The following is a 57671-nucleotide window of genomic DNA, read 5'->3' on the forward strand; positions in this document are numbered from 1 at the left end:
GTCTCGTGGGCTCGGAGATGTGTATAAGAGACAGCTCCCGTTGTTCCTGTTGCTCCTGTTAAACCCGTCGGACCTGTTGTTCCTGTTGTTCCTGTTGCTCCTGTTAAACCCGTCGGACCTGTTGCTCCCTTTGCTCCTGTTGTTCCTGTTACTCCTGTTGCTCCTGTTACTCCTGTTGCTCCTGTTAGTCCTGTTGCTCCTGTTGCTCCTGTTGCTCCTGTTAAACCCGTCGGACCTGTTGCTCCCGTTGTTCCTGTTATTCCTGTTAAACCCGTCGGACCTGTTGCTCCCGTTGTTCCTGGTAAACCAGTTGGACCTGTTACTCCCGGTGATCCTGGTAAACCGGTCGGGCCTGTTACTCCCGGTGATCCTGGTAAACCAGTTGGACCTGTTACTCCCGGTGATCCTGGTAAACCAGTTGGACCCGTCGCACCGGTCATTCCCGTTAAACCCGTTGGGCCCGTTGGAATATAAATTGGGGGAAGAACTGGAAACGTAGGTCCAATGTTTTCAGGTTCTATCATAGCTTTATTTATTGATAGTTTATTATCTCGCTTCACTTTAATACCTCGTTCCACATTTTTGTTTACTACTTAACAAAATAATACATCTATCATTTTAGAAGAATTCCATAACTACTTTTTTCATTCTCAAATGATTTTTACATATAGTAAACTTTTTACCGTTGCTATAACTAGTAGTAATAATATAATAAAATGATAGTTCCATTTCAAAATACTAAATCGGTTACGTTCTAATTTAAAAATGAGGTGATTTATATTCAAAATAGGAATAAAAAAATGAAAAAAGAACTATTATCACTGGCTCTTGAAATTATTCTTCCATACAGACTTACATGTCCTACTGGGCCCACAGGTATTACCGGTCCTACTGGCATTACTGGACCCATTATTACAACAAACTCTATGTTCGCTAATAATACATTAGGTGGTCCCATCTCAGTCATATTAGGTGGAACTAATATTCCACTTTCTAATAACCAAAGTCTCGGTAATTTTACAGTGAACGCTACAAATGATATATATATATATACATATATACAATTCCTGTTACTGGAAGATATTATTTAACCTATCAAATTAATACAACAACTTCTCTACTTGCTGGTACAAGGCTACTATTAAACTCTTCGACTCCACTTCCCGGATCTATTTTTTCACCCGCAATATCAACTTCAAATTATAATAATAATTTAATAACCAATTTAATTGCTGGTAATACAATTTCCCTTCAACTATTCGGCGTATTATCCATAGTTAATTTAGTTGGAGGTGGTTCAACAGGTGCCTCTTTAACAATTATACGAATCGATTAATAAATGATTCATTCTTTTTTATACTAAACATTCTTAGCTGCTAAAGTAGTAACTATTACGTCATTCCTAAAGCTAATAATATTTCAATAATTTCACGACAGTTATTAAGCAATAAAAACAATTTGTACTATATTCATAGTAGTAACCATCTATACTAAATTTTCCGTATATACATTATCAATTTACACTTCTCCCTGCCAATGTTACATTGAATAAGAAGACAGTTTCCCAAAATGCGAACCATCTCAAAACGTATTTGAGAAACATACTCCAATCCTATACGCGAGAGCAATACTATGTCGACACTCAAACGAGTGTCTTTTTTTATGAATTTTAAAAAATAAAACCATCTCTTATAGATGGTTTATCAACATACATTTCTTTATATTCTTGATGCAATGGTAAGTTTATGCAGCTGGATAATAAATGGTCATACTTAACCGAGTTAGCGTACTTCCGGAATTATGATAAGAGTGCGGTCTATCCGCCTTAAAGCGAATTGCATCTCCGCTATTTAATGTATATTGACAATCATTTATTTCAATTATCAATTCCCCTTCAAACACCGTTATAAACTCTTCGGTTCCTTCTTTATGGCCTTCCGAACTTAATTTTCCTTCTGTTTCAATTTCAACCGTATAGATTTCAAAGTTCCTATCATCTTGAAAAGGAAAAGAAGGATACACTTTATATCTCCCATTGTCTTCTGATAATACTTGAACATCATTTCGTAAAACAACTTTCGTATCTGGTTGCGGATTATTGATTAAAGAAGTAAAAGACACTTTCAAACCATTAGCAATTTTCCATATCGTTGTTAATGTTGGACTTGACTCTCCTCGTTCAATTTGTCCAATCATCGTTTTACTCACACCTGTTAATTGAGAGACCTTTTCTAAACTCATTTTCTCTTTTTCACGTATTGTTTTTAAATTTTTTGCTAAAATAAGTTGAATTTCTTCCATAAGAAACACCCCTACACTATATACAATATAACGACCGTTATGTATAATAAAAAGCACACGTTATATTGTTCTTTTTGGTCATTATAACACACACTAAATAATTAGGGGGTATTAAAATGCCTATATTTTCTTTTTTGTTATTTGTTTTTATAAGTAGCTTCACACCCGGACCTAACAATTTTTTAGCTATGACATACGCCAATCAACACGGTTTAAAAAGGAGTATGCAATTTTGTTTTGGAGTAGCTTTCGGGTTTTTCATCCTCACTTCCTTATGTAGCTTCTTTAATATTGTACTAATTAATATCCTACCCATAATAGAATTCCCTTTAAAAATTTTAGGTGTAGCATATATGCTATATTTAGCTTTTAAAATACTCACTAGTAAAACTAGTACCGATCCCGATGAAAAACATAATAAAAACTTATTCACAGTGGGGATTTTTCTTCAATTTGTTAATCCTAAAGGGATACTATTCGGGCTGACGGTAGTGTCAACTTTTATTCTCCCTTACTATAATTCATATTCAAGTTTTCTACTTTTCTCATTATTTCTAGGTGTAGTCGGGTTAATGAGTACATTTAGTTGGAGCTTATTTGGTTCCATGTTCCAAAAGCTTTTATTAAAGCATACGAAATCATTTAACATCATTATGGCTGTTTTATTAGTTTTCAGTGCTATTTCAATTGTAATCAATTAAATTCAAGTTCTAAATTTCTGTTCTTTTTAAAAGTATGTTTTAAAAAATATTGCTAAGATGCCCAATGAATCTCCCCCTTACATGCATTACTTATTTAATTTTAAGGCGGTAATCTTCTATATCTACTCTTATTCATACGAGATAAAATAAAAAGAGGATTACTCATTATAAGTAATCCTCTTTTTTGACTATTGATTTTTAAATATTCTGTTCCACTAAACTAAAATCGTTACTTAACTTCATACCAACAGCCTTTACGATCAAGGTAATCCGTCATTCCTTTAAGTTGCGCATCTGAAGTTGGTTCAGAGATAAAATATGTTAGACCATCAGATTGTAAGATGAAGTTAGCTGTCATTTTTAGTGACGTTAATGCCCCCATTACATCGTCTTCTGTGTTATAAACACAGATCGTTCTTTCCTTGAACTCCATCCCTAACATTCCATCATCACCTAAAAGCTTTACGTTACCCTCCATTCTTTTAACCTCACTTTCTTTTCAAAGGATTATTTTGTTCAGTTCCTTATAAAGTGTTAATATTCTTCATAAAGGAGGTCTACTAATGAAAAATTCCTGGAAGAAAGTTTCTTTAATTGCTTTCATAGTAATTGTCCTTTTAATAATTTTATATTTTGGCGGTATGTCACTTTTTTGGAATCAGCCCTGAATAAAACTCAATATTCCGTCAATACTGCAGACAACCCATTAAGTTACTTTCTCCTTGTTCCCCCTTGGAGAACCAGCCGGGCAGTTAGCTTTTGCTAGCTGCTCTTTTATTCTGTAATCCTCCAAATAATGTTCCTTCTTCAATTTGCTTGAGAAATTCATCATCAACAGCATTTTCTACATCTCTCATAAGTTTAATTAACACCTTATCATCTTCTTTACGGGCTATTTTATCTAAAGTGTCCCAATAAGCACCTTTTATTGAGCTATACATCTTGTACCATCTCCGTTTCAACTTTCCGTTTACAATTCTCAATCACTTTCTCTCTTAAATGCTCCGGTATGTCTTCAATCAACACATTCACATAACATCTCTTTTTGTGGATTTCCAAACTCTTATACAATTTCTCAATATTTTTACGCACCATATATTGCGCTTTAAGAAATGCTCTATTTGAACTAACTGGTGAATGAGAAACGATTTTACCAGTTACCATTTCAGTGATGACAAACATTCTCTTTGAAACGCTGTATCGCGAGAACAGATAAACACCTTCAATATTTCCGCAATACTCTTGTATCTCCACAAACACACCATCAACTGCCCCGAAAACAGCTTTATTAATAATCACACCAACCTCATACTTTTCACCTACATTCAATGGTCCTTGAATTGCATTAAAGTAACGATCTTCCTCATTAAACATATTTGCTACTATTCCTATGAATCTCATATCCATTCCCCTTTTCTACAAAATGAAATTTTTATACAAAAAACACTCAATTAAACAAACGTAACTTCAGATGATATATTGCATTCTTTTTAGGGTGGATAGTCGCTACAGAAGGGCGCTTTCCGAAGCGCTCTTTTTAATATCCCCTGCACTGAATAATTGTTGAATCATATATTAATTTCGAGAACACTCACAAGTCATAGGTTTACAATAGGTCTTGGTCAGAAGAGCACTTATATATGGTGCTCTTTTTGGTATGGAATGTGAAATAGAGACTTGCTCTTAAAACCTTTCATGTGATTTTTATGGTTTTTCCTTACACCCGTATGTCTGCTTGCTCATAAGTTGTTAAAGTATAAATAAAAATTGGCTAGTTATTTATAACGGAGGTGTAAAAATGAGTAAATTTAAAAAGAAATGTCACATCCCATTTCCATGCGCCTTTCCTTTGCCTCAAATCGGGTCTACTGGACCTTCGGGACCTACTGGAGCTACTGGACCTTCAGGTGGACCTCGGGGGCCTACCGGACCTACTGGAATTCAAGGTAACCCGGGACCTACTGGTCCTCAAGGGATTTCTGGACCTCAAGGGATTCCTGGGATTTCTGGATCTATTGGTCCAACTGGACCTTCTGGAATTCAAGGTATCCAAGGCATCCAAGGCATTCCTGGCATTCAAGGTCCTATTGGACCCACTGGAATAACAGGGGTCACTGGAATTCAAGGGATTCAAGGCATTCAAGGGATTCCTGGCATTCCTGGCATTCAAGGGATTCCTGGCCCGACCGGCCCTCAAGGGATTCCTGGCATTCCTGGTTCTGTAGGTCCAACTGGACCAACCGGACTTCAAGGTATCCAAGGCATCCAAGGCATTCCTGGCCCCACTGGACCTCAAGGAAGTCAAGGGATTCAGGGGATTCAAGGTAATCCAGGGCCTATTGGTCCTATTGGACCCACTGGAATAACTGGGGCGACTGGAATTCAGGGTATCCAAGGTATTCAAGGTAATCCAGGACTTATTGGACCTATCGGCCCGACTGGACCAACTGGGCTTCAAGGTATCCAAGGCATTCCTGGGCCTACTGGATTACCAGGAACCGCTGGAGCTACCGGACCTACTGGGCCTGCCGGTCTTACAGTATCTGGTTTATCTCAGTATGCTTATGTTTTCAATACAGCAGCTCAAGTTGTTGCCTTAGAAGCACCTATTCTTTTTAATTCACACGGTAGAATCACATCCGGTTTTACTCATACTCTTGGAACTTCTCAGATGACAGTTATTAATGCTGGAGATTATAAAATTTCTTTTTCTGTATCAGGAGTTGAACCTAATCAATTTGCCCTCTTTTTAAATGGGGCTCCCGTTACCAACTCCATTTATGGATCAGGTGCGGGTACTCAACAAAACAATGGGCAAACAATTCTCACTTTAGCAGCAGGTGATATTCTTACCCTTAATAATCATACTTCCGCTGCTGCGGTTACTTTGCAGACTTTGGCAGGTGGAACACAAACAAATGTAAATGCTTCAATTGTAATTGAAAAGTTAGATTAATTTAATCATTTGTTTCCTGAAACTCTGTCAGTAAATAACTTGGGTTGGATTCTTTTTTCAACAAACAGTTAGCATTTGCTAGCTTCTTTTTGTATGGAGTGGAAAATAAATTTTAAGTCTTATTTCTTTTCTACGTCATATATTTTTAACCTAAACATCCAGCTCAAAGTGTTACCTCCTAATTTAAAGAGCACTTATGCATGGTGCTCTTTTTTATTTTGTTTTCTTTCATTTCTCAACACTTCAGTTATGGAAATTGATTACCTTTTATGGTAATATATTGGTAATTTTACAAACTTCTATTGTTCCATTAAAAGGACCCGCACCCCTAATCAGGTCCTTTTTAATGTTTTCTACTTAAATAGCGTTTTTATATTAAATCTCGAACATTCCTAAAAAACATACAGTATCATGAGGTATTCTTTTTTATTTTTATTAAGGAGCGCTTTAAAAAGCGCTCTTTAGTTTTTAAATAAAGATTTTGTTTTACTTTTGCTAGCTACCCTTCCCTTGTATAAATGCACCTTTTTTTACATACCATATTAAAATCTAAATAATTCTCTTTTAGGACGGTACAAATATGAACAAGGCAGTAAAATACATTTTAATCTTCTTTTGTACGGTGTTTTATATTGTAATTATTGGCGGTATTGTCTATCAAAACTTTGTTCAAGAGCATTTTATTCCTCCAAGCAAGAAATCTAAGATTGAACATAAACATTCATAATTAGCTATAAGAAGCGCTCTACAAGGCGCTCTTTAACTTTAAAATAAGAATTTTGTTTAATTACTATTAACATTTTAGATTTCTTTGAATACATTAATATCAAAAGAAATTCTATATGGTGCTCTGGTCCAGTTACCTTGAATTTCTTGCAGACCTTGTGTGAAGAATCCGTTTATAACAAACGGGTTCTTTTATTTTGGGTTATAAAATAACTATTTTGTTTAAATTTATCTTAATTCACATCAGATTTTCTTAACATTCGAATTAACAACTATATAATATAATTAAACTATTTGTATGAGGGGTGATTATTATGAACTGGAAACAAAAATACAATCCAAAGTATCTCTTTTACCGCATGTATAGTTATATTTATAAAGCCCTTGATGATATATCATGGTCCTTAAAATAATTTAGATTGTTATGAGTACACATTTTTTGTGTGCTCTTTTCATATTCCTATAAAATAACGCTCTCATTTTAAAGTTATATTGTTATTAAATTATCTATTCTACTCCTCTTCTCTTGTTCATATGCCAGGTTCTTTATTCATGAACTAAAAATAATTGACATTACTGAATGGAGGTTAACTATGTCTTTTGCAAATATTATTAAATACGGACGCGTTCCTCACTTTAATTCTAACTTTCCTTTGATTTTATTTTGGAGTCAGAAAAGTGGCTGTACTTCTCTTGCACATTGGTTTTTTTATCAAATAAATTTATTTAAACAAGCCATAAAATACGATTCCTTCATCCATAATTATGAAAATGAAATATACAAAAACTCCTCGGACTACTTTATTGAACTAGCTGCGGCTTTATATACAAACGGAAAAGATACCTATAAATTAGTGAGAAACCCCTATACAAGAGCTGTAAGTTCATTCTTTTCACTAATTGCCCCCCCTTACATAGAAAACCCAGCATGGAATCCTATTCGGAATTTTTATTATGGTAATGAATTTTGTAATAAGCCTATTTCATTTAAAATCTTTCTCTACTATTTAAAAGCGCAAATGAAAGATTTAGAACAAGTAGATCCACATTTAATGCAGCAATATGAACCAGCTGAGGAGGAGTTTGTTACAAAGTATATCTACCTTGAAAATTTCTCTACTGAAATTGCGCACTTAGAACAAACATATCAATTAAAAACTTCTCCTTTACACATACTAACCAAATCATGGCATCATCAGAAGGACAGAGCGATTTTTAGAGGTGATTTTGCAGATGCTGATATTACCGATCCTTTATTCCCACGCCTCCCAACATACGATAGTTTTTATGATCATGAAACTATCCAATTAGTACAAGATATTTTTAATAAAGATTTTAGCACGTACAATTACCCATTAACTCCTTTAAAAAATAAGTGATTTTCTAATTGTAGTCCCATATATTATAGAGAAACTTAAATTCACCTATTTAAGTTTCCTCATAAAACTCTCGTAGTAAGTTGGGGCACTGGAAACAGTGTCTTTTTTTAATAAAATTCAAATTGTATTATTCATTAAATTATTAAAACATATAAATATAACGTGAAATACTCATTAAGGTTGTCTTCATTCGCTCTATTTGTTCCATTGCCGTTGTATAATCAAAGTTCAATTATTTCACTATTAAATACAAAAACTTCGATTTCATAGTTTACGTCATAATCATGCAACACTTTTTCGGAACAATTTGTACATCCAAAAATTACAAGTGAACGATTGGGTCATAAAGGTTTTTTCATAACCTTACGAATGTTTTACCTTGGATGCAAGAATACGCAGTTAAAACATTTAGTGAACAACTATTTGGATAATAATGTTTACAAATATAAAAATACGGTTTCTCTTTCCTAGAGAAACCGCATTATATTAAAGTTTTTATTAAATTTTAAACTGACTCGTATACAGATCAAAGTAAAACCCTCTATCTTCCATAAGAGATTCATGATTCCCTCTTTCCAAAATACTTCCATCTTTTATAACAAGAATTTGATCTGCTTTTTCAATCGTTTTCAGTCGATGAGCGATTACAAAACTTGTTCGACCTTTCATTAAATTATTTAGTCCTTCTTGAATTTGCAATTCTGTTCTCGTATCAATATTTGATGTTGCTTCGTCGAGAATTAATATATCTGCATCTGCTAAAATCGCCCGCGCAATCGCAAGAAGTTGTTTTTGTCCTTGACTTAAATTCGATCCTTCTGAAGCAATTTTTGTTTCATATTGATTCGGTAAATGTTTAATAAAAGAATGCGCAGATGCTGCCTTAGCTGCATTGATTACTTCATCATCACTAGCATCTAATCGACCATAACGAATATTATCCATAATCGTCCCAGCAAATAAGTACGTATCTTGTAAAACTACTCCTATTTTACTTCGTAACGAATTAATATCATAATCTTTTATATCTTTTCCATCGATATGAATTTGCCCTTGCTGTATATCGTAAAAGCGAGTTAGCAAATTAATGATTGTTGTTTTGCCCGATCCAGTTGGACCAACTAAAGCAATTGTCTCCCCTGGCTGTGCCTTAAGACTCACTTCTTTTAAAATCGTTTTATTTTCCTCATAACCAAATGAAACATTCTCGAGTGCAACATGCCCTTGTAAATTTTGTACAATGCATGCATCTTTTTTATTTTGAATTTCTGGTACTTCATCCATAATTTCAAAGACACGTTCTCCACCAGCAACTGCCGCTTGAATTGTATTCATTAAAGTTGCGAATTGACTTAGTGGTCTTGAGAATTGACGAGAATAATTAATAAAAGCCGCAATGACACCTACTGTTGTCATTCCATTTAAAACCATAACTGAACCTGTCCCAATTACAAGCCCCATACCTAAGTTATTTATAAAGTTCATACTTGGAAAAATAAAAGCTGAAAATGTATCCGCCTTCGTAGCAGACATTCTGAGTTGTTCATTAATTTTATTAAAATTTTGTACGGTTTCTTTTTCTTTCCCGTATAACGTTGTAACATCCGCTCCAGTTATAGCTTCTTCAATAAAACCATTTAATTCTCCTAAATCTTTTTGACGCTTTGCAAAGTTTTTACCACTATAAGTAACTAGTTTTTTTGTAACGAAAAACATAATAGGTACTGTAATTAAAGTAACAATCGCTAAAATCCAATCTAATGCGAACATCGCAATCGTTACACCTATAAAGGTTAATGCTGATGAAATAATTTGTACAACACTTTGCGTCAACGCTTGATTCAAATTATCTATATCATTTGTAACACGGCTCATTAAATCCCCTTGAGAACGTACATCAAAGAACCGTAAAGAAAGCGTTTGGATTTTCTCAAAAATATCTTGTCGTATTTTTTGTATTGTTTTTAATGCAACGTTAACCATGACAAATGTTTGTAGCCAAGTTAACAATACTGTTACACCGTAAATCGCGATAAGTAACAAACACATTCTCGCCGTACCGCTTAAATCTTTCGGTACAATATATTGATCGATAATTACTCCCATTAAATAAGGACCTAATAACCCAAGTAATGTCGTAACAAATACTAAAAATATAACGAACGTAAGAGCAACCTTTTGATACCCCATATAGTTCCATACTCGCAATACAGTTCCTTTAGTGTTTCTAGCTTCACCCATTTTAGGCGCGTTACGCCCACCTTTATTAGCAAATTGCCCTTGAAAATTACGCATGTTCTTTCCCACCTTCTTTATGTAAATTGCCACCTTGGGAAAGATAGATTTCTTGATATACCTCACATCGTTCTAACAATTCTTCATGTGTACCATCATCAACTAATTCACCGTTATCTAAAACAAGAATTTTATCAGCATCTATTATAGATGAGATTTTAGAGGCAATTAATAATGTTGTTGTTCCTTTATATTCTGTTCTTAATGCCGATTGAATGTTAGATTCTGATTTCGCATCAACTGCTGATGTAGAATCATCTAATATAAGAATGGATGGCCTTCTCACAAGTGCCCTTGCAATTGATACACGTTGTTTTTGTCCACCTGATAAATTCGTCGCACCTTGTGTTAAATGATATTGATATGAATCTTCCAACTTGTTAATAAACTCAGTCGCACAAGCTGATGAAGCCGCTACTTCCAGTTCGTCATTCGTTGCATCTTCTTTACCATAACGTAAGTTCTCTTCTATGCTACCTGAAAACAATAATGCCTTTTGAGGTACAAACCCGATTGAAGCACGAAGTTTTTGTAAATCGTATGCTCTAACATTTATTCCATCAATGCATACTTCCCCTTGATCAACATCGTATAAACGCGGTAACAGTTTTGCTAAAGTAGATTTACCACTTCCTGTAGAACCGATAATTCCTACTTTTTCACCTTTACATATGTTAAATGAAATATCTTTTAAAACATATTCATTATTTTTCGTGTAACTATAACTAACATTTTTAAAGTCAATTTGTCCCTCGATTTGCTTAGGTGCAACCGCATTTGTTTCCGTCGTAATATCAACTTCAGTATTTAAAACTTGCTGTACACGATCCGCAGATGGAAATGCTCGCGCGATTTGCATAAATACCATACTTATAGACATAAGTGACATTAAAATAATATTCAAATAGTTTATAAACGCTAAAATAGCTCCTACTTGAAGCGTTCCATCAAATACTTTTTCTCCACCAATCCATAATGTTGCGACAATCCCGCCGCTTACAACTAACATAATGATTGGCATCATTATGGAAATAAGCTGCACCGCTCGAATATTTATCTTTGTTAAATTTGTATTAACATTTCCAAACTGAGTAATTTCATATTTTTGTCTTACATACGCTTTAATAACACGTACTCCAGATAAATTTTCTTGTAGCTTTGTATTCACTTTATCTAATGCTTCTTGCACTTTTTTGAACGTTCCGCTCGCTTTACTTGCAATGAATATAATCGCAAGTAATAAAATTGGAACAACTACAAGTAATATAGGAAATAACTCGCGTGCTGTTACAAAAACAATTATTATACTTCCGATAAATAACAAAGGACCACGAACAAGTACACGTAATGTCATCGTCATCGCCGATTGAATAGAAGTAATATCATTTGTCACAATCGTTAATAATTTCCCAGTTCCAAATGAATCACGATTTTCACTAGAAAATGTTTCTACTTTCGCAAATACATCTTTTCGTATGTCTGTAGCGAAATTAACAGCTGCTTTTGTAGAATACATCATACACCCAAGTCCTCCAACTAAACCGAGTGCTGCAGCTCCTATCATAAGAAGCCCCATTTTTATTACATAATTCAAATCACGATTTGCTATCCCAACATCAATAATATGTTGCATAATAGTTGGTTGAATTAAGTCCATCGCAACCTCAAGTACCATAAATAGTGGTCCAATAATCGCGAAGAACATGTATGGTTTTAAATAATGTAATAATTTGCGAAATGATTTCATACTTAATCTCCTTTTTCCTATGAAATTACCATTTAATAATTCATACCCTCCTTACTTAAGCCATATAATTTTTGATTTTCCCAGTATTTCTATTATATTATGCAAATTAATATTTAACATTATTAAATGATAAGCATTAATGACTTTCCGGTCAATAAATGTGCTTTATATTACGCAAATAGAAAAACCGTATTCTTAAGTAGAAAGAATACGGTTTTTCATCTATATCTCTTCAATTGTAAAATCTAAAAACTCAGTCTCAAATCCATTGTTTTTAGAAGGACTACACGTATAAAAACCTATTTTAACAGGCGCATTCCCTATATCCTCCATCAAATGAGCAATTCTTATTTGTTCCCATTGACAGCTATTTTTTACATATATTATATAATTGCCACGTTTACGAACAATTCGAAAATGAAGTTGTTGGGTAGCTAATTCTGTTGGAAAGTCTTGTGTTGACCAATCAGAATATCCATTATTCGTTACGACAGCTCCTAAATGAGAAGGGCCATCTGGAATATACTCTAATGAAGTTTTCAACCAACATTTTTCCGAAATCATAACAAAAAGACCTGCTTGATCGTATTTTGAATTTGGATCCATACACAATTGAACTTCAGCTTGAAAGTCTGTCATCATTTCATTATAAAATACATGACCATTCATTACTTCAAAACCATAATGTGTTTTAAGCCAGAAATCTGTTTCTGCTTTCGAACGGACAATAAACGACCGGTTGTCATTAATTTTATAATATTCAGGGACATTCATTATAGTGAGCTGCTCAACATGTTTAGGTATATACGATATATTCATAGTTCCTCCATAATAAAGCCTTTATACAAACCTTTAAAACTCCGCTAATACAGGGAATTTATAACCTTTAAAATCTAACTCTTTATTACTTCGAACCATTAAATACTTATTAGACTGTAATTCTGTAAATTGTACATCCTCAATCCCTAATTGATCTGGTGAGAAGTAAAATTCGATTTCTGTAAATCTTTCAGCGATTTCTCCGCATATTTCATCTAAAACTGGAATTACTGGTGCAAATACTCCATATAATTTCAACTTTTCATTATCTACTTCATACACAATTAGAGCATCTAGTTTCTCTGAATAATACAATTTCTCATTCCATCCCGAATCATACATATTCAAATAAAACGAAGGACTGAAGTTTAATGTTGAAAAATTATTTGAAAGTCTTTGGCTACTATCAATAGTTTCATGTATTAACTTTCTATCCTCTTCCATATAATAATCTAACTTTCTAAGTAAGGAGTCATTATTATTCTTTTTATCATATAGAATAGTCATCAAATACTCCTGCACAACTTTAAACCCAAATGATGCATATAGTTCAGGTTTTTCCGTAAATAATAATGTACATTCACATTTCTTATCAATTTCTTCTATCATTTTACTTATTAATTGTGTCATGAGTCCTTGTCTACGAAAATCAGGGTGAGTCATTACCGTTTGAATGCCGGCTGCATTTATTCTTTCACCATTTACTAGCAATGGTAGCGAAAATACCGCAACATTTGCAATCGCTTTATCGTCATGTAAAAATGATAAAGCTTTGTATGTATCATCCCAATAACCTCTTTCTGAAAAATCATTCAATGTTTGAATTGTAATTCCAAACACTTCTTCAAATAAAGGAAATAACTTCTCTCTTTTCGGTTCTTCTAAAAGAAATTTTTCAAAAATTTCAACATTCCCCATGTTGTCCCTCCATACGTTAATTCCATCAAATTAGATTTAGTTATATAACCTGCTCTTAATGTAATAGGTCTTACCAATCAATATACTATCATAAAATATAAAAAAAGAGTCTAATTAATTTTATGTTTTGACTATTCGAAAATAAGTCGAATAAAACAATATTAAGATTTTTGAATATTAATAAGTTTATTATATAAAAATAGTGCTTTCTACTTCGTTTTTACTCATAGAAATGCACCATTTATAAAAAAATATTTTTTATTATTTTTTTCCTTCTAGTCTCTCCCTCGTATTAATTTCTTCTCCTCTCATTCGCTTTTCAAATGTATTTCTCCAACTTGTAGAAAGTGCATGTACTTCTAAGATCCTTTTTAGCCCTTCCATATTTTGTTTTTCCTTATGCATAATACGATTAGCAAATGCTACTGTAACACCTTTTGGATCAGACTTTATTAACTTTAACGTATCAACAGGTGATACCCATCCTTCTTTTAATACACGAAAATAAAATCCTGTATATCCTGTTTCTTGAAAATAAAGTGGTAACTTTGGAATATTGTATTTCTTAGCTAATTTAAAACAAGGTTGTCTTGGCTGTGTTACTTGTACAATTGCTTCTCCAATTTGAAATGTATCACCAATACAAACATCCTCTTCACACAGACAATTAATTGTTATATTTTCTCCGAATGCTCCATATACAAGGGCCTGATTCAACTCTTTTTCCCAGTATCTATAATGTTCTCCAGAATACACACAAACTGCTTTATCTATTCCACCATGATGAACTAAGTCCGCTTGCCCATCTCCATTAAATTTTAAAAAGGATAAAAACACCGGTTCCCTTACTTGCTTCTTATTTATACCTGTATGAATTACCTTTCCGCCGTATGTAACCTCTTTTGGTAACCCTATATTTAAAGATAGTACCTCATATACTTTATTCATCTTAATCGCTCCTCTTACTTACCCCACAATTTTTCAATAGATTAATTTATACTTTCAAACTCTCTGTCTATTTTTCATTTAAAATGACAAAAGGTCAGCAAATGTAATAACCACTCAAATATCCTTGCTCCGATACTTATCTATCCTTACTTCAAAAACTTTTCAATCCCTCTCTAATAAAGTGATTATAAGCTCAACAAAATCATTGTTCAATCCAATTATTTATATAATAATGATAGGTATAACCTATCATTAAACTTGAGGTGATTCCAATCGAATTAAGACAACTTGAATATTTTTTAGCTGTTTCAAAAGAATTGCATTTCACAAAAGCAGCTGAGAAACTAAATATTTCACAACCTTCTCTAAGTCAGCAAATACGTGCATTAGAACATGAAGTAGGAATGCCGCTTTTCGATCGCATTGGTAAAAAAATATCTTTAACTGATGCAGGAAGGATTTTATTATTACATAGTAAAACCATTTTTCATGAAGTCGAACAAGCTCGTTCTGCAATTCAAGATCTAAACGGATTACAGCAAGGTTCCTTAACAATAGGCTCTTTGTTAACCGTCGTAAATTATTTACTACCACCAGCTATATTAAATTTTAATCATTCATATCCCAATATAGAGCTTTCTGTATTAGGGCTTCGTACAGGAAATATTCGTGAAAAATTATTACAAAACGAACTAGATATTGGCATTACATTTCTCCCGGTGCAAGATAAGGAGATTATTTCTATCCCTCTATACAAAAGTGAACTTACATTAGTCGTACCAACCGATCATCCATTAGCTGAACGTAATCATGTATCTATTGCTGAATTACAGAACTACCCTTTAATTCTTTTACCTAAAAATTTCTTTTTAACCGAACTAATTACATCTCATTGTCAAAAATTTAACTTTAAACCAAAACCAATTTTAGAAATTAGTACGATGGAATCTTTAATCCAAATGGTTTCAAAAGGAATGGGAATTACAGTGTTACCAAAACCGTATATAGACTTTTTACAAAATAAAAACATTCAAGCAATTAAAATAGAAAATCCTACCCCAACAATAGAAATTGGGCTTATTTATAGAAAAGATAAATATATGTGTGCTGCAACTCGAGAATTTATTGAACAACTAAAAAGAACAGTACGTTCTTTACAAAGCTAAACGAACAAAAGAGATTATCCTATAAAACCGTTTCACAACGCTCTAGTAGAATAATCTCTTTTCAAAACAAAATACAACATAACTTTTAAACTCAAATAAATTTCAATGTACCTTTTTAGATATTGGAATATATTTCGTAAAATATGCCCCCACTAGTAATAAAACAATTGAAATTAACCAAATAAAAATACCGCCAAAGTTAAACCAATATGCAAGCAAATTTAAGATTGCTAGTGTAAAGAAACAAATTGAAGTTAACGCACTCTTCAATCCTTTTACCCCTGCTTTTTTCTTTTTTCATAAGTAATATACATTGAAACGGCAACAAATAAGATAAGAACAATCGGTAACATTACTTTTAGCAATGGCAATCCCTCTCGTATATACACCTTACTATTACCATTTTATCTCATTTATTCTTCTTGAATCAATTAATAGCATTCTTCTCTCCAAAAGTCAGTATACGTTTTATTATTAAATTTCACATTTACCTGAGAAAATGAAAGACTTCCTCCAACTTTCAATGAGTACCAGTCGTTGAATAGTGGAGATCCGAAGCAAATATTCATTGTACGATTATCCAAATCAAATAAGACAGAATGCAAAGTTCCAAACCATTCTTCATAATTATGTACTGTCAGCCCAGTAGGATACTCTCTTTCTACTAATTCTTTTAAAGAATCCATGCTCACTTGTTCATTTCGATTTAAATGTTCATACAATGTGTAATATCTGTTTGTAGATTGTTCTAATCTTCTATTATTCAATTTTTGAACAGATAAACTAATCGCATGATTTGTTGATACGATAAAATTTTGGTTTTCCTCATCAATTGTGGTTATTGATTTAAAACCGTCAAATATTTCAATACGTGCTGCGTCTAAAGGATCTGCTACAATTAGATTAATATTACTTGCAATTGGCACTTCATCAACTAGTGATATCGCCTCCTGCACATTTTTACATTTCTCCAATAATACTCGAATTACCGCAAAGCATTGTAAACCACTTAACACTGGCTTTCGTAAGCCTTCAATATTTCCTACTGGTTGACCACATGCTGAAAATGTAACAGATAACCCATGCTCGTTAACTCCTTCTGTTCGACCGAAATAAAAAGTAGAAAAGCCACTATGCACATATTCACCTTCAACATGTGTTGAGCAAAAACGCATATCATCTATTTTTGGTGACAAATCATAATTTCTTAAAACATATGTGTGCTTTGAATCTGTCTTTTTAGGTAATACGACACAATGACTACATCCTGCTTTTAATAGTGTTTGATAATAATACATCAGATTTCTAGCAGGAATTTTCAACACTTCACAAAACCCTTCAATTTCTTCATTAATTCCTGGACAATATTGATTTAATATATTTCTAGATTCTGTCCAATAATTATCTGATACTAAATGTTCTTGCTGTATAAATTGTGGAATGAGATACGGATGATTTTTCACAAACTCCCCTTGTTGCTTTCCAATATCATAATGACTTCCTTTTAATGATGAAAAGTACCCCTTTACTTGGTACATCTAAATCCCCCCTTACATCTAATTTATCCATATCATACCAAATAAATTTTATTCATTCTTGATGTTTTTTACTGTCTTTCAAATCAAATTTGGCTGGAATAAAGAAAACAATTATAAAATAAAAATTAGGAAACTGTAATCATTAACAGTTTCCTAATTTACCTATACTATATTATCCCCTCTTCCACCAACGTTTCTGCAATTTGAACCGAGTTCCAAGCGGCCCCTTTTAATAAATTATCGGAAACAATCCAAAGATGGAATCCTTTTGGTGTATCGGGGTCTTTTCTAATTCTCCCGACAAATGTATCTATTTTCCCTTCTGCATATAATGGCATTGGGTACAACTGTTCACTAGGATTATCTTGCAGTACAACACCTGGTGCATCCAGCAACACTTCTCTTATTTCTGCAACAGTCGCTTCTTTTTCAAGTTCTATATAAACCGATTCTGAGTGCCCGGATACGACCGGAACACGCACACAAGTAGCTGCCATTTTCAAGTTTTGGTCCTCCAAAATTTTCTTCGTTTCTTGAATCATTTTTACTTCTTCAAATGTAAAATCATTATCTGTGAATATATCTACTTGCGGAAGTACATTAAACGCAATTGGATAATGTTTTTTATCTTTTTTCGCTGGTAATATAGTACTCTTTACTTCTTCACCTGTAAGCATAGACTCAGCCTGTTCTTTTAATTCATGAATCGCGTGAATTCCAGATCCTGATACAGCTTGATACGTTGAAACTATAATTCGTTCTATACCAAATGATTTTCGTATTGGCTGAAGAGCCGTTACCATCTGTAATGCTGAACAATTCGGAACTGCTATGATACCGTTATGCTCCTTTAAAGTGTGCGCATTTACTTCTGGAACAACGAGCGGTACATCGTGCGCCATTCGGTATTCACTTGTGTTATCAATTACGATGGCACCACTAGTGACTGCGTGATTAACAAATTGTCTAGACACTTCTCCTCCAGCGCTAAAAAAGGCAATATCAACACCTTCAAAACTAGTTATTTTTGCCTCTTGTATAATTATCTCTCGTCCTTTAAATTGTACTACCTTACCAGCGGATCGTTTTGACGAAAGCAATGTAACTTCAACTATATTAAACTTCATTTCATTTTCTAACAGTTCAATAACTTTCTGCCCTACTGCACCTGTAGCCCCAACTACAGCTATATGATAGCCCTTTTTGATCATCTTTTCTCCTCCAATATCACTTAAATGAATATTCCTACAATTTAATTTTATAAAGGATTTAATCATTTGGAAAATTGAAATACGTGATATAATCATTCACAAATCATGATAATAAAAGAGGGATTGCTTATGGAAATGAGACATGTTAAAACATTTTGTGCGATTATTAAGTATGGTGGTTTTTCTAAAGCTGCTCATGCGTTAGGTTATGCGCAATCTACTGTGACAGCGCATATAAAAGCATTAGAAAACGATTTACGTCTCCCTCTATTCGATCGATTAGGGAAAAAAGTACTTCTTACAAAAGCAGGTCATCAATTTCATCCTTATGCCCTAGAATTACTAGCTATTTATGAAAAAGCGCAAGAAATCCCTCAAAATAGTGATGATTTAGAGGGAACATTAACGATTACATCTAACGAATCATTAGCAGTGTACCGATTACCACAATTATTACGTATGTACAAACAGGAGAATCCGAAAGTAAATATCGTACTGGAAACAACTACAAACGAACAAGCAATGAATAAGCTACGTGAAGGAGAATCAGATGTTATTTTCATAATTGGAGAAAGTATGGAACATAATGATTTTATTACGCGTACTTTTTGTAATGAAGCATTTGGATGGATTTTACCTCCCCATTACTCTACACACTCTAATCCATTTTGTTTACTAAATGATACTCAATTTATCTTTACAGAACAAAGCTGCGGCTATAGACCGATGGTAGATCGGTTTTTACGTCAAAGCGGAAATATTCCAGCTAAAACATTTGAAACTTCCAACGTTGAAGTCATTAAACAATCTGTGATGTGTGAGTTAGGAATTTCAATTCTTCCTTACATTGTTGTACAAGAAAGTTGTCAAAAAGAACAACTCTGTTTTCAGCCTATCGAAACTTCAACAGTTATTCAAAGCCATGTAATCTATCATAAATCTAGATGGATTTCACCCGTTTTACAATCGTTTCTTTCCTTACTAGAGCGGGACTAAAAGGTGCACAAAAAAAGAGTAACTGCCTAATAAGCACTTACTCTCTTCCAATAGTATCTTATTTATTAGTCTGTCCCCCATCTGCAATTAATTTACTGCCTGAATAAGTACCTTTTTGCATAAACACTTGATTAATTAACTCTTTTTGTTCCGCTTCTGACATTAATCCTTTTCCTTCGCCTAAATTCCCGCTTTGTAATTTCCAAATCTTGTTGTGATCCGCATCCATCTTTTCATATTTTCCTTGTTTCCATCTCTCTAATATATCTGCATATGTATTTCCTTGTACTAGATCATTACTCTTTACAATATCAAGTAAACTTTCAATTCGTTCTTGTGTGATAAAAATATAGCCCCACTTTTGATCAGCCTTCGTTTTTTGATGTGCCATTTCATGTAATGCTGTCTGTATGTTTTCATCTGTCCACTTAAAATTTTTATTAAAACCACTATTCGGTAATGAATGATTACCATTTTCTAAAAGCTTTGCATCTTCAGCTTTTACATTACTATCAGCTAGTACTTCTGCTGCCGGAGCAGCTGGTGATGCCTTTTTCGCAGCTGGTTTACTATTATTTAGATAATACAGCATACCATATGTTACACCTACGCCAATTACCGCCATACCAGCTAAAATACCTATTATTTTAAAAAATGTTTTCATCTTGCTTGTTTCCTCCCACACATCCCATTTCGTATTTTCTATTTCTTGAACCATATATACATTTCCTTATATTATATTTCTTTTCTTTATAAATTGAAAGATTATTCCGTCAAAATACCCATCTTTTTCAAATGCAGATCCATCTCTAAGCATTTCGTTTTAATTTTATAAAAATATATGCTAGCCTACATATAAAGGAGATGAATAAATATGAGTTTATTGTATAGCGGTTTAACTTTTTTAAACTTTGACGATACATATTTATTACAAAATAAACTTCATTCTTATTCACATGAAGATATTGATTTTAGTCATTTAGAGCACTCAAACCTGTATTGCGAGACTCCTTCTTTAAAGCGAATAAAACGGGAGTTATATCGTAGAAAGCAAAGAGGAATCACCTTTATCGGTTCTGGAAATTATCATTATGTATCTTATTTGCTACTAAAAGAAATAGATGAACCATTTAGCCTTATTTTATTTGATCATCACACTGACATGAACTTAAAAGAAGAAAATGAACATACTCTTATTTCTTGCGGTTCATGGGTATCATTCGCACTTCAAAATAACCCGAAATTAAAGAAAGTAATTATTATCGGACCTTCTTCTTTAACCATTCATTCTAATGATTATTCATGCGTAGAAGTATTCCCGATAGATACAACTTATGAAGTATCTACACATACGATACTTTCGCATATTCATACAGATACTATATATGTAAGCATTGATAAAGATGTTTTAGATTCAAAAGTAACTATTACAAATTGGGATCAAGGACATATGAAACTTTCTACACTATTAAAATGTTTACATTCTCTTATTAGGAATAAAAATGTTTATGGTATCGACATTTGTGGTGAACTACCGGTTTATCCTTCTCAGCTCTTTCTAGCTAAATATGCAAATGCTATTAAGAAAAATGAAAAAGCGAACTTACAAATTTTAAAATCAATATATAATACATAAAAAAACAACGAGTACCTTATAAGGCACTCGTTGTTTTTATGCACGATGCTCTTTTAACCACTTCGTAATCGCATCTAACTTCGAAACATCAAAACGTCTCTCTTCACACACATTTAAACTGTTTAAACTTTTCACAATTTCTAATTCATTCGATTTTACACTTTTCGCATCAATCATTTTGCAATACCCATCTGTAACAGCATTTAAATTTTCATAATAACGTTGAAACGATTTTGATATATGTAAATGTTTTTCAAAGTTTCTTCTTCTTTTTGTCTCGTCAAATTCTTTCCGTTTTCTAAGTTCTTCATCATTCGTATATAAATAAAAATATTGATCAGGAAAACCAATTTCCTTATTGATCAGCTTTTCTTTATAAAAGTTTTCTATTAAAGATAATGGCTGATTAAATATATCAAAATGGAAACACCAATTATAACTAAGTGGCTGATAAATATCACCATCAAGTATTACTAATTCATATTGCTCTGACTTTTGCACTGCTATTTTCCAGCGCTCTACTTGTTTTTCAAAATACCATGTTCTATGTTCGTTTTTTGGTCTTTCAAATAAAAAATTCACTTCAGGTATAATGTATGCACCATAATTTTTTTCTAATTCATGACACGTGCTGCTCTTACCAACCGCACTCGCTCCCTCAAACGCTATAATCCCCATAGTTTCTCCCACTTTCATTAACTTAAATCTCGTTGTTTCTCTTTTCTACCCCATAACTGTCTCCATAAAACAATTGAAGCGATAGAAAGCATGATTGTCGTGATAATTATACTAAGGCTCAATTCAATATAAAGCAAACAAAAAGCCCGTTGTTGCGGCCTTTTCTCTATTTCAAGTTATTTCCTTCAATAAGCCTGTGCATATTATTGATTTCAATCATAGCATCATCAGTGTGTTTTACAAGGTCAGTCAGTAGTGTTGTGATTGTCCCGTGATTACGCTGAAATTCAAAGATTAAATCCTCATGCTCTTCAATTTTCTTCATTATGTCCAAGTAAGCATTTGGCCTTTTCAATTTTTTGAATCTGTTCTGTCATCGGTTCTCGCTTTCTTTACTATTAAATCCATTGTATAATAAAAAATTGTCTATACAAATCAATATGCAAATAAAGCTTATAAAAAAGAATTGAAAGATATTCGAGTGATTTTATTTTCTGAATTAAATCCTTGAATCTAAAACTCCTTTCTATTATTGGCACCGACTATTTTTTAAATTAAATCCTAATTGATTGAGAATAACGAGAAATCGACAGAAATAAAAATAATTTCAACGTAACTTCCAAATTTCAGGGAATCCCTTTTTTTGTTTTGCTATAATAATTTCTATGGGTGTACAGCTCGCTACTTTGAAACTCCTGATAAGTTTATAGAGTAAATACTGGAACAATTTCACAATTTTTCAAGCCTTATCAAGCGGTAGGAATGGCGTTTCTTTTCGCTTTTTGAGTGGGTTAGAAAGATTAAATAACAAAGACTACATTATAAGAAAAAGCTGTGCATGAATTTATCTAACTACATAGATTATAATAATTTTAGGGAAAATCACCAACAAAAAACTCAACAAATGTAAAATATATTTTACAAAACAACATAAAAAAACCACCCTTAAGGTGGCATAATGAACTCAGCTATTAGCTCAAAAATACTTATTCAAATATTTTATTCAATGAGCATTTTGAAACATCGACAAAATTCCCCTTTGAATCTAGCAACCTAACAATAATATGCGTCGGAAAATCATCTTTATTCAAATCAAAACTTATTTGATAATCAGATTCTTTAAATTGATTCCCATCAATTTCAATTCCTTCATTCTTTAATTCTTGCACAATAGCATCATTTACTATATATCCCCAAAAATTTAGGTTTGATGTTCTCTGCATTAACAAAAATGGTACGGTTGACGGATACCATTTTTTAACATATAAACCCTTATTTGCTGTGAAAGATTCATACATTTCATTAAAAAGATTATTTACTCCACTAGTATTTGAGAAGCGGATGCCAATTAAATCAAAAAGTTCTTTTGCAATATCGACCTTGTGGGAATTTATATAGTTTTCCAGTTTTTGATTTTTTAATACTCCTTTTTCTTGAGTGAAAATCTGTTGCCAACCTCCCGCGTTTCCTGAATATCCTATACAATTTTTATAATCAGGATCGAATGGAAGACCATCCTTCAGGGAAGTATGTTTAGCGTACATAGCGCGAGTGGCATTAGAGCAAGAATTATTATTTGCTCCATTTGTAATGCTCACAACACTTCCACAAAATTCACAACAAGCATATTTGCTTCCTTTTTGGTAATAAGGAAATTCTTTATTTGTTATATTTTCAAATTCAGTTACTGAATGTGGTTTATCATTGTTCTCTTTTGATTCATTTATCTTATAGAACTTCTTCATTAATCCGTTCCCTCCAGTATTTTTAATAAGTTAGTAAAATTATACAATGAATTTCCTCATAATACTTAAAATATGGCTCTTCGTTAGTTTCTGTGGAAGAAAAATTGAATAAAGGCAGCTACACCAACTAAAATTACATTAGATATTGAAAGAATTGTAATACCTGGATTTAGCAATTGAAGAAAACCAAATAAAAAGGACGTGACAAAAATCCCAAGAAAAATGTTCTCAGTTTAGCATAAACCTAAATTTGGAATAATATATAAATAAAAGAGATGACTTTGTGCGTTTTACTATTATCACCAAGATTATTCACTGGTATTACCAGCACTTGCTATTTCCCACCATTTGTTGTAAGATAGTAATTAAGGTCAATTTAACACCATATTTCCTTTGCATATTATCAAGTATCAATCAGGATTATTTTGTACTCCTTATGGGTGTTTGATAATATGTGAACTTTTATTTTTCATTCAAATAAGGCCGATCATATTGTAATCTTTTTAAATTTTAGGAGGCATTACCATGACATTAACAGGTAAAGTAAAATGGTTTAACAGCGAAAAAGGTTTCGGTTTCATCGAAGTTGCAGACGGTAACGACGTATTCGTTCACTTCTCAGCTATCACTGGCGACGGCTTCAAATCACTTGACGAAGGTCAAGAAGTTAGCTTCGAAGTTGAAGACGGTAACCGTGGACCTCAAGCTAAAAACGTTGTAAAGCTATAATTCAAACAATAAAAAGGTTGTTACCAGCTCGGTTAACAACCTTTTTAATATATAACTAAAATTTTTTACATAAAAGGAGTGGTTATATGTATCGCAATCGAAAGAACGATGTAGCTGAAGTACCACCAGAACAAACCCCTGTCTGGGAATGTGAATCAGAGGATTGTTTAGGATGGATGAGAAAGAATTTTTCATTTGAAGAAGAGCCTAAATGCCCTTTATGTAAAAGTAGCATGAAAAGCGGAGAACGTTTATTACCTAAAATAGGTTAATTTTCACTTAACCCCTCTTTTATAAGAGGGTTTTTTTATTATAAATTTATCCCGCTTTAATGGGCAGTAAGACCCCCACCTCAAAATTCAGCGAAAGCAAAGAATTTAGGTGGGGGATCAACTGCCCATAAAAGTCCGATTGGTTCAACTAATAATCAGTGGGGGATGAAGAAAACCCCCACTGATTAAAGTTTCACTTTATATCCTCTACATCCGTTCGAACTATAGAATACAATAGTGCATCATGTTGCTTATTTCCTTGATGAATATATCCACGTAATAACCCTTCCTTATGAAAGCCTATTTTAGATAACATTTTACAAGAAGTAACATTTTCAGGGTATGTAATAGCTCCAATTCTAAATAAGCCTAAATCTCGAAATCCATAATGAATAATTTCTCGAGCCGCTTCTGACGCATAACCATTCCCCCAATAACGAGGATGTAAGTCATATCCAATTTCAGATCGTTTACTCCATAGTTGTAAATTATTTAATCCAATTGTACCCACTAAAGTATTTGTTTCTTTTAATACAATCCCCCATCGTATTGCCTTTTTCTCAAAGTAATTTTTTGAAAAAGATTCAATCATACGTGAAGCTTGTCCAAACTCCGTAAAAGAATTCATACCGTAATAACACGTTACTTCATCCAATGAAAAGATTTCATATATTTTTTGACAATAAGATTGTTCTATTTCAACTAAACGCAAACGTTCTGTTTCTAATATAGGAAACGCCACAGGATCACTCCTTTCTTTCTACTCATTTATTATAGCAGAAAAAGTATTTATAATTAGGAAAGTCCTCAATGTCCCATTTATCAAATATTTCTAGAGAAGCTTATCCTCTTAATTCAATACGAACTAAAAATAACCCTTCTTGCTTTTGCATGATTAGAAAAAATAAAGAGGTGATCAAAATACTATGATCATCTCTTTACACTCTAGTTTTAAAATTAATTGTATTATTTTCATTTCCATCACTCCGCTCGTAATAAGATGTCTTATACTTTCGATTCCTTGCTCACTTTTCCCCGCTAAAACAACACCCTCCCCCATACATTCATGGTAAAATATAGTTAAAATATGTTTTTTATGGAGGTGTATATTTTCTATGTATATATTCATCAGTTTATCCCTCTTACTCATATTACTCATATTTTTATTTGCAAAAAAGTTCGCCCCAAATTCATTCATGATGACTAGTTTTAAAGGTAATAGCTTTATGACATTTTCAATCGGCATGTTAATCGCTTCCACTCTTTCGCTTTCATATGGAATCTATCACGCAGCAACCTATCAACCTAAACATTTAGATATCACATTACAAAATCAAAACTTTACTGTTTTCGGTAATGTCGGAGAGCTTGGATATTTCTCAGAAGTATTACTAAAGAAAGATACAGAAGTTGAACTACATTTTGCCTCTTGGGAAGTAATGCAATTAAATAATCCAGAAATAATAGTTAACTATCCTTCGGGTAAACAGGAAACATGGAAACCGAACATAACATCACTTCCAGCCAATAAATTAAAAGAGAAACATGGCATAAAAGAGCTTTATCAACTCTCATCCTATTCATTTAAAGAATCTGGGAACATAGCATTAACGATTACTGAGAATAATACAACTAATAAAAAAATTTCAATTCAAGTGAAATAAATAAAACGTCCCTCCAATATACTGGAGGGACATTTTATTTATTTATACTATGTTAGTTTGACGATTCATTTAATGTTGCAATTATTTCATTTGCAGTGTTCTTCCCATTTCCAATACACGCACCAATTCCGACACCGTAATATGAAGCTCCAGCTAAGTATACATTAGGATAAAGATCCGTCATTTTTTCTTGTAATATTTGAACAGCTTGATTATGTTCTAAATGATATTTCGGCATTAAATCTTTCCAATTTGTAACTTCAACTACTTCTGGTTTCCCTTTAACCCCCAGGCTCTTTTCAATATCATATAAAGCGACTTGTACCAATTCTTCTTCACTATAATTTTTAATCGTTGCATATACTGGATTTGTACTCTTATAAAACATTCTTACTAATAGCTTTTGTTTTCCCGATGTATGCTTCCACTTCCGGCTTGTCCATGTACACGCATCACAATGTAAATCACTGTTTTCCGTTACGATAAATCCTGTGCCGTCCGCCGGTAATTGTTCATCAAGTATATCAAATCCTAAGTAAATACTTATAAGAGATGAGTTTTTAAATGTATGAAACTGCTCGTTTAACTCATTAGACTGTAATAAAGTTTCTGCGATATCATGCGGAGCTGCTAAAACAACATAATCAGCTTGGATTGATTCATGATTTGCAAAGGAGATTTCATAGCGATCACCTTGTTTCCTTACAGCAGTCGTTACAGCGCCTTTCTTAACGACTGTCTCAGTCAGCATTTCTTCTAAACGATCAATAATCGTAGATAGTCCACCTTTAAATGATACGAACTTTTTGTTTCCTGCTGATTGAAACTGTTTTTTATTCTCTTCAAAACCTTTAATAATACTTCCATATTTATTTTTATAATCCAGTAAATACGGTAATGTCGATGCCATAGTAAGTTCATTCAATTTACCGGAATATACTCCTGAAAGCACCGGAGCAATTTGTCTTTCCACTAACTCTTTCCCTAAAAAGCTTTCTAAAAATACAGCAAGTGAAGTATCTTTTGTAAACTCTTTATTTTTCGTTATAAAATCTTTTAAAGCAACAATTTTCCCTTTCGTTGATACTAGCGTACTGCTAAACAAAGACTCCACACTCATCGGTATCCCAAATATAGTGTCAGATGGAATTGGGTGTAAAGTATTATCAGAATGTATGTAAGAAATACCCGTTTCGTTATATACCATTTCTTCTTCTAAATTCAAATCTTTTACAAGCGGCATAACATGTTCATTACGAGCAACGATAGAATCCGCTCCTGATTCCATAATAAAATCCTTTTCTTCTACACTATGGATTTTACCACCTAAGTACTCTTCTTTTTCTACAAGGATTAAATTTAAATCGATATTATTATCCTTTTTTAATTTTTCTAAATAAAACATAGTAGAAAGTCCCGTTATACCTCCACCGATAACAACAACTGTTTTCATATGTGCTGCGCTCCTAACCGATACAATTAATAATTCCTTTATTATTATACCCAAAAGTCCTTATATTCGACTAGCAGCTTGTGCATTCTGTAAGAAATTAGACAATATATTCGAATATATTTCTGGTTGATCGTTATGCACTAAATGACCAGCAAACGGAATAACAGCAATATAAATATTATCGTTTAATTGTTTGAACATTGTAGTAGCTGTAACTTCATCTTCTGCATCTCCCCCAGCAATACAAAGTGTAGGTATTTGAAGATTAGCTACATCACCTGTTTCATCAAATGGGTACCAATCTTTAACTTGCCACGATTCAAGTAATGCTTTCCAGTCACTTTTCTCATGAATTTCATTCATATACGTTACAACTTCTTTATTTTCCATCAATTCCTGATGACACTTTGCTTCATACTCCTGAGACTCTTCCCAATTTTCTCTCTTAACCGGAAAAATACCTGAAAAAGTTAATGTTCTCACTTTATCTGGATATTTTTTTGCAAATAATAAAGCGACTAATCCTCCTAGTGAAACACCAGCTATATGACATCTATCAATTTGTAAATGTACTAACGTATCATGTAAATCCTTTACAGATCGTAGGAAATAATTCTCCAACGTCCCCCCTGATCTTCCATGTCCTCTTAAATCAGGACGAATGATTTGATAGTTTCTTTCTCGAAAAAATGCTACCTGCTCTTCATACTCTACTAAACCTGTCATTCCACCAGAGTGTAAAAGCATAATTGGTTCCCCTTCGCCTGAAATGTGCGTATGTAATATCATATATCTCCCTCCTTCAAAACAGAATATTCTATCTATTATCAGTATATAGAATATACATCTGAATTTCCAAATAAAAAAGAACTATAACATTTTCAAATCATGCCATAGTTCTTTTTATTTTAAAAACATAAAGTAATTAATCAATTTGTCTATTTCTTGACTTAATGCCAATACTTTTTCATGTTGAATTCCGTAATCCGATACTAAATATAAAAGTTCTTCTTTCTTTATTTCAATGACTTTTTCCAATTTCACTAATTCCATGTCGTTTTACTTCTCTCTCCAATACTAAAATATATGTATTTTAGTATAGCCTATTTACATAATTAGTAAAAGTAAAATAAGCATGTAAAATCTTACAAATAAAAAAATAATATACTATCAACAAAAAAATTTAAATTTAACCCTTTATACAGATCATTAGACTTCATTATGTATTAATAACAAATCGGAATTTCTCTAATGTAATATCTTTATATTCTGGAGCTCTCTTTATATGATCAAAATAACTATATGAGAATTTAAAAACATGCCCGAAATCCCAATCAAACGCACTATAGTCTTTTAGCCAAAATTGATTTTCTGTTGGTAATACATAAGCACGTTTTGATTCGATTAAAGGTAAACGATCTATAGGTGAGTGCAAGTTAATTTCAGTATTCGGCATAAGATATTGACTAGCACGTAACACGTATACTAGTTTTAACAGTGGACGTATCCCTCGTTGGAATATATCTCTATGCCCTAAATCATACATAATATTAATTGCATGAGAAAAAGTAAGCAAATGACCAATTAAATCATGATGCGCTTCCGCTCTATAAATAATATTAAATTGCGAGAGCTCCTTTAAAATAAACTTAGATAATTGTTTCGGATTTTTGAATTCACTTTCTATCTCATCGTTTATACTTAATTGTTTTACTTCCTTCGTCGTAAAACCAATCCACGATCTACCAGGAATTGTTTTTCGAAACGATAATATAAGGTTAGTAATCCCTTCAATTGCTTGATTATTCCCCCATTTTTGTAACTCTTTTATAGCTAATAAACTTAATGCAGCATAAATGACATTATGCCCCACCCAATGAAGTTCATCAATTGTATGCTCCAATGATTTTATAATCCGTTTTTCAGCACTTTGAAAATCAATTTCTTCTTTACTATCGATGATTTCACCTAAGTTTTGATTGTTCAACATCATTTTTGATTGGGAATACATACTATGAGTGATCTCTTCTTCCATATTGTTATCTTTCATGAAAAAATAACTAGCAATTGCAGCTGCTCCGAAATGCGCATGCCAAATATCATTTGTTTGTTTTTTACACTGAGAAATAATTGAAAGACCATCTCTTAAAACAGTTTTATTTTCCATCTATTTTTCCCCCGTAATAAAAATCACTTAATACTCATCCTAAAGATGGTGTCAATACAAATAAAATATGATTGGATTCATCACTTTTATTCAAAAAGCGATGTTTCACATTTGGCGGAATACGTACAACATCGCCTTCTTCTAAAAAATATTCTTTTCCTTCTAACTCCACATACACTTCTCCTTTCATAACAACAGCAATCTCTTCTTTATCTTCATGTGAATAGTGACTTTCCGTTGTGTTTGCTTGTTTATTTAAATCCATCATTAGCATTTCAATACGTGCTTTCATAAAATCCGGTGTTAATACATCATATACAATGTGATCATTATTTTCTCGATATACTTTTTTTCGATCTTTTTTCTTAGAAATGAGTGAATCTGTATCAATCTCATTAATAAAAAGTGTAAATAGCGGTACATTTAATGCTTTCGCAATTAATTCCAATACACTTAAAGAAGGATTCGCATATCCTCGTTCAATTTGACTAATTAGTGAAGTACTAATTCCTGCATAATTAGCAAATTCACGAATTGTCATATTATTTTTCTTACGATAACTTAATACAGTTTGTCCGAGTCTATCATGTATCATAGTAAAACCTTCCTTTCGTTCATCATATTGCATATTTCGTTGTCTTTGTGCTGACATAGTAAACAAAGGCAAATAATCCTTTCCTATCGCCTTAAGGACTTATATACTTACCTTTGTACATTATATCGTATTAATTTTATTATAATAAACATTGTATCGGAGGGACAAACTGTGAAATCGCCTATTCTTTCATATTGCATCTTATTTTTCGGCGTATTCGCCCTATCAACTTCAGCAATTTTCGTAAAATTGGCAGATGCTCCTGCGGCTATCATTGCTTTTTATCGATTATTCTTTGCTGCACTGATTCTATTACCGTTATTACTATTTAATAAAAATAATCGTAACGAGCTAAAAACAGTAACAAGAAGACAATGGGGATTCGGATTCATATCCGGGCTATTTTTAGCTGCACATTATGTACTATGGTTTGAATCATTACAATATACTTCTGTAGCGAGTTCTACAGTTATCGTAACGTTACAACCTTTATTTTCAATGATTGGTGGTTACTTTCTATTTAAAGAGAGATTTACGAAAGGAGCGGTTATTGGTTGCCTCATCGCTATTTCAGGAAGTATCGTCATCGGATGGCAAGACTTCCAAATTAGCGGAGAAGCATTATACGGAGATATTTTAGCCTTTATTGCGGCCGGAATTATTACCACTTACTTTTTCATTAGCCAACATGTTCGTAAAGATTTATTACTTATTCCGTATTCGGTAATTAGTTATGGAAGTAGCGCCTGTTTTCTCGGTATATTTGCCTACATGCAGCAAGAATCTTTCATCCATTACTCTACACAAACTTGGTTGTGCTTTATTGGCTTAGCTTTCATTGCAACGATTTTAGGTCAAACGATATTCAATTGGTTACTAAAATGGATGAGCGCTACTGTTATTTCTATGAGTATTTTAGGAGAAACGATTGGAACTTGTATACTAGCGTACTTTATATTAAATGAGACTATTTCTTTTCAACAAGGACTAGGCATTACAGTTATTTTTATTGGCTTAGCATTATTTTTAGTGCAACCAAAACTGCCTAACAACAACTAACAAATAAAAAGCATGACAGTATAATGTCATGCTTTTCACTATCTATTATGTATGATTAAACCATCAGGTCTAAAACGACTCATCATAATTTCATTAATAAACTTTCCGTGAGCCTTCAAATTCCCTACTTTTATTCCCTCTTCTACAAATCCAAATTTTTCATATAGAGATTTCGCTTTCGGATTCGTTGCTAAAACACCAAGCTCTACTCGCTCTAACATTAACCAATTATCAGCTAAATCAAGCATTTTTGTAAGAAGCGCTTTCCCAATGCCTTTATTATGATATTCACTATCTACCCCCATAAACAAATCACCCGAATGAGATCTGCGTCCTGGGCTTTGGGTTAACCCAACAAATCCAACAACTTCTCCATCATACTCTGCAACAAATTCAAATTGATTTGGCGCTAAATTACGAATTCTATTTTCCATCGCATCTACACGCATACTAGGTAAGAAAACCATATAAGGTAAAACATCATCTTGTATGCATATACGATGAATTGCTCTAGCATCTTGTATTTCTACCGCTCTTAGTTTAATCTCCATATTTTCTCCCCTCCATATTCATAACAATACATTTATTCTTCTAGACCCCTGGTTGAAACCCCTTTCCTTCTATATTTCTTTATGTTATTTTTACACAATTATTTCGGTGTAATATCCAAATTACGACCAGCTTATCTACATAGTGATGCGGGTTAATTTTTCACTTTATTATATAACTCAAGCAGATTTTCAATTGGAATACCATTTATTTTCATACCAGTTATATCACAATTTTCTATTTCCATATTTTTTAGATTACTATTACTTATCGTACTACCTTCCAAATCACATCTATTAAATGAAATAGGAAGTTTATCTTCTCCAAGGCTTGTATCTTTAAAATGAACTCCACCTAAAGTCACAAAAGAAAATTTACTACCGGAAAGATTTAAATCTGCATATAAAGAACTTTTTAAATTTATATTTCTAAACTTTGATTGACTTACATTACAATTACTCATCTTCATATTCATCATATTGCTACCAACAAAGGAACTGTTTTTTAAATTCACTTGATAATACTCTGTATTTGCTAGATTACAGTTTTCATATTGGCTATTTTTCATATCATTATTTTTAATCAGTTTCTCTTTAGCTGACTCTACAGTTATTCTTTTTACATAACAATACTCATCTTCAGATTTAAAAATTATTTCATAGCCCATTTTTTTATAAAAATGATGATTATTAATTTGTCTACTGGATGTTTCGAGATCCCAAATCCTTATGCTTGGATATTCCTCTTCTATTAATTTAATAACATGTGATCCAATTCCTTTTCCTTGATAATCAGGATCTACAAAAATACGATCAATTCGACCGTATGACTTACCAGAGATCGTAACTATAATTCCCCCGATTATTTCTTTATCCATTATCACATTAAAAGAATCGAGTTCTTCAATCGAATATTTCATCATTTCAACTGAAGAATAGCCTGGTGGTTGGATGTTATAGTCAATGACATCACCTTGATCGCTTAGCCAATGTTTTGCTTCTTCATTAAATGTTCGTGTCATTATTTCTGTTAACTTTTCAGCATCTAAAATTGTAGCTTTTTCTATAGATATTATTGTCATTTTTGTTTTCTCCTTCATTGTTACAAGATAATAAGTTTTGCGAACCGTATAGTTATAAAATAAAGAAAATTAAAATCAATCACTTCATTTACTATTAAACTACAAATCAACCTATATTTTCCACTGTTACTTAGTATTAATGAATAAAAAAGAGAACATGCAATATAAACATGTTCTCTTCTTTTATTTATTTTTAATTGTATATTATTAAAAATTAGATATTACTTTAGCCACTCGTTGCAACTATTACTTAACTCCTGTAAATCCTCTATAAATCGACTCGCATGATACCCATCACAAACCGAATGATGGACTTGCAATGAAACTGGTAGTATAACCTTATTCTCTTCAGTGAAATATTTTCCACAAGTTATTATCGGTAATAGAAAATCACCATCATTATTAATATTTAGATTAAATCCAGTAAAACTAGCCCAAGGTATACTAGAAATAGGAAAAGCATTTGGCGGAATATTCTCTTTCGTGAAAAGACCATGAACATTAGCATAGCATCTCATATCTTCTTCATAATTTTTATAGAAAATGTGGAAATCACTAGAATAATCCGTCCATATACTTGAAAAAGATTTATCATCTTTATGGAAGATTGTATAACTTGGTGTCATTTCCTCCCAATAACCTAAAACTCCTTCATCATTAAAACATGTTCGAAATTCTTTATGATTATTTAATACTCTAGAAATTAAATATATAAAAACGGGATAAAATTTTATTCCCTTTTGATTTAATTCCTTTAATAACCTCGTAATATCAACATTCACAGTCATACTAAACGTACATTTCAACTTTAAATAATGTTCAAAATACTGCTCTCTATTCCAATTTTCTCTGTCAATTATATGAAACCTCATTGTAATAGCCTCCTAAAATTTCATTTTATTTTAGAAGGCTAACTTTCTTGTTCTCACCACAACTTTTCACTCCTTACAATTTAAATTTATCCTCAAGTTTTTATTTAATTATATAACATCTGCAAAAATCCATTCACATATTTCTTGGAATCCAACCACATACTATTAATAAATCAACTGACGTTTGGAGGATTCAAACATGAATGACAAAAATGTAAATAAAAAAGATAATGCTATCGCAAACAATACACCTATTCAAAATAATAATACTGTAAACCTTAATGTAGAAGAACAAGCAATGAATGGCTTATACGGAATGCCAGAAACTGCTATTGAAGATGCTGATCATGCTGTAACTGATGATTTGACTTCAAAAAATTAATAAACTACATAGAAGAAAGCCAAGGAAAGTATCCTTGGCTTTCTTAACTATGCATCCACCTTTTGTACTTCTTCACTTTTTCTTGAAAGTTTTCCTGGCCAAAAAGCAAAGCGTCCTAAAACGACCGTAATCGCAGGTACAAGTAATGGTCTAACAATAAAGGTATCTAGTAGTACACCAATTGCAGTTACGATACCAAATTGAACAAGAACTTGAATTGGAAGTGTACCTAACACTGCAAAAGTTCCTGCTAAAATTAAACCTGCTGATGTAATGACACTACCTGTTTGTATAACGCCATTTTTTACTGCATCCAAGTGATTTTGTGTCTTTCTGTTTTTCCATATTTCAGAAACCATAAAGATATTATAATCTTCACCTAAAGCAACTAGAAATACGAATGCATACAACGGTATCGCACCTTGAATGGCTGGCGCTCCCATACCATAATGAAGTAATAGCCATCCTGCTCCTAGTGCCGAGAAGAACGATAATACAACAGTTACAATTAAATAAATCATCGCGACAATAGATCGTAAGTAAACAAGTAATAATAAAGCTATAATACTAATCATTACTGGAATGATAACTGCTTCATCACGTTCCGTAATTTGTTTTGTGTCATATAGTGACGCTGTTTCTCCACCAATCCACAATTGATCTTCAACATTATTAATCCCAGCATCTTTTAATACTTTTTCTACACTACTTTTCAATTTAGGGATTTGATCTAACGCTTCAATTGAGTATGGATTTTCAGCTAAAGAAACCTCATACATTTGTATTTGCTTATTTTCTTTACCCTCTTTTGGGTCTTTTACTGTATTTACAAAAGAAAATTTCTCTAGTTCTTCTTTAATAGGAAGCTCTTTTCCTTTCGTATCAACAACAACTTTTACTTGTGCTAGTTCCCCAGCTGAAAAATGATCACTAATTAACGTAAACCCTTCACGTGAAGGCATATCTTTCGGAAATGATTCTAATAAGTCATATGTGTATTGAATACGTGGTACAAATGAAGCCAATCCACTTAAAACAAATACAGTGAGCATAATTATTGTCCACGGTCTTCGTACTACAACATCTCCAAGTTTTTCACTAAAGGCACCTTTTGATTTTTTAACTTTTACGACTTTCTTTTTCTTTCTTGCAAATTCCTCATTCATTGAAGTTGTTCTCGGTATAAATGGGAAGAATGCAGTTCTACCGAAAATTAATAATAACGCTGGTAAAATTGTTAAAGCAGCAATTCCCATTATGAATACAGCAACACTAAATGGTACCGCAAATCGATGAAAGGCACCGTAATGAGCGAGTAATAATGTTCCTAATCCAAGTACAACAGTTAACGCACTCATTATAATTGCTCCGCCAGAAGCTTTAATTGCAAGTTGCAATGCTTTATATTTACTTTCTTCCTCTAGCAAGTACTCTCTATATCTCGAAATTAAAAATAGACAATAGTCCGTTCCAGCACCAAACAATAATACTGTCATAATTGATATCGCTTGGGCATCTACTTTAATCCATCCGTGATCAGCTAAAAAACCGAGTGTAGGACTAATAATACCGTATGCAAAGCCCACAACAAGTAAAGGTAAAATTGCTAAAATTGGTGAACGGTACAGTAAAATTAATAGGACTAATACGAGTAGTACAGTGGCAATTAATAATTTCACATCTGCTTGACTAAATAAACTAACTGCATCTGTTTGAATGCCTACAGGTCCAGATAATCGAACATGTAAACCAGAATCACTTATTTTTTGTTTAAATGGATCTTCATCGACCTTACTATTCACTATGTTTCTTAAATCATCAAGATTTCCTTTTAATATATCTGTTCCAGCAGCCTTGTTAAAGAATACTGGTGTAACAAATGATGTACCATCTTTTGATGCACTTTTTGATAATACTTGTTCCGGAATTGTATCAAATGGTGGTAACGTTGATTGTTCCTTTAAAGGACTGGCCTTTAATTCTTTATAAACGTCTTGTATGAGTTTATAATCCTGTGACTGTAATCCACCATCTCTATACCATACTACTAACAAAGGATTTCCTGCATTATTCGGAAACTCTTTTTTCATAAGTGCTTCCGCTTGCTGCGACATAGCTGTTTCAGGTAAATTTTTCGGATTCGGTTCTTTCGTACTGTTTACTTGTGGCAATGTAAATGAAAGTAATAATGTAATAAGAATCCAAACCGATAAAGTTATCCACTGTGTATGCTTCCCTGCTACAAGCCTCCCTAACATATGTAACGGGTGCTTTTTCATAAAAACCCACCTTCCTTTTTTCCTCTAACATTAATTATATATACTGGTTGGTTAATTAATCAAGAATGAATAAAACTTTGTGTTATAATTATCTCAACAATACATGTCAGGAGCGAATGGATTTGGAACAAAAACAACGTCCTCTCGGAAGGCCTCGTCAAAATAAAAATACAAAATCTACAAAAGAAACCATTTTGGAAGTTGCAACTCGACTATTTCTTACTCAAAATTATCAAGTCGTTTCCATGGATGAAGTTGCAAAAGTTTGTGGTGTTACGAAAGCAACCGTCTACTATTACTATTCAACAAAAGCAGATTTATTTACCGCTACTATGATTCAAATGATGGTACGTATACGCGAAAATATGTCTCAAATCCTTTCTACAAATAAGACTTTAAAAGAAAGATTATTGGACTTCGCTAAAGTCTACTTACACGCAACGATGGATATTGATATGAAGAATTTTATGAAAGATGCAAAACTATCATTATCTGAAGAACAATTGAAACAATTAAAAAATGCTGAAGACAACATGTATGAAGTATTAGAAAAAGCACTTGATAATGCAATGCAAATTGGAGAAATCCCAAGAGGAAACGCTACGTTTGCGGCTCATGCATTCGTATCTTTATTATCAATTGGGAATTTTAAAGATGAAAATCACAATCCTATTCTTACAAATATAGATGAATTAGCCCAAGAAATCGTTTCTTTTTATTGGAACGGGTTAGGCCGTTAATCTTAAATAGATTTCATTTAATAAAAGAGCATGTTTGAATTTTTTTCAAACATGCTCTTTTATTATTTATTAACTATTAATTAGATTATACTTCAGCACAGTTTAACAAAAAATTCCTCTTCAACTTTTACAAATTTTGAATTTGAATCTTTATATTCTCCTTACTTAATCCCCCATGATAACAAACTACCGATTCAATATCTAGATTTGAATACCTCTTTAAAGACTGCTGTGATTCCTTAACATTTAAAGTTGTTGGGGCATGAATTCCTCCTAACTTTCCATTCACACTATACATCGAGTCTCCTGCAATAAGGGTTTTACTTTGTTTCAAATATAAACTAATATGACCTGGAGTGTGTCCTGGGGTATGTAGAATTAGTATCCCACCGCAATACGGAAGTTCTTGCCCATCTATCACCGTATTACTAACTTTTCCTTTTGGTGGATTCTCTACATTTCCATCTTTCAATAAAGGTAACTCTCCCTCAATATATGGCTTATCTAGCTCGTGCGCATAAACTTTAATATCGCTTACACCATTCTCCAATAAATCAGGAAGGCTACCTATATGATCTAAATCCTGATGTGTCAAAATCACAACTTTTAGCTTATCAAAAGATACCCCAACTTTCTCCATCTCTATTTGTATATCTTCAAATTGTCCAGGGAAACCAGTATCTATTAACACTGCCATTTCATCATCCCATAAAAGAATTGGGTGAATAATAAATTCTTGAAACTCAAGTTGTAACATTTCTACCCCTTTAGCAATCTCCATATAGTCCGTCTCCTTTATGATGAAGTTTGAAAATATGCACAACTACACCGAAAATATAAAGCCACACTATCTTTTAATAGTTTTTGTCATCCCAATAGAGAATGCCTCAAACCCTATAGATTCATAATAAGATTGCAATTTTTTTACACACATAAGTTGGGGAATAACCTTGTTTTGTTCACAGTGCTGGATTAATCTTTCTACTATTTCTTTTCCAATACCAATGGACTGATACTCTGGCAATACACAAACACCACAAATAACGCCAGTTATTACGCCATCTGATATAATACGCCCCATCCCTACTAACTTCTTATCATCAAAAGCATAAATTGCATACCAACTTTGTTTACACATTTGTTCTAACTCGTTAACCGTTAATTGAAGAGAATTCCATCCTAAAGATTCATATAAGACTAATAATTCATTGAAATCTGTCGGGTGTTCCATTGTGTAATTTATACTATTATTCATGTAAATACTCCTTATCCTATCGTTTGTTTGTATTTCATAAAATTACCTTTAACAAACTTCCATAAGAACAAAATAACTCCTTCTCAACATAAAATAAAAAGAAGTTAACCTCACATCAGTTAACTTCTTTTATATAAATCTATCATTATTTTATCAACCAAAAATCATACAACTGCAGACGATAAGAACAAACAAAACTAATAAACTATTTGAGAAATAACCCATAGAATACTACCCCTTTATTTCATTATGTAAAAGATTTTAACATAAAATTATTTACAACATAATAACTGAAAAAGACATTGCATGCATTAGTTACGTATGTTTAGTAATATTTTGTTTTTGGTCATATTCTTCTTGCCTAAAGCCACTTCTTATACTCCTATATTTAAGTTCATATAACCTCAAAACAATATAAATAAAGAAGACCTCGACATATCGATCTCTGCTTTTCAACTATGCTAATTGCTAATTCATGTTTTTTTATTGAATAGATATAAAACTTTCACAAACAGGGCATATAAGTAAGGCATTCTCTACTGCATAAATATTTAATCAGATCATTAACACCTTTCCTTTATATTTTTTAAATCTCATCCCCAGTTATTTTAATAGATTTCTTATTCGAAAAAAGATTTTTAAAAATTCCTATCCCTATAATTAATAGACCTATACCAACTAATTTATTTATTTGTAATGGAATTCTCTCCATTCCAAATAATCCAAATGTATCAATACATAACGCAACTACTAATTGAGTTATGAGACTAATGAGCACCGTATATGCTGGACCTAAGCTCTTTATTGCACCCATTATACAAATAATTAATCCGATACCAAACAACCCACTTACATAAAACAAATAATTTGTAGTGTAAAAATTAACACTTATACTTTTCTCTGTAATGATATAAAATAGCACTGAACTTATAAGACCTATTCCAAGAACACATGTAGTTGTTAACCACTGCCCTACATTTTCATTCACTTTCGTATTAAAAACAGATTGTAAGCTAATTAATATTCCTGCTAATATAGCTAAACTAAATCCAATCAAAATCTTCCTCTCCCTTTCATTACTCATAAATATTATCTTTAGCAACTTCCTTCATTTTAAAAAAGTCTTTAATTACAATAACTCCATTTCTCTTTTCAATTAATTTTTCTTTATAAAATTTTTGTAACACCCGGATTACGTGCCGATAACTTACTCCTATAAAATCCGCAATACTTGATATCGAAGTTGCATCCAAATCTTTTTTATACATATTCCCATTACTATCAGTAGAAATAGAAAGTAAATAACTAGCTACACGTACTTCTACTGGATAAAGTAAATTAAGTGCTGTAAAACGAGTCGATATTTTTAATGTGTTTGCAATGTTTTCAAGCAAGAAGTTCATAAATATAGGATCATGTAATAACTTATTTCTAATTACAGCATGAGAAATAGAGATGGCTATAACATCTGAACAAGCTTCAACGACATTATGCGCTTTGCTATTTTGTATGAATTCAATATCACCAACAACCGCCAATGGATTGATAAAACGAAGGATCAGTTTCTTCCCCTCTGGTGTAATCGTATAAACTTTTACTTTACCTTTAACAACAAAATATAAACGATCCATTGCGTCATCTATATTACATATAAACTTACCTTTATCAAAATGATTTACTTGAAAATAAGCTGTATCTATCTCTGAAAAAATTTCAAGCATTTTATTAGTTTTCAAATAATGGATAATTAAATCTGATTTATTCTCCATTTTCATTTCCTCCTTTCATTTACATATTAAATATAACAATACCTATAATCATTACTATTGTTCCCACAATATGATATCTCTCCATCTGTATCTTTTTTATTTGAAATAATCCCTTCATTTCAATTAGAGTTGCTGTTAATAATTGAGCAACCATGAGTGTTCCAGCTGTTAACGTAACTCCCATTGAATATATTGATATTGTTTCTGCACAAATAATTAACCCACCAAGTGCACCAGCTACTAAATATATTTTTTTCACATCCTTTAAATCTGCTACTTTCTCTTCTTTCTTTAACAAAAATACAGTTGTAGCAATAAAGAATCCAATTAAATGCGTAATAATACTCGTTGACCATATACCGATATGTGAACTAAGTTTTGCATTAAATGTACCTTGAAGTGTAATAAATACGCCAGCTAAAATAGCAAATACAACGCCTTTCAAAAAATCATCTCCTAATCTTCTATTTCTGACTTAATTAAAAGCTATAATCCTATAAAGGCAAAAGGACAAATGTCACATCAGTATGAAAATAACTCCGAGTGAACATTAAAAAACACATCTCAAAAAATTTGAGATGTGTTTTATTCTAATATAAAGTTTTATCGTTTTTATCTACGCTATATTAACGGTTTTATTCTTCAAAACAAACTTTCCAAATAAAAAACGCACAAGTGGCCCCATAATAATTAATTGTAATGGATACGCCATAATGAAGTTTTTAATAAAAATTGAGAAATACATTGAAACGAATGATTCACCATGCAACCCATTATGCAAATACATCATAGCCATTCCGTAAAAAGACATAAAGAAAACCATTCCGATTACCATAGCTGTCGCCATCGTAACTATAATATTTATTTTCTTCGATTTATCAAACGGTAACATGAATACAAGTTTTTTCGCACAAGGTCCAACGATACATATTTCAATTAATAATGCAATAATGAATCCAATTATTAGTTCTAATGCGATCTCCTTAATATGAATTGGCCCTCCTGCTCCATTCAGTAATAAATTATAAAACGTCATTACAATAACCATTCCAAGGCACATCATCATACCAAATTGGAGGTTTTCCTTTCTTGTTGTTGGCAATTTTTATCATCCTTTCTCTTTGAGTCTTTGTCATTATATCGATTGTGGAAACCTCTTCGTAAGTGAACATTTTGTGAACAAATTTAAAGCGTTATCATATATTTTCTTTACTTTCTGCTCAAATCCTTACTTTCATTTATAAAGGTTTTATATATCTCAATGTTGAATTATTAAATTTAACTTTGTAATACCTGATAGTTACTACTAGGAGGATAACCATGGATAAACAAGAGTTTTACACATATCACATCGTAACAAGGAAAAAAATGAATATTGGACAAATCATTCATTTTGATAAAAATCAAACGAATACCCTATATCGGTTCTTTTTTGAAAGAGAACAATTAAATTCTAGTGGTGAAGATGGCATAAAAATTATAAATAACCACTATAAAAATGAAGAATTACATATAAAGAATGAAAATGCTAAAGTAGTTATGAGTTATATCGATCAAACAATTAGAGCCGTTAGAGAAACGATTGTAGAAATGGTTAGACTACAAGAATTTCCTGAATACCCTTCAAGATTATCTTGTTTATATGCTGCAAAGAGCTATGAAGATGCTTTAAAATGGAAAGCATTATTTGATTCTTACAATCGAGAAGTTTTGCAGATTGTTAAACTACGAGTAATTGGACATTGTTTTGAAGGTGACGGAAATCTTTTACCGAAAGAAGATGGTATTCCTTTCTCTCAAAAAATTGAACAAGCAAGAGGGTATTGGAAAGGAACTGTAAATAATGAACTTCCGGAATTACTAATCAATGGAAAAATTGAAGTGGTGGAAATCATTGATGATTTTTCCACAATTCATATTTAATTCCTAACTAAATCATATAGGATGGAGATTACAATGATGAAAAAAGTGTACTTCAATCATGATGGTGGTGTAGATGATTTTATTTCACTATTTTTATTACTCCAAATGGATAATGTCAAACTTACAGGTGTTTCAGTTATCCCAGCAGATTGCTATTTGGAACCAGCAATCTCAGCAAGTCGCAAAATTATTGATCGCTTCGGCAAAGAAAATATTGAAGTAGCCGCATCAAATTCCCGTGCGAAAAATCCATTTCCAAAAGACTGGCGGATGCATGCATTTTATGTAGATGCTTTACCCATTTTAAATGAGTCTGGAAAAGTTGTAACACCCGTAGCAGAAAAACCTGCACATCATCATTTAATTGAAACCCTACTACAAACTGAAGAGAAAATAACTTTATTATTTACAGGGCCTCTTACCGATTTAGCCCGTGCACTATATGAAGCACCTGTAATCGAGGGGAAAATTGAGCGCCTTGTTTGGATGGGAGGAACATTTCGTACTGCCGGCAATGTACATGAACCAGAACATGATGGAACAGCTGAGTGGAATTCGTTTTGGGATCCTGAAGCAGTAGCTCGTGTGTGGGAATCAAAAATTAAAATCGACTTAGTAACGCTAGAAAGTACAAACCAGGTTCCATTAACTATAGACATACGTGAACATTGGGCAAAAGAGCGAAAATATATTGGTATTGATTTCCTTGGTCAATGCTATGCAATGGTTCCTCCCCTCGTTCATTTCTCAACTAACTCTACTTACTATTTGTGGGATGTATTAACTGCTGCGTTTGTCGGAAACACTAGCCTTGCAAAATCACAAACGATTAATAGTATTGTTCATACATATGGACCTAGCCAGGGGCGTACAGTTGAAACAGTAAATGGAAGATCTGTAAATGTAGTATACGATGTAAACCACAATGGATTTTTCAACTATATAACTGAATTAGCGAAGAAAGCTTCCACTTAAAACCTTATTTATATGAAAATAAAATGATACTACTTCAGGCAATGAGCTAACAAAAATTCAGAAATTGGTTGGAACTTAATATTTAACTATTGAAAAGAGTATTGAATTAAATTTCAATACTCTTTTTGTGCAGTTTAATTATATTTGATTAGTTTAGTGTCTTACTGATTATTCATTTCATAACCATTTACAAAAAACGTTATTGTTTCTAGTTCATCTTCATTTAATTCTCTATCTATGTCTCGTTTATACGCTGCCCTTATCTTCTCCTCATCACCTTTATGATTTTCCGTATACGTTCCTACTGTTTTCAGCAAATGCATTTCTTGTAAAAACTCATCCCGATTTATAGCTGTCCCATGAGAAAGAATATATGTCTCAGCATCAAATTTCTCTAATTCACCTATTAATTTAGACGTTCGTCTCGTCGTATAGTTCCACTTCGAAGAAAAAATATCTGCATATATACAGTCTCCTAAAAACAATATCTTCTCTTCTTTTATGTACATAACAACAGAGTCATGTGCATGATCTCCGCCTACATGTTTTAACACGCATGTCACTTCACCAAGGTCTAATTCAAGTTGATCCTGGAACGTTAAGGTCGGAGGAATAATTTTAATATTTCTTTGTTCTTCATTGAACTCTTTTTTAATACAATCCGCACAAAATTCTATTTCAGTACCCTCTTTTACGCGTGCGTCCAATGCTTCATCTGTCCATTCATAAGATACTAGTTTCTGCATCTCTTTTTTCGTTTCAGCATGCGCAATAGTTAATGCATTTTGTAATACAGGCAATCCAAAAATATGATCCCAATGCCAATGCGTTAATGCTACGAAATCAGGACTTGATACATTTTGTTCTTTTAGCATTTCTAAAAATAATTGTGTATGTGCTTCTGAATTCCCTGCATCAATCATTAAAGCTTTTTCTTGTCCAACGACCATTCCTAATATAGGTCTATCTGTTTCAGAAACAGGTGTCATATACCAAAATGAGTTTCCTATTTTTTTAATTTGTTGCATGATAAGTTCCTCCATTTACTACTATTCTCTTCAATTTATACTACTTATAAATTTCTTCCATCTAACATACTAACTATTTCACTTTATTCATATATTGCTCTTGTACATGCTGCATCAAATCTCTCATCTTCTTTTCAGCAGGATGTTCCTGGTTCTCAGGTACCTCTCTACCATTGGCTGAAAATTCTTGAGAACATGCTGTACGAGTTACTTCTAAGTTTGCAAGTGGGAATTCCCATGAATTTTCGGTCCTACTTCCAGTTGAAGCAAGGCGTATACAGCTAGAATCAAGCTTCGTACGCTTCCCTTCTTTATTTACTGTGTAATATATATCATTCACTGTACCATATTTCATATTTTGTGTAGATGTCACAGCAGTACCGTCAGCTGAGAAAGTAACAACACTAAATCCATCTTCTTCTTGTAACGTCTCAGCACCAGGTACATTATATAAAACAATTAAATCCCCTTCATATTCTTCAGGAATTACGTAAATTGTATCTGTAGTTTCTTTACCAAAACTGATACATCCACTTAAAAATAACATTAATATGATTCCGAAACAAAATGTACTTTTCTTTACAACGTAATAAATTCTTCTATCCATTTACATACGCATCCCAATCATAATCTTCAATCTTATAAAATCTACCTTCATCATTTCTTTCATATGCACATAAAGGTGGTTCCTCAAGAAATTCTAAAATAGAATCATCTATATTCAATATGACTCCAACTGAAATAACTTGAAAGTTTTTATGATCATTTACATAGTCATCACTTTCATAGCCACTTAAAATTGACCAACCAGAGTCACTTTCTTCTCTTGAATCCTCTTTAAGCATAAAATTAAATTCTCTTCTTTCAAGAACATCATTACTAACAATTACCTTCGTATCAAAATAAAAATCCCAATCTTTTGAAGCTGGATCGTTATATTCCGTATCACATATATTTTCAATTCCAAATGAAATTTTATCACCTATTTTTAAATTTAAACGATACGGATCATTGTTCAATTTCCCTACAAACTTCTTCTCGTTTCTTTCAGTAATTTCAACCCACATTCTCTCACCATGAAACCCATCTTCTTCCTCATTTTTAGATACAAAAATTAGTTTTACCAAATCTCCAACCTTTAATTTCTCCAACACTTCTGAACTAGGAAGGTAAAATGTATATGGCGCTTCTTTATTTAATTCATAAACATTATCTAAGTACCAAGACATCTTTTTCTCTCCTTATAAGCTTTTTACACTCATATTTTTAAAATAACACTATTTTTTCTTCCGACAAACTACTACCATAGAATAGCAATCTTCCCATAACTCATTTCCTTCCCAATCATTATATATATGTAATAATTCAAAACCATTCACTACTAATAATCTTTCTAACTCCCGTGGATACGTATAGCGAAGATCAATCGTTGTTTTCAGTTCTTCTACTTGCACATCACCCCCATAAAACTTTCTTGTTGTTATGTAGTGCTGTATTTGCTGAGTTGAATCGTATGTCATTTCAGTATATAAATCACATTTTCTTCCCTTTTCATCACTAATAGTTGTCCAGTATTCTTCTGTAGATGGTTGTATTAATTCTTCTTTAGAAGGAAAACGTGTATCAAATATTAATATACCATTATCAGCTAACACATGATGTATAGATGTTAATAACTTATTTTGATCTGTATTCGTAAGAAAATGCTGAAATCCATGGCCAACCATAAATGCTAACGGAATCGTTTCTTCAATCTTTAATTGTAAACAGTCTTGTTGTAGCCATTTTACTTTTTTATACTCCGTAGATTTTCTCTTTGCTTCAGCAAGCATGCCTTCATGTATATCTACACCAATCATTTGATATCCGTTTTCTATGAATGGAAGTGTAACTCTTCCTGTCCCGCAGGCAATGTCTAAAACCCATTCATTTTGTATATTTAGTTTTTGTGCCCATGATAGTAAGAACGGAAAATCTGACAAACTTTTATTTTCTATATCATATCGTTTTGGGTTTTCGTATTCGGATAGACTCCATTTTGTATGCAAACTTATTCCCCATTTCATTTTCCACTTAAATTTAATATATAAATTATAACTAATTATCAGTTTTTTCTCCATAATCAAACATAATTACTTGGACTAATCTAACTTTACTTTTCGTAAGCTAAAAATAAGTGGAAGAATCGGAGTGTGATACTATGGAACGATTATGGATTCCTATGATAGTTACATTTTTTTCATTCGGTGGATTACTATTAGGCGGTGCTGTTGGCATCGCTACGCGCCAGCTAATTGAGGAAAAAATGCATCGTTTATACGCATTATGTGGCGGAATTTTACTTGGCCTATTATCCCTTGAAATTATTCCTGAAACCTTTACAAGCTATGAAATAATTGGGCCTATACTTGGTATAGCTATCGGTATTTTAGTTATGAGCTTATTAGATAACTATTGTCATCATCCAATGATCCATAAAAAAGATCAACAAGCATGGCAAACTTTCCTTTTCCTCTCTTTCGCTATATTTATTCATAATTTGCCGAGTGGATTTGCTTTAGGTACAGCATTTATAAATCATAATGACTCTGCCATTCCTTTCTTACTTGCGATTGTAATTCACCATATTCCAGAAGGATTAGCTTTAATTATCCCCTTCCTCTTTACAAAGCATAAATATATTTCATTTTTATTAACAACTTTATTACTTTCTCTTATTCTTGGTACTGGTACGGTTTTTGGCATTTTGATGGAAGGAAAAGCTTTACATTTACAAGGGCTTATTATGGGAAGTGCTATCGGTTCACTTGGCTATGTAACAATTCATGAAATGCTTTGGAAAGCTAAGAAACAGCTCTCTTTCCTTACATTTTCAACATGGACTACTAGCGGTTTTTTCCTAATAATAGTGTTTACTCTATTAGCTGGACACCACTAAATTAAACGAAAAAAGATAGCTGAAAACGATTTGTCTTCAGCTATCTTTTTTTTATTTTTGTACCTCTCTATAGAAAGAAAAATCATTCACGGTATGTTGTACTTGTTTCTCTTCCTTCATTTCTTTATCCTTACTCTTAGGCATTCTTGCATTTCCTAGTTTAATCGCATCTTGCATGCTATTACTGATTAGATTGCCTGACAAGATCGTCATACTATAGAAAGCAATTGGTATAAGTACAATCCATGTATGTGTAGTTAAATGGCGGAAGTTTTGACCAATTAGACCAGTCCATTCTTTTGTTACACTATCTGCATCTAATCCAAATAATATCGTTCCTCCAAAAAACAACTTAAGTATTCCAAGATGCAAAAGAAGTAATAGTACACTCACAAATTGTTGAGCTACTAATAAAAGAAATGATGGTAACATATGCGGCCATATATGGCGCCTCAACCTCTGCCACTTACTTCCGCCGAGCACAGTGGCTGCCAACATAAATTCTTCCTTCTTAATACGCTTGACTTCTTGCGCTACATACAACATAACCGTTGGTACAGCAAGGCATACAAGTACTATAATTTGAAATGCCACACGCAAATACAACGGCACAACTTCCGCTCCACTATCAAACGTTAAAACTTCATTTAACATAAAATAAGAAATCATAACCATCGGTACAATACTAAAAGGATCAAAAAATGATGAAATAACTGGAAAAGAACGTTTACCATACATACCAAGAAGTAAACCAATTCCCCCTCCAACTATAACTCGTAAAATCGCTATAATTATACTCGCTCCAACTGTCCATTTCGCGCCTTCTATTATTAATTGAACAAGGTCGCGGCCTTTCACATCACTTCCAAACCAAAATTTACCCGATGGTGAAAATGGAGCTGCCTCTAGTTCCCCTTTTTCGTTATACATCATCGTAAGTTCGCGAATATTCCCATCAAAAAACACCGTATATCCAATACTAACAATCATTAGTACACTCAAAAAAGTAATACCTATCCAAAATCTCACATCTCTTTTTACAACTTGCCACATATTACACACGCTCCTTTATAACATTTTGTAAAAGCGTATGTAATATACGAAATAGTATAAAAAGCGGCACGTATAATATAACTAGACTCACTGTAAATATTTCTAATTTAGAATTTTCTTTTACAAAAACAAACATTCCATATGTATTGAAAATCCATTCGATAATATATAAATTTGAAAGCATAAATAAAATATTTGTTTTCGCATAATAAATTGTCGTCAATAAAACATTTCTTGAAATATGATGTGTCAAAATATGCCGTAAGCTTAGCCCCTTACTCTTAGCAAACAAACTATATTCTTTCTCTAATTCTTCTTTAAATCGTAATAACAAAAGTTTAATAAACAATAATGTTGTTGGTACGGTAAGACATATAATCGGTAACAAACGTATCCTTTCTTCCCCTAATCCTGAAAGCTTGATTGGCATAAAGCCAGTCTTTTGAAAAAGAATTACGACAAGAAGTTGTGATGATAAAATAAGTAGTATATCCGGTATACTCTCAAGCGTAAGGAAAATCCCATTCCACATTTTCTGCTTTATATGAGAACGTTGCAATACCCAAACGACAAGTATATACGCTATAAGCAAAGATAGTAAAAACGCTGAGAGAAATACAATCATCGTTTCAATATAATGAATCCAAATTTGCGGAAATAATTTTCTTGAGTCCCGAAATCCATATGTAATTTCACCCGGTTGTAGTAACTTCCCTCCAAGAAATACAATCGTGTTCCAAAAACCGATTAAATCAATTTGCAGTCCCTTAAATAAACGCGGTAGCGCACCTAGGCAGATTATACATAAGATTGCAGCTACTAGTTGTAAACAAGTAATCCCACACCATTTAACAATTCGCATCAACATAACGATTTCTCCTTACTAGCCGATAGAATATTCAGAAATCAAAACCGGATATATTACATCTCTTCAGCTATACCTTGCACCCGTTTCTTCCCACTAGGTAAAATGGCTTGATATAAACACGTAACAAAAAATAATAAACCAAATAAAATAATAAACAACGTATCTGCACGAATCCACTTTGGGAACAACATCGCTATCGCACCGAGAGATAACAGCTGGAATCCTGTCGTTAATGGACTAAGTAAACTTTGAACGCGTCCCATGAATGACTCTTCTACAATTTCATACATCCAGCCCATTATTGCAACATTAATAAATGGTAAAAAGAAAGTCGCAAAAGCGATACATACATAAAAAGACCATACGTGATTTACAAAGTAACACATACCGAAAAAGACCCCTGAGCCCGCCATACCAAATACAATAATAGGCTTAGGTGCATATTTCTTACCTATACTTGTTGCTACTATACTTCCAATTAATAATGAAATTCCTCCAACTACACCGCCCACCATCGCTAAACTTTCATACGTTGCTGGTGCTAATTTATATTTTAATATGTAAGTAGTGGATATGCTTAAAATACCATTTAATAGTCCAAATACGATAAATCCTAAAAGTAATTTTTTTAAAGTGTCATTTTGATATATATACTTGATCCCTTCTTGAAACTCTGTTATTAACATCTTCAAATTAACTTCTTTCCATTTTGTTCTACCGTTTGGCAAACGCACTTTTTCTGGAATGGAAATCGTTTGAATCAAAATGCCACTCATAATAAAAGTGAGCGTATTTACTAAAATACTCCCGTATATTCCAAAAGTCCAGTACACCATCGTTGCAATTCCTACACCAAACAAAGCATATAAACTATTTACCATTTGATTCACACCTGCTGCTGCACCGTATTGGTCTGATTCAACTACTCCTTGTATCATCGACTGTTCTGATGGAGAGAAAAATTGTATACATGCATTTTCCAAAAATAAAAATATAAAGACGAGTATAATCATCCCGTAATAAAGCGAAATTAGAATTCCGATATTACAGAGCGAACAACATATGTTACTTACCGTACAAATACGCTGTCTATCAAAACGATCCACTACTGTCCCTACTAATAGAAAAAAGATTAATGCAGGTAATGCCATCATAATTTGTGTCATCGTTGCGTAAACTGGTTGTTTTCCGTACTGGTCTAACAAATAAAACATTAAAGAAATTCCAGCAATCATAGAACCGAGTCGCTCTAAAATATTCGCTAGAAAAAATCGTGCATACACTTTGTTGCGAAATAACTGTAGCATTTCTTTCATACTTCTAACCCTTTCCCCCGACAAAATTTTATTTTTTCAGTCATTTCTTGGAAGTTATATTATATTTTTCGACCATTATCCAATCTTTTCCTTCTATATAGAGAACATTATAAAAAGACTCTTGTCTTTTACAAGAGTCTTTTTATTTAACTTCGCTTCACGTAATGATATGTAGCTAAGATCTTTTTACTTCTAGCTAACTTTATTAATTCTCTAAAGCTTGGATACATTTTATTTATTTTAGAAATGTATCAGACATCCACTCATAAAACTTTTCCTTCTCTTCAAATTGCGGATAATGAGCTGATTTCTCAAAAGTAATAAATTCTTTTTGATCTGCTTCAATTGAATCAAAATATGTTTTTGCTGCATGAAATGAGGTGTTATAGTCGTATTTTCCCATTAGAAAATAAAACGGTAGCTTCAGCTTAGTTACTTTAGTAGGCAATGGATTCTTTAAATCTTTTTCTAATAAGACCGTTTGAGAGTTTGATACTCCAATGTTATAACGAATTACATCAAGTAAGTTATATTCATTACTAAATAACATCCCCACATTATCACCATCTGGATTTTCAATAAGTCTCGAAGTTCCACCATATTTTGCAACATAATTCCTCGGAGTGTATGTATCGCCATTTTTAATTTTTTCAGTCAACTCATTTAAATAGGCAACCTCATCTGTATTCCCAGCACTTTGTGCCTGTTCAATCACATAGTTTAAACTATCCATTTCACTTTCTACTGTATCACTCATTTGCCCTATGCCAACATATGCTTCATATTTTTCAGGGGCTTTATTGGCAGCTTGCATTCCGATATATGTACCGTAAGAATGACCAACCAATATTACTTTTTCTTTACCAAGATGTTTTGAAACATAATCTGTCATAGCTAATAAATCTTCTACAAGAAGATCTGATGTAAGATTCGAATAGTCTTCAAAGAAATGATACGACTTCCCACTCGCTCTTTGATCGTAATTAACAACTGTGAATTTCTCTTCCAATAAGTTTTGGTATTTTTGCGCATATGGTATTTCTGAAGTACCTGGTCCACCATGTACAAAAATAATAACCGGATTGTTCTTATCTTTTCCGCGTATCATAATTTCATGATCACTTCCATTTATCTCTACTTGCTCTAATGTACTTATACTGTTTTTCCCTTTTATTTGCGAGGTCCATGTAGGAAATATTAGTGCTACGATTAATAATAGTAAAATGATGACTCCAATAAGTTTTATTAATTTTTTTATCTTCTTCATAAGTAGTTTCCTTTCTTTTAAATTTATAAAAACATCAATTTAGTTCAGTAAAACTACCTCAAAAAAATATAAATATACAACAATTTCACCTTGATCTTTTGCACATTCTTAATATCCCATACACTTCTTAACTTTCCGCTATATAAACTCTTAATATTTCCTTAATTTTCAATATAAAATTCATAGAATGACTCGATCACAATGTATTAGAAATAAAGAAAAAAGCCCTTGTTTTCAAAACAAAGACTTTTTCCTTTAACTATTTCGCTACCTCTTCTTTCGGCATTACCATACCTTTATAAAGTTGGACAGTAATCCAGTAATAGATGAAATAAATGACTAAGAAAATCCCTATCGGCACCCACACCTTTACAAACGGGTCAACTAATATAAAGCTAAATAAGTTAAGCCCTACTAACACATGGGAAATTCCAATGATTGCTGGGAAGATAAATAAATATGAAATTTCTTTATATATACTTTTTGTTAACATACTACGTCTCACACCGATTTTTCGTAACATTTCATAACGGCGTACATCACGAGAAGCACCTGTTAATATTTTGAACATTAGCGAACTTGCCATCATTGCTAAAAAGGCAATTCCAAGGAAAAATCCCATAAACATTGTTCCACTCATGAAACTGTTCATAAACTGATAAATTGTCATTTTTGTAAATAAGTCTACTTTTGTACCTGTTGTTTTTTCAATTTGTTCTTTTTGTCTCTTATCTATATCGAGCAACAACGGTTTATATTTTTTCATATCGTCTACTTTTGCTAATGTTACACTATGTTCCGTTCCTTGAACTGCTTTGTAGTGTTCTTCATCAGCAATTCTTACAGGTTTTCCGTTAAATTGATTATGTGTAATTTGTATTTCTCTTACAACCGCATCTTCCCAATCTTTTGGCATACGAGGAAGTTTATTGGCTGCTTCGGGGGCTTCCAAAGCAGAATAGACAGGTTCAGTTAAAGGTTCAGCAACACGTTTACGAGCAGGCTCTTTTAAAGTTTTTGTATCAAAGTGATCGGAAACGAGTGGTGGTTTCGCCGTTAAGTCGTTACGTAAGTAATAAACGGCTTCTCCATCTACTTTATACTTATACTTGCTTTCTTCCACAATTTCCATTTCTTTTAAAGCCGCTTTATCTTGATCATTTGGATCATGAATGACGACATCATATACACGGGAAAAGTCTGTCATAATACCTACATTTTTTTGGAACGCCATACCTGCCGTCATCGCACCTGCACCTAATGCAATTAACATCGCTACAGTACCTAATACTCTCGATAAACTATTTACGCGAAAGCGTAGCTGTGCATATGTAAAACTATTTAAACCAGTTTCATTTCGTTTTTTATTCCCCTTAATTTTCATCACAAAATATGGGAGCAATGAACTAAAGATAAAATATGTTCCAAGTGTTGTAACGATTGTCGCTATTATAAAGCCTAATTCAGCATATATTTTTACATTGATCATAAAGTAGTATCCTGTACTTACTAGCAATATACCGAGTACTGTCATTATAATAATGCGAGTTTTACTTTTCTTCACTTCATCTAGTGTTTCATCTTCACGTATTAATTCTAATTCTGTTTTACGTAATAATCGGATGCTATTCATTAAACCAGTAATAAAAAATAGTATTAAGAAGAAAATAGCTGTAACTAAGATTGCTGGTGTATATACAGATGAGTAACTACCTTTTGCTGAAATCTCCATGCCATTCATTAAAAAGTTTCCTGCTACACTTGCAAGTAACATCCCTACTAAAATACCGATAACAATACTGACAATGCCCATACCGAATGTTTCAATAAATAATAACTGTGCTACTTTTTTCTTTTTCGCACCGAGCATCATATACATTCCGAGTTCTTTTCTTCTTAATGTGAGTAAGAATGAATTGGCATATATAATATAAAATACAGTAATGAAAGATAATAGTATTGCTCCTACCCAGAATACGAGTCTAATACTACTAATAAGACTATTATCCTTCGTAAATTCACTATTCATCGCCATCGTTTGGAACATGTAGAAGATACTAATACTAATAACGAGACCAATAAGTAAAACCATATAATCTTTTAACATCTTTTTCATACTATGACGTGATAATTTGAATAACATAGTCTCGCCCCCTACTTAGACTCAGTAGCTGAGCCCATATGAGCGAGCACACCTAAAATGTCTTGATAGAAATTTTCTCGCGCTCCTTGACGCTTTAACTCTTTATAAAGAAGACCATCTTGAATAAATAAAATACGTTCACAATAACTCGCACTAAATGCATCGTGTGTAACCATTAAAATACTTACATTGTGATTTTCATGTAAATCTTGCATCGCTTCTAATAAACTTTTTGCATTTTTACTATCAAGCGCTCCAGTCGGTTCATCTGCTAATACGATTGCTGGATTATGTACTAAAGCTCGTGCTGCCGCCGTTCTTTGCTTTTGTCCACCAGAAACAGCAGTTGGATATTTCGTTAAAATTTCAGTAATCCCTAACTTCTTCGCAACCTCATTCACCTTTCCCGTAATCTCACTTGAAGGTACGCCTTGCAAAGAAAGTGGTAAAGCGATATTTTCATAAATTGATAAGTTTTCAAGTAAGTTAAAATCTTGAAAAATGAAACCTAATTTTTGAGATCGAAAATCTGATAAAGCATTCCCCTTCATCGAAGTAATATTTGTGCCAGCTATTGTCACACTGCCACCTGTCGCTTGATCCAGCGTACTAATCACATTAAGTAAAGTCGTTTTTCCAGATCCAGAAGGACCCATAATCCCGACGAATTCCCCTTCTTTAATACTTAATGACACACCCCTTAATGCTTTTGACTGATTCTCATTTCTTTTCCCATACGTTTTTTCTACACTTTCTACAGTAACTACGTTTGTTGACATCTCATTCACTCCATCCCTTTTGTATAAAATTAATTTCTCATATATTTCTTATCTTTTTCTCATGTAAATCCTTAACATTTTTTTAATTTTTCAATCAGTAAGGGTTACACGAGTTACGTAAACCTTTTTCCTATTTCATATTCTCACTTTTCTAAAACTCGTTCCTTCGATTTCGCTTACATTTACCTTACATTTTTGTAAGGTAAAAATATTACAGACCACTTTATAAGGGAATTTTCTTTGTAATGAAAAAGGCTTTTTATTTTCATCAAAATTAATAGGATACATAAATAACAATAATAATATTTTTAAAAACAATATAATTTTATTTTAAAACGATAAATTATATGATAAAATCATGTTGTCATTAAATAAACGAGGTGCTTTTTATGAAACAAGTTACAACACTCTTTTTAAAACTAGCTATTGTTTTTATAGGTATAGTAGTACTTGCATTGTGCATATTTTTAGTTCCTAAAATCGGGAATTTTGCTGGAGAATTGTATCCAGCTATTGCTTATATGAAATCTCTCGTTTTAATCGATATGTACGTAGCAACGATACCTTTTTACTTTGCTCTGTATCAAGTTTTTAAACTTTTAAGCTATATTGATAAGTACAAAGCGTTCTCGGAATTATCAGTAAAGGCTTTAAAAAATATAAAATACTGTGCCCTCACGATCGGCACTATATACTTGCTAGGTATGCCACTTTACTATCTCATGGCAAAAAAAATTGATCCTCCAAGTTTTATACCAATTGGATTGATCATTATTTTTTCCTCTATCGTAATTGCCGTTTTTACTGCAGTTCTCCAAAAGCTCTTACAAGAAGCCATTCATATAAAATCAGAAAATGATTTAACAGTCTGAAGTGAAGTATATGGAAATAAATGACGAAGGGATAGCTTAATCGCTATCCCTTCATCATTTATTATGGTTCTTTCATTACTTTAAATTCCGTAATACATGTTAATGGTGTATTTTATTATCAATCTCTACTTCTTATTTTTCACTTCCTCTTTTATACTTTCTACAAACTCATCTAGTTCAATTACTTCTGACTGACCTTCACCATATTTACGTACATTTACAGCTTTTCTTTCCATTTCTTTATCACCAATAACAAGAATATAAGGAACTTTTTGCATTTGTGCCTCTCTTATTTTATATCCTAACTTTTCATCTCGCATATCTCTTTCAACACGAACACTAGCTTGTGCTAATTTATCTGCAACTTCATCTGCATATTGTACATGGACTGCATTCGAAACTGGAATGACTTTCACTTGAACTGGTGCCACCCAGGCTGGGAACGCGCCTCCAAAGTGTTCAATTAATATAGCTAAGAAGCGGTCTAAAGATCCTAATACTGCTCGGTGAATGACAACTGGTCTTCTCTTTTCATTCTTCTCATCTATATAATTTAAATCAAACTTCTCTGGCATTTGGAAATCTAGCTGGATTGTTCCGCACTGGTGACTTCTATTTAAAGCGTCTTTTATATGGAAGTCGATTTTCGGTCCGTAAAATGCACCGTCACCTTCATTTAGTCTATATTTATAATTCAATGAATGTAATACATTTTCTAGTGCCGCCTCTGCTTGCTCCCATAACTGATCATCACCCATTGAATCTTCTGGACGAGTAGAAAGCTCTACTTCATATTCGAATCCAAAAGTTTTATAAACGTAATCAATTTGCGCCATTACGGATTTAATTTCATCTTCAATTTGTTCTGGTGTTACAAATAAATGAGCATCATCTTGGCAGAAAGTACGTACTCTTAATAATCCGTTTAACGCCCCGCTAAATTCATGTCGGTGTACTTGACCGAACTCACACATACGAATTGGCAATTCACGATAAGAGTGTAATTTATTTTTGAACATTAACATATGTCCTGGGCAGTTCATTGGTTTTAATGCGAAACTTTTATTGTCTACTTCAGAGAAATACATGTTGTCTTTGTAATGTCCCCAGTGTCCTGATTTCTCCCATAATTCTTGGTTCATCATAAACGGAGTACGTACTTCTTGATACTTATACTCTTTTTGAATTTCTCTTAAAAATGCTTCTAATTCATTACGAATAATTTGTCCTTTCGGTAAATAAAATGGCATTCCCGGAGCCTCTTCAGAAAACATAAATAACTCCAGCTCACTACCTAATTTACGATGATTTCTTTTTGCTGCTTCTTCAACGAAATGTAAATACTCTTCTAATTCTTTTTGAGAAGAGAACGCAACACCATATATACGCTGAAGCACTTGATTGTTACTATCACCTCGCCAATATGCACCAGAAACGTGAGTTAATTGGAATGCTTTCAAATATCCTGTTGATGGTACATGTGGTCCTCTACATAAGTCTACAAATTCACCTTGTTTATATAGTGTTACACTTTCCCCACTAGGAATTGCTTCTAACAATTCTAATTTCAGGTGATCATTCATTTCTTGAAACAGTTTTTTTGCTTCTTCTCGTGAGACCTCAACTCGTTCTATTTTTACATTTTCATTTATAATCTTTTTCATTTCTTTTTCGATTTCCGGTAAATCTTCCACGTTTACACTATTCGGAAGATCCATATCATAATAAAACCCATTTTCAATAACAGGCCCTACACCAAGGTTTACATTACTTTGCATTCTCTTTACAGCTTGCGCTAAAATATGTGCCGCAGAATGTCTTGCAATTTCTACACCTTCATTTGAATCTATAGCAATGATTTCTACTTCCGCATTTTCTTCAAT

Annotated in this window: 57 protein-coding genes and 4 pseudogenes (1 of these 61 running past the window's edge); 18 read left to right on the plus strand and 43 right to left on the minus strand. The window is 32.7% G+C overall.

Annotated elements, in window-relative coordinates:
* Window positions 1–770: 770 nt before the first annotated feature.
* A pseudogene (locus JDS82_RS25145) lies at window positions 771–1336 on the plus strand (BclA C-terminal domain-containing protein).
* Between the two features lie 407 nt (window positions 1337–1743).
* Here the strand turns inward: JDS82_RS25145 and JDS82_RS25150 are convergent.
* The gene (locus tag JDS82_RS25150; protein ID WP_097860314.1) at window positions 1744–2358 is read right to left on the minus strand and encodes a helix-turn-helix domain-containing protein; all 615 of its coding nucleotides are present in this window, start codon (window positions 2356–2358) and stop codon (window positions 1744–1746) included.
* Window positions 2359–2417: 59 nt separating this feature from the next.
* Here JDS82_RS25150 and JDS82_RS25155 point away from each other — a divergent pair, with 59 nt between their 5' ends.
* A complete protein-coding gene (locus tag JDS82_RS25155; protein WP_001121296.1) occupies window positions 2418–3002 on the plus strand; it encodes a LysE family transporter in 585 nt (194 codons plus the stop codon).
* Between the two features lie 229 nt (window positions 3003–3231).
* Here JDS82_RS25155 and JDS82_RS25160 read toward each other — a convergent pair.
* The 3 genes and pseudogenes from JDS82_RS25160 to JDS82_RS25170 all read right to left on the minus strand — a co-directional run.
* Window positions 3232–3390 (minus strand): annotated as a pseudogene (locus tag JDS82_RS25160) (N-acetylmuramoyl-L-alanine amidase C-terminal domain-containing protein); the annotation flags it as partial.
* A gap of 364 nt (window positions 3391–3754) precedes the next feature.
* The gene (locus tag JDS82_RS25165; RefSeq protein WP_000287392.1) at window positions 3755–3943 is read right to left on the minus strand and encodes a hypothetical protein; all 189 of its coding nucleotides are present in this window, start codon (window positions 3941–3943) and stop codon (window positions 3755–3757) included.
* Window positions 3936–4403 (minus strand): hypothetical protein, encoded by a 468-nt coding sequence (locus JDS82_RS25170; RefSeq protein ID WP_001210994.1) that lies wholly within the window; start codon window positions 4401–4403, stop codon window positions 3936–3938. The genes JDS82_RS25165 and JDS82_RS25170 overlap by 8 nt, the downstream gene beginning before the upstream one ends.
* 397 nt (window positions 4404–4800) lie before the next feature.
* Here JDS82_RS25170 and JDS82_RS25175 point away from each other — a divergent pair, with 397 nt between their 5' ends.
* From JDS82_RS25175 to JDS82_RS25185, 3 genes are all read left to right on the plus strand, one after another.
* The gene (locus JDS82_RS25175) at window positions 4801–5958 is read left to right on the plus strand and encodes a BclA C-terminal domain-containing protein (RefSeq protein WP_199714135.1); all 1158 of its coding nucleotides are present in this window, start codon (window positions 4801–4803) and stop codon (window positions 5956–5958) included.
* 580 nt (window positions 5959–6538) lie between these two features.
* Entirely contained in the window at window positions 6539–6685 is a 147-nt protein-coding gene (locus JDS82_RS25180; RefSeq protein WP_001030513.1) for a hypothetical protein, read from the plus strand.
* A gap of 592 nt (window positions 6686–7277) precedes the next feature.
* A complete protein-coding gene (locus tag JDS82_RS25185; RefSeq protein ID WP_048566424.1) occupies window positions 7278–8063 on the plus strand; it encodes a sulfotransferase family 2 domain-containing protein in 786 nt (261 codons plus the stop codon).
* 498 nt (window positions 8064–8561) lie between these two features.
* Here the strand turns inward: JDS82_RS25185 and JDS82_RS25190 are convergent, their stop codons facing one another.
* From JDS82_RS25190 to JDS82_RS25210, 5 genes are all read right to left on the minus strand, one after another.
* A complete protein-coding gene (locus JDS82_RS25190; RefSeq protein ID WP_061672983.1) occupies window positions 8562–10358 on the minus strand; it encodes an ABC transporter ATP-binding protein in 1797 nt (598 codons plus the stop codon).
* Window positions 10351–12105 carry an ABC transporter ATP-binding protein gene (locus tag JDS82_RS25195; RefSeq protein ID WP_048566426.1) on the minus strand — a complete coding sequence of 585 codons (1755 nt, stop codon included), beginning with the start codon at window positions 12103–12105 and terminating at the stop codon, window positions 10351–10353. Before JDS82_RS25195 ends, JDS82_RS25190 begins: the two co-directional genes overlap by 8 nt.
* Before the next feature lie 222 nt (window positions 12106–12327).
* Window positions 12328–12924, minus strand: coding sequence for a DUF1349 domain-containing protein (locus tag JDS82_RS25200; RefSeq protein ID WP_061672982.1), 597 nt, complete (start codon window positions 12922–12924; stop codon window positions 12328–12330).
* Between the two features lie 33 nt (window positions 12925–12957).
* Entirely contained in the window at window positions 12958–13842 is an 885-nt protein-coding gene (locus tag JDS82_RS25205; protein ID WP_000528652.1) for a GNAT family N-acetyltransferase, read from the minus strand.
* Between the two features lie 261 nt (window positions 13843–14103).
* Window positions 14104–14790 (minus strand): MOSC domain-containing protein, encoded by a 687-nt coding sequence (locus JDS82_RS25210; protein WP_064469552.1) that lies wholly within the window; start codon window positions 14788–14790, stop codon window positions 14104–14106.
* Window positions 14791–15053: 263 nt separating this feature from the next.
* Here JDS82_RS25210 and JDS82_RS25215 point away from each other — a divergent pair, with 263 nt between their 5' ends.
* A complete protein-coding gene (locus JDS82_RS25215; protein ID WP_000612230.1) occupies window positions 15054–15956 on the plus strand; it encodes a LysR family transcriptional regulator in 903 nt (300 codons plus the stop codon).
* 102 nt (window positions 15957–16058) lie between these two features.
* Here the strand turns inward: JDS82_RS25215 and JDS82_RS25220 are convergent.
* The 3 genes and pseudogenes from JDS82_RS25220 to JDS82_RS25230 form a co-directional block, all read right to left on the minus strand.
* Window positions 16059–16321, minus strand: a pseudogene (locus JDS82_RS25220) (hypothetical protein).
* 66 nt (window positions 16322–16387) lie between these two features.
* Window positions 16388–17494 (minus strand): C45 family autoproteolytic acyltransferase/hydrolase, encoded by a 1107-nt coding sequence (locus JDS82_RS25225; protein WP_199714136.1) that lies wholly within the window; start codon window positions 17492–17494, stop codon window positions 16388–16390.
* A 167-nt stretch (window positions 17495–17661) separates the two neighbouring features.
* Window positions 17662–18705, minus strand: a complete 1044-nt coding sequence (locus JDS82_RS25230) for an aspartate-semialdehyde dehydrogenase (RefSeq protein ID WP_000591693.1) — start codon at window positions 18703–18705, stop codon at window positions 17662–17664.
* A 129-nt stretch (window positions 18706–18834) separates the two neighbouring features.
* Between JDS82_RS25230 and JDS82_RS25235 the strand changes: the two genes are divergently transcribed.
* Window positions 18835–19701, plus strand: a complete 867-nt coding sequence (locus tag JDS82_RS25235; protein ID WP_000425871.1) for a LysR family transcriptional regulator — start codon at window positions 18835–18837, stop codon at window positions 19699–19701.
* A 58-nt stretch (window positions 19702–19759) separates the two neighbouring features.
* Here the strand turns inward: JDS82_RS25235 and JDS82_RS25240 are convergent, their stop codons facing one another.
* Window positions 19760–20365 carry a PRK06770 family protein gene (locus JDS82_RS25240; protein WP_033658853.1) on the minus strand — a complete coding sequence of 202 codons (606 nt, stop codon included), beginning with the start codon at window positions 20363–20365 and terminating at the stop codon, window positions 19760–19762.
* 210 nt (window positions 20366–20575) lie between these two features.
* Between JDS82_RS25240 and JDS82_RS25245 the strand changes: the two genes are divergently transcribed.
* The gene (locus JDS82_RS25245) at window positions 20576–21337 is read left to right on the plus strand and encodes an arginase family protein (RefSeq protein ID WP_000055488.1); all 762 of its coding nucleotides are present in this window, start codon (window positions 20576–20578) and stop codon (window positions 21335–21337) included.
* 36 nt (window positions 21338–21373) lie between these two features.
* Here the strand turns inward: JDS82_RS25245 and JDS82_RS25250 are convergent, their stop codons facing one another.
* From JDS82_RS25250 to JDS82_RS30265, 3 genes and pseudogenes are all read right to left on the minus strand, one after another.
* Window positions 21374–22015 (minus strand): hypothetical protein, encoded by a 642-nt coding sequence (locus JDS82_RS25250; RefSeq protein WP_000511260.1) that lies wholly within the window; start codon window positions 22013–22015, stop codon window positions 21374–21376.
* A gap of 986 nt (window positions 22016–23001) precedes the next feature.
* A complete protein-coding gene (locus JDS82_RS25260; protein ID WP_048566430.1) occupies window positions 23002–23760 on the minus strand; it encodes a hypothetical protein in 759 nt (252 codons plus the stop codon).
* A gap of 113 nt (window positions 23761–23873) precedes the next feature.
* Window positions 23874–23984: pseudogene (locus JDS82_RS30265) on the minus strand (CPBP family intramembrane glutamic endopeptidase); the annotation flags it as partial.
* A 301-nt stretch (window positions 23985–24285) separates the two neighbouring features.
* On the opposite strand from JDS82_RS30265, the gene cspD reads away from it, so the two are divergent.
* Entirely contained in the window at window positions 24286–24489 is a 204-nt protein-coding gene (gene cspD, locus JDS82_RS25265; protein WP_000176365.1) for a cold-shock protein CspD, read from the plus strand.
* 86 nt (window positions 24490–24575) lie between these two features.
* Entirely contained in the window at window positions 24576–24761 is a 186-nt protein-coding gene (locus JDS82_RS25270) for a cold-shock protein (RefSeq protein WP_000286202.1), read from the plus strand.
* Between the two features lie 193 nt (window positions 24762–24954).
* Here JDS82_RS25270 and JDS82_RS25275 read toward each other — a convergent pair whose 3' ends face one another.
* Window positions 24955–25503, minus strand: a complete 549-nt coding sequence (locus tag JDS82_RS25275; protein WP_000885384.1) for a GNAT family N-acetyltransferase — start codon at window positions 25501–25503, stop codon at window positions 24955–24957.
* A 373-nt stretch (window positions 25504–25876) separates the two neighbouring features.
* On the opposite strand from JDS82_RS25275, the gene JDS82_RS25280 reads away from it, so the two are divergent.
* Window positions 25877–26425, plus strand: a complete 549-nt coding sequence (locus JDS82_RS25280) for a hypothetical protein (protein WP_002108316.1) — start codon at window positions 25877–25879, stop codon at window positions 26423–26425.
* A 52-nt stretch (window positions 26426–26477) separates the two neighbouring features.
* Here JDS82_RS25280 and JDS82_RS25285 read toward each other — a convergent pair whose 3' ends face one another.
* The 5 genes from JDS82_RS25285 to JDS82_RS25305 all read right to left on the minus strand — a co-directional run bounded on the left by JDS82_RS25285 (window position 26478) and on the right by JDS82_RS25305 (window position 30640).
* The gene (locus JDS82_RS25285; protein ID WP_061672484.1) at window positions 26478–27878 is read right to left on the minus strand and encodes a protoporphyrinogen oxidase; all 1401 of its coding nucleotides are present in this window, start codon (window positions 27876–27878) and stop codon (window positions 26478–26480) included.
* 60 nt (window positions 27879–27938) lie between these two features.
* Window positions 27939–28667: an alpha/beta fold hydrolase gene (locus JDS82_RS25290; protein ID WP_000600638.1), complete on the minus strand. Its 729-nt coding sequence runs from the start codon at window positions 28665–28667 to the stop codon at window positions 27939–27941.
* A gap of 114 nt (window positions 28668–28781) precedes the next feature.
* Window positions 28782–28931, minus strand: a complete 150-nt coding sequence (locus JDS82_RS25295; protein ID WP_000424361.1) for an aspartyl-phosphate phosphatase Spo0E family protein — start codon at window positions 28929–28931, stop codon at window positions 28782–28784.
* A gap of 166 nt (window positions 28932–29097) precedes the next feature.
* On the minus strand, window positions 29098–30045 hold the full coding sequence (locus tag JDS82_RS25300; protein ID WP_000428951.1) for a hypothetical protein: 948 nt from the start codon (window positions 30043–30045) through the stop codon (window positions 29098–29100).
* A gap of 34 nt (window positions 30046–30079) precedes the next feature.
* Window positions 30080–30640 (minus strand): helix-turn-helix domain-containing protein, encoded by a 561-nt coding sequence (locus JDS82_RS25305; RefSeq protein WP_000581042.1) that lies wholly within the window; start codon window positions 30638–30640, stop codon window positions 30080–30082.
* Window positions 30641–30811: 171 nt separating this feature from the next.
* On the opposite strand from JDS82_RS25305, the gene JDS82_RS25310 reads away from it, so the two are divergent.
* Complete coding sequence (locus tag JDS82_RS25310; protein WP_199714137.1) at window positions 30812–31699, plus strand: DMT family transporter; 888 nt, start codon at window positions 30812–30814, stop codon at window positions 31697–31699.
* A 38-nt stretch (window positions 31700–31737) separates the two neighbouring features.
* Here JDS82_RS25310 and JDS82_RS25315 read toward each other — a convergent pair whose 3' ends face one another.
* The 3 genes from JDS82_RS25315 to catA all read right to left on the minus strand — a co-directional run bounded on the left by JDS82_RS25315 (window position 31738) and on the right by catA (window position 34201).
* Complete coding sequence (locus JDS82_RS25315) at window positions 31738–32250, minus strand: GNAT family N-acetyltransferase (RefSeq protein ID WP_000403554.1); 513 nt, start codon at window positions 32248–32250, stop codon at window positions 31738–31740.
* Window positions 32251–32402: 152 nt separating this feature from the next.
* Window positions 32403–33329 (minus strand): GNAT family N-acetyltransferase, encoded by a 927-nt coding sequence (locus JDS82_RS25320; RefSeq protein WP_064056535.1) that lies wholly within the window; start codon window positions 33327–33329, stop codon window positions 32403–32405.
* 221 nt (window positions 33330–33550) lie between these two features.
* A complete protein-coding gene (catA, locus tag JDS82_RS25325; RefSeq protein ID WP_001210946.1) occupies window positions 33551–34201 on the minus strand; it encodes a type A chloramphenicol O-acetyltransferase in 651 nt (216 codons plus the stop codon).
* A 199-nt stretch (window positions 34202–34400) separates the two neighbouring features.
* On the opposite strand from catA, the gene JDS82_RS25330 reads away from it, so the two are divergent.
* On the plus strand, window positions 34401–34583 hold the full coding sequence (locus JDS82_RS25330) for a DUF4021 domain-containing protein (protein WP_000998381.1): 183 nt from the start codon (window positions 34401–34403) through the stop codon (window positions 34581–34583).
* 47 nt (window positions 34584–34630) lie between these two features.
* Here the strand turns inward: JDS82_RS25330 and JDS82_RS25335 are convergent, their stop codons facing one another.
* Window positions 34631–36862: an MMPL family transporter gene (locus JDS82_RS25335; protein ID WP_048566435.1), complete on the minus strand. Its 2232-nt coding sequence runs from the start codon at window positions 36860–36862 to the stop codon at window positions 34631–34633.
* Window positions 36863–36978: 116 nt separating this feature from the next.
* Between JDS82_RS25335 and JDS82_RS25340 the strand changes: the two genes are divergently transcribed.
* The gene (locus JDS82_RS25340; RefSeq protein ID WP_074651059.1) at window positions 36979–37602 is read left to right on the plus strand and encodes a TetR/AcrR family transcriptional regulator; all 624 of its coding nucleotides are present in this window, start codon (window positions 36979–36981) and stop codon (window positions 37600–37602) included.
* A gap of 127 nt (window positions 37603–37729) precedes the next feature.
* Here JDS82_RS25340 and JDS82_RS25345 read toward each other — a convergent pair whose 3' ends face one another.
* From JDS82_RS25345 to JDS82_RS25370, 6 genes are all read right to left on the minus strand, one after another.
* Window positions 37730–38383 (minus strand): MBL fold metallo-hydrolase, encoded by a 654-nt coding sequence (locus tag JDS82_RS25345; protein ID WP_048566437.1) that lies wholly within the window; start codon window positions 38381–38383, stop codon window positions 37730–37732.
* 66 nt (window positions 38384–38449) lie between these two features.
* Window positions 38450–38857 carry a GNAT family N-acetyltransferase gene (locus tag JDS82_RS25350; protein WP_074651058.1) on the minus strand — a complete coding sequence of 136 codons (408 nt, stop codon included), beginning with the start codon at window positions 38855–38857 and terminating at the stop codon, window positions 38450–38452.
* A gap of 586 nt (window positions 38858–39443) precedes the next feature.
* Window positions 39444–39914, minus strand: coding sequence for a DMT family transporter (locus tag JDS82_RS25355; RefSeq protein WP_048563044.1), 471 nt, complete (start codon window positions 39912–39914; stop codon window positions 39444–39446).
* Window positions 39915–39933: 19 nt separating this feature from the next.
* Window positions 39934–40626, minus strand: a complete 693-nt coding sequence (locus tag JDS82_RS25360; RefSeq protein WP_048563045.1) for a Crp/Fnr family transcriptional regulator — start codon at window positions 40624–40626, stop codon at window positions 39934–39936.
* Window positions 40627–40645: 19 nt separating this feature from the next.
* Complete coding sequence (locus tag JDS82_RS25365; RefSeq protein WP_199714138.1) at window positions 40646–41071, minus strand: DMT family transporter; 426 nt, start codon at window positions 41069–41071, stop codon at window positions 40646–40648.
* A 171-nt stretch (window positions 41072–41242) separates the two neighbouring features.
* A complete protein-coding gene (locus JDS82_RS25370; RefSeq protein ID WP_199714139.1) occupies window positions 41243–41728 on the minus strand; it encodes a DUF2798 domain-containing protein in 486 nt (161 codons plus the stop codon).
* A gap of 218 nt (window positions 41729–41946) precedes the next feature.
* Here JDS82_RS25370 and JDS82_RS25375 point away from each other — a divergent pair, with 218 nt between their 5' ends.
* The gene (locus JDS82_RS25375; RefSeq protein ID WP_088058443.1) at window positions 41947–42549 is read left to right on the plus strand and encodes a DUF2441 domain-containing protein; all 603 of its coding nucleotides are present in this window, start codon (window positions 41947–41949) and stop codon (window positions 42547–42549) included.
* 21 nt (window positions 42550–42570) lie between these two features.
* The gene (locus JDS82_RS25380) at window positions 42571–43524 is read left to right on the plus strand and encodes a nucleoside hydrolase (RefSeq protein WP_199714140.1); all 954 of its coding nucleotides are present in this window, start codon (window positions 42571–42573) and stop codon (window positions 43522–43524) included.
* 161 nt (window positions 43525–43685) lie between these two features.
* Here JDS82_RS25380 and JDS82_RS25385 read toward each other — a convergent pair whose 3' ends face one another.
* From JDS82_RS25385 to JDS82_RS25400, 4 genes are all read right to left on the minus strand, one after another.
* Window positions 43686–44552, minus strand: a complete 867-nt coding sequence (locus JDS82_RS25385; RefSeq protein WP_199714141.1) for an MBL fold metallo-hydrolase — start codon at window positions 44550–44552, stop codon at window positions 43686–43688.
* 73 nt (window positions 44553–44625) lie between these two features.
* A complete protein-coding gene (locus tag JDS82_RS25390; protein WP_048563051.1) occupies window positions 44626–45159 on the minus strand; it encodes a DUF6843 domain-containing protein in 534 nt (177 codons plus the stop codon).
* Window positions 45152–45781, minus strand: a complete 630-nt coding sequence (locus JDS82_RS25395) for an immunity protein Imm33 domain-containing protein (RefSeq protein ID WP_048563052.1) — start codon at window positions 45779–45781, stop codon at window positions 45152–45154. Before JDS82_RS25395 ends, JDS82_RS25390 begins: the two co-directional genes overlap by 8 nt.
* Before the next feature lie 48 nt (window positions 45782–45829).
* Complete coding sequence (locus JDS82_RS25400) at window positions 45830–46618, minus strand: class I SAM-dependent methyltransferase (protein ID WP_199714142.1); 789 nt, start codon at window positions 46616–46618, stop codon at window positions 45830–45832.
* Between the two features lie 134 nt (window positions 46619–46752).
* Here JDS82_RS25400 and JDS82_RS25405 point away from each other — a divergent pair, with 134 nt between their 5' ends.
* The gene (locus JDS82_RS25405; RefSeq protein ID WP_048563054.1) at window positions 46753–47490 is read left to right on the plus strand and encodes a ZIP family metal transporter; all 738 of its coding nucleotides are present in this window, start codon (window positions 46753–46755) and stop codon (window positions 47488–47490) included.
* 51 nt (window positions 47491–47541) lie between these two features.
* On the opposite strand, the gene JDS82_RS25410 is transcribed toward JDS82_RS25405, so the two are convergent.
* The 6 genes from JDS82_RS25410 to JDS82_RS25435 form a co-directional block, all read right to left on the minus strand.
* Complete coding sequence (locus JDS82_RS25410; RefSeq protein ID WP_048563055.1) at window positions 47542–48543, minus strand: ABC transporter permease subunit; 1002 nt, start codon at window positions 48541–48543, stop codon at window positions 47542–47544.
* A 1-nt stretch (window position 48544) separates the two neighbouring features.
* Window positions 48545–49411 carry an ABC transporter permease subunit gene (locus JDS82_RS25415; protein ID WP_199714143.1) on the minus strand — a complete coding sequence of 289 codons (867 nt, stop codon included), beginning with the start codon at window positions 49409–49411 and terminating at the stop codon, window positions 48545–48547.
* A 53-nt stretch (window positions 49412–49464) separates the two neighbouring features.
* Complete coding sequence (locus JDS82_RS25420; protein ID WP_199714144.1) at window positions 49465–50751, minus strand: MFS transporter; 1287 nt, start codon at window positions 50749–50751, stop codon at window positions 49465–49467.
* Window positions 50752–50962: 211 nt separating this feature from the next.
* Window positions 50963–51994, minus strand: a complete 1032-nt coding sequence (locus JDS82_RS25425) for an alpha/beta fold hydrolase (protein ID WP_000721360.1) — start codon at window positions 51992–51994, stop codon at window positions 50963–50965.
* Window positions 51995–52253: 259 nt separating this feature from the next.
* Window positions 52254–54137, minus strand: coding sequence for an FtsX-like permease family protein (locus JDS82_RS25430; protein ID WP_048563059.1), 1884 nt, complete (start codon window positions 54135–54137; stop codon window positions 52254–52256).
* An 11-nt stretch (window positions 54138–54148) separates the two neighbouring features.
* Window positions 54149–54916: an ABC transporter ATP-binding protein gene (locus tag JDS82_RS25435; protein WP_048563060.1), complete on the minus strand. Its 768-nt coding sequence runs from the start codon at window positions 54914–54916 to the stop codon at window positions 54149–54151.
* 389 nt (window positions 54917–55305) lie between these two features.
* Between JDS82_RS25435 and JDS82_RS25440 the strand changes: the two genes are divergently transcribed.
* Window positions 55306–55788: a DUF2975 domain-containing protein gene (locus tag JDS82_RS25440; protein ID WP_048563061.1), complete on the plus strand. Its 483-nt coding sequence runs from the start codon at window positions 55306–55308 to the stop codon at window positions 55786–55788.
* 125 nt (window positions 55789–55913) lie between these two features.
* On the opposite strand, the gene thrS is transcribed toward JDS82_RS25440, so the two are convergent.
* Window positions 55914–57671 carry the 3' portion of a threonine--tRNA ligase gene (gene thrS / locus JDS82_RS25445; RefSeq protein WP_048563062.1) on the minus strand. It continues 162 nt past the right edge of the window, so 1758 of the gene's 1920 nt are visible here — the last part of the coding sequence; the start codon falls outside the window, past its right edge — the gene reads right to left on this strand; its stop codon occupies window positions 55914–55916.

Origin of the sequence: Bacillus cereus group sp. N14 (assembly GCF_016483555.1) — a bacterium.
GTDB classification, from domain to species: Bacteria; Bacillota; Bacilli; order Bacillales; family Bacillaceae_G; genus Bacillus_A; species Bacillus_A wiedmannii.

Bases quoted from the DNA above. Each gene is read 5' to 3' on its own strand.
- JDS82_RS25155 (WP_001121296.1), top strand. From the start codon at position 2,418: ATGCCTATATTTTCTTTTTTGTTATTTGTTTTTATAAGTAGCTTCACA.
- JDS82_RS25165 (WP_000287392.1), bottom strand. From the start codon at position 3,943: ATGTATAGCTCAATAAAAGGTGCTTATTGGGACACTTTAGATAAAATA.
- JDS82_RS25170 (WP_001210994.1), bottom strand. From the start codon at position 4,403: ATGAGATTCATAGGAATAGTAGCAAATATGTTTAATGAGGAAGATCGT.
- JDS82_RS25175 (WP_199714135.1), top strand. From the start codon at position 4,801: ATGAGTAAATTTAAAAAGAAATGTCACATCCCATTTCCATGCGCCTTT.
- JDS82_RS25180 (WP_001030513.1), top strand. From the start codon at position 6,539: ATGAACAAGGCAGTAAAATACATTTTAATCTTCTTTTGTACGGTGTTT.
- JDS82_RS25185 (WP_048566424.1), top strand. From the start codon at position 7,278: ATGTCTTTTGCAAATATTATTAAATACGGACGCGTTCCTCACTTTAAT.
- JDS82_RS25190 (WP_061672983.1), bottom strand. From the start codon at position 10,358: ATGCGTAATTTTCAAGGGCAATTTGCTAATAAAGGTGGGCGTAACGCG.
- JDS82_RS25195 (WP_048566426.1), bottom strand. From the start codon at position 12,105: ATGAAATCATTTCGCAAATTATTACATTATTTAAAACCATACATGTTC.
- JDS82_RS25200 (WP_061672982.1), bottom strand. From the start codon at position 12,924: ATGAATATATCGTATATACCTAAACATGTTGAGCAGCTCACTATAATG.
- JDS82_RS25205 (WP_000528652.1), bottom strand. From the start codon at position 13,842: ATGGGGAATGTTGAAATTTTTGAAAAATTTCTTTTAGAAGAACCGAAA.
- JDS82_RS25210 (WP_064469552.1), bottom strand. From the start codon at position 14,790: ATGAATAAAGTATATGAGGTACTATCTTTAAATATAGGGTTACCAAAA.
- JDS82_RS25225 (WP_199714136.1), bottom strand. From the start codon at position 17,494: ATGTACCAAGTAAAGGGGTACTTTTCATCATTAAAAGGAAGTCATTAT.
- JDS82_RS25230 (WP_000591693.1), bottom strand. From the start codon at position 18,705: ATGATCAAAAAGGGCTATCATATAGCTGTAGTTGGGGCTACAGGTGCA.
- JDS82_RS25235 (WP_000425871.1), top strand. From the start codon at position 18,835: ATGGAAATGAGACATGTTAAAACATTTTGTGCGATTATTAAGTATGGT.
- JDS82_RS25240 (WP_033658853.1), bottom strand. From the start codon at position 20,365: ATGAAAACATTTTTTAAAATAATAGGTATTTTAGCTGGTATGGCGGTA.
- JDS82_RS25245 (WP_000055488.1), top strand. From the start codon at position 20,576: ATGAGTTTATTGTATAGCGGTTTAACTTTTTTAAACTTTGACGATACA.
- JDS82_RS25250 (WP_000511260.1), bottom strand. From the start codon at position 22,015: ATGGGGATTATAGCGTTTGAGGGAGCGAGTGCGGTTGGTAAGAGCAGC.
- JDS82_RS25260 (WP_048566430.1), bottom strand. From the start codon at position 23,760: ATGAAGAAGTTCTATAAGATAAATGAATCAAAAGAGAACAATGATAAA.
- cspD (WP_000176365.1), top strand. From the start codon at position 24,286: ATGACATTAACAGGTAAAGTAAAATGGTTTAACAGCGAAAAAGGTTTC.
- JDS82_RS25270 (WP_000286202.1), top strand. From the start codon at position 24,576: ATGTATCGCAATCGAAAGAACGATGTAGCTGAAGTACCACCAGAACAA.
- JDS82_RS25280 (WP_002108316.1), top strand. From the start codon at position 25,877: ATGTATATATTCATCAGTTTATCCCTCTTACTCATATTACTCATATTT.
- JDS82_RS25285 (WP_061672484.1), bottom strand. From the start codon at position 27,878: ATGAAAACAGTTGTTGTTATCGGTGGAGGTATAACGGGACTTTCTACT.
- JDS82_RS25290 (WP_000600638.1), bottom strand. From the start codon at position 28,667: ATGATATTACATACGCACATTTCAGGCGAAGGGGAACCAATTATGCTT.
- JDS82_RS25295 (WP_000424361.1), bottom strand. From the start codon at position 28,931: ATGGAATTAGTGAAATTGGAAAAAGTCATTGAAATAAAGAAAGAAGAA.
- JDS82_RS25300 (WP_000428951.1), bottom strand. From the start codon at position 30,045: ATGGAAAATAAAACTGTTTTAAGAGATGGTCTTTCAATTATTTCTCAG.
- JDS82_RS25305 (WP_000581042.1), bottom strand. From the start codon at position 30,640: ATGATACATGATAGACTCGGACAAACTGTATTAAGTTATCGTAAGAAA.
- JDS82_RS25315 (WP_000403554.1), bottom strand. From the start codon at position 32,250: ATGGAGATTAAACTAAGAGCGGTAGAAATACAAGATGCTAGAGCAATT.
- JDS82_RS25320 (WP_064056535.1), bottom strand. From the start codon at position 33,329: ATGACAATAATATCTATAGAAAAAGCTACAATTTTAGATGCTGAAAAG.
- catA (WP_001210946.1), bottom strand. From the start codon at position 34,201: ATGAGGTTTCATATAATTGACAGAGAAAATTGGAATAGAGAGCAGTAT.
- JDS82_RS25330 (WP_000998381.1), top strand. From the start codon at position 34,401: ATGAATGACAAAAATGTAAATAAAAAAGATAATGCTATCGCAAACAAT.
- JDS82_RS25335 (WP_048566435.1), bottom strand. From the start codon at position 36,862: ATGAAAAAGCACCCGTTACATATGTTAGGGAGGCTTGTAGCAGGGAAG.
- JDS82_RS25340 (WP_074651059.1), top strand. From the start codon at position 36,979: ATGGATTTGGAACAAAAACAACGTCCTCTCGGAAGGCCTCGTCAAAAT.
- JDS82_RS25345 (WP_048566437.1), bottom strand. From the start codon at position 38,383: ATGGAGATTGCTAAAGGGGTAGAAATGTTACAACTTGAGTTTCAAGAA.
- JDS82_RS25350 (WP_074651058.1), bottom strand. From the start codon at position 38,857: ATGAATAATAGTATAAATTACACAATGGAACACCCGACAGATTTCAAT.
- JDS82_RS25360 (WP_048563045.1), bottom strand. From the start codon at position 40,626: ATGGAGAATAAATCAGATTTAATTATCCATTATTTGAAAACTAATAAA.
- JDS82_RS25375 (WP_088058443.1), top strand. From the start codon at position 41,947: ATGGATAAACAAGAGTTTTACACATATCACATCGTAACAAGGAAAAAA.
- JDS82_RS25380 (WP_199714140.1), top strand. From the start codon at position 42,571: ATGGAGATTACAATGATGAAAAAAGTGTACTTCAATCATGATGGTGGT.
- JDS82_RS25385 (WP_199714141.1), bottom strand. From the start codon at position 44,552: ATGCAACAAATTAAAAAAATAGGAAACTCATTTTGGTATATGACACCT.
- JDS82_RS25390 (WP_048563051.1), bottom strand. From the start codon at position 45,159: ATGGATAGAAGAATTTATTACGTTGTAAAGAAAAGTACATTTTGTTTC.
- JDS82_RS25395 (WP_048563052.1), bottom strand. From the start codon at position 45,781: ATGTCTTGGTACTTAGATAATGTTTATGAATTAAATAAAGAAGCGCCA.
- JDS82_RS25400 (WP_199714142.1), bottom strand. From the start codon at position 46,618: ATGAAATGGGGAATAAGTTTGCATACAAAATGGAGTCTATCCGAATAC.
- JDS82_RS25405 (WP_048563054.1), top strand. From the start codon at position 46,753: ATGGAACGATTATGGATTCCTATGATAGTTACATTTTTTTCATTCGGT.
- JDS82_RS25410 (WP_048563055.1), bottom strand. From the start codon at position 48,543: ATGTGGCAAGTTGTAAAAAGAGATGTGAGATTTTGGATAGGTATTACT.
- JDS82_RS25415 (WP_199714143.1), bottom strand. From the start codon at position 49,411: ATGTTGATGCGAATTGTTAAATGGTGTGGGATTACTTGTTTACAACTA.
- JDS82_RS25425 (WP_000721360.1), bottom strand. From the start codon at position 51,994: ATGAAGAAGATAAAAAAATTAATAAAACTTATTGGAGTCATCATTTTA.
- JDS82_RS25430 (WP_048563059.1), bottom strand. From the start codon at position 54,137: ATGTTATTCAAATTATCACGTCATAGTATGAAAAAGATGTTAAAAGAT.
- JDS82_RS25435 (WP_048563060.1), bottom strand. From the start codon at position 54,916: ATGTCAACAAACGTAGTTACTGTAGAAAGTGTAGAAAAAACGTATGGG.
- JDS82_RS25440 (WP_048563061.1), top strand. From the start codon at position 55,306: ATGAAACAAGTTACAACACTCTTTTTAAAACTAGCTATTGTTTTTATA.